This is a genomic window from Escherichia sp. HH41S, assembly GCF_009820115.1.
In the GTDB taxonomy this organism is placed as follows: domain Bacteria; phylum Pseudomonadota; class Gammaproteobacteria; order Enterobacterales; family Enterobacteriaceae; genus Escherichia; species Escherichia coli_F.
This window is the reverse complement of the sequence record NZ_VNXE01000020.1, coordinates 57,672-115,342: the sequence shown is the minus strand read 5'-3', so window position 1 is coordinate 115,342 and position 57,671 is coordinate 57,672. Positions and strand designations below refer to the sequence as shown.

General features: G+C 51.8%; 44 protein-coding genes and 1 pseudogene (2 of these 45 cut by a window edge). 14 read left to right on the top strand and 31 right to left on the bottom strand.

What is annotated here, in order from left to right; genetic code table 11:
* Positions 1 to 1,262: the 3' portion of an exopolyphosphatase gene (gene ppx / locus FQZ95_RS05645; protein ID WP_032184874.1), read on the top strand. It extends 280 nt beyond the left edge of the window; the window shows 1,262 of its 1,542 coding nt (coding positions 281-1,542); the start codon falls outside the window, past its left edge; the stop codon is at positions 1,260 to 1,262.
* 38 nt (positions 1,263 to 1,300) lie between these two features.
* Here the strand turns inward: ppx and pdeF are convergent, their stop codons facing one another.
* Complete coding sequence (gene pdeF, locus FQZ95_RS05640; protein ID WP_160529977.1) at positions 1,301 to 3,544, bottom strand: cyclic-guanylate-specific phosphodiesterase PdeF; 2,244 nt, start codon at positions 3,542 to 3,544, stop codon at positions 1,301 to 1,303.
* A 181-nt stretch (positions 3,545 to 3,725) separates the two neighbouring features.
* A complete protein-coding gene (locus FQZ95_RS05635; protein WP_000017552.1) occupies positions 3,726 to 3,878 on the bottom strand; it encodes a hypothetical protein in 153 nt (50 codons plus the stop codon).
* Between the two features lie 17 nt (positions 3,879 to 3,895).
* On the opposite strand from FQZ95_RS05635, the gene FQZ95_RS05630 reads away from it, so the two are divergent.
* The 3 genes from FQZ95_RS05630 (at position 3,896) to FQZ95_RS05620 (ending at position 5,471) form a co-directional block, all read left to right on the top strand.
* Entirely contained in the window at positions 3,896 to 4,087 is a 192-nt protein-coding gene (locus tag FQZ95_RS05630) for a YfgG family protein (RefSeq protein ID WP_000076001.1), read from the top strand.
* A 310-nt stretch (positions 4,088 to 4,397) separates the two neighbouring features.
* Complete coding sequence (locus FQZ95_RS05625; RefSeq protein WP_001295476.1) at positions 4,398 to 4,916, top strand: glycine zipper 2TM domain-containing protein; 519 nt, start codon at positions 4,398 to 4,400, stop codon at positions 4,914 to 4,916.
* A gap of 15 nt (positions 4,917 to 4,931) precedes the next feature.
* The gene (locus FQZ95_RS05620; protein ID WP_160529976.1) at positions 4,932 to 5,471 is read left to right on the top strand and encodes a DUF5384 family protein; all 540 of its coding nucleotides are present in this window, start codon (positions 4,932 to 4,934) and stop codon (positions 5,469 to 5,471) included.
* Positions 5,472 to 5,564: 93 nt separating this feature from the next.
* On the opposite strand, the gene guaA is transcribed toward FQZ95_RS05620, so the two are convergent.
* Both guaA and guaB read right to left on the bottom strand, forming a co-directional pair.
* Positions 5,565 to 7,142, bottom strand: coding sequence for a glutamine-hydrolyzing GMP synthase (guaA, locus tag FQZ95_RS05615; protein WP_000138270.1), 1,578 nt, complete (start codon positions 7,140 to 7,142; stop codon positions 5,565 to 5,567).
* Positions 7,143 to 7,210: 68 nt separating this feature from the next.
* Positions 7,211 to 8,677: an IMP dehydrogenase gene (gene guaB, locus FQZ95_RS05610; protein WP_001299507.1), complete on the bottom strand. Its 1,467-nt coding sequence runs from the start codon at positions 8,675 to 8,677 to the stop codon at positions 7,211 to 7,213.
* Positions 8,678 to 8,838: 161 nt separating this feature from the next.
* Between guaB and xseA the strand changes: the two genes are divergently transcribed.
* Positions 8,839 to 10,206, top strand: a complete 1,368-nt coding sequence (gene xseA / locus FQZ95_RS05605; protein WP_105271458.1) for an exodeoxyribonuclease VII large subunit — start codon at positions 8,839 to 8,841, stop codon at positions 10,204 to 10,206.
* A gap of 55 nt (positions 10,207 to 10,261) precedes the next feature.
* On the opposite strand, the gene FQZ95_RS05600 is transcribed toward xseA, so the two are convergent.
* The 14 genes and pseudogenes from FQZ95_RS05600 to yfhM all read right to left on the bottom strand — a co-directional run bounded on the left by FQZ95_RS05600 (position 10,262) and on the right by yfhM (position 38,555).
* Positions 10,262 to 18,346, bottom strand: a complete 8,085-nt coding sequence (locus tag FQZ95_RS05600; protein WP_160529975.1) for an adhesion domain-containing protein — start codon at positions 18,344 to 18,346, stop codon at positions 10,262 to 10,264.
* 109 nt (positions 18,347 to 18,455) lie between these two features.
* Positions 18,456 to 19,448 carry a SinI family autotransporter-associated protein gene (locus FQZ95_RS05595; protein ID WP_160529974.1) on the bottom strand — a complete coding sequence of 331 codons (993 nt, stop codon included), beginning with the start codon at positions 19,446 to 19,448 and terminating at the stop codon, positions 18,456 to 18,458.
* A 55-nt stretch (positions 19,449 to 19,503) separates the two neighbouring features.
* The gene (sinH, locus tag FQZ95_RS05590; protein ID WP_160529973.1) at positions 19,504 to 21,678 is read right to left on the bottom strand and encodes an intimin-like inverse autotransporter SinH; all 2,175 of its coding nucleotides are present in this window, start codon (positions 21,676 to 21,678) and stop codon (positions 19,504 to 19,506) included.
* A gap of 209 nt (positions 21,679 to 21,887) precedes the next feature.
* Positions 21,888 to 22,103, bottom strand: coding sequence for a zinc ribbon domain-containing protein (locus FQZ95_RS05585; RefSeq protein ID WP_000422357.1), 216 nt, complete (start codon positions 22,101 to 22,103; stop codon positions 21,888 to 21,890).
* Positions 22,104 to 22,165: 62 nt separating this feature from the next.
* A complete protein-coding gene (gene der, locus FQZ95_RS05580; RefSeq protein WP_001353036.1) occupies positions 22,166 to 23,638 on the bottom strand; it encodes a ribosome biogenesis GTPase Der in 1,473 nt (490 codons plus the stop codon).
* A 117-nt stretch (positions 23,639 to 23,755) separates the two neighbouring features.
* Complete coding sequence (gene bamB, locus FQZ95_RS05575) at positions 23,756 to 24,934, bottom strand: outer membrane protein assembly factor BamB (RefSeq protein WP_160529972.1); 1,179 nt, start codon at positions 24,932 to 24,934, stop codon at positions 23,756 to 23,758.
* A gap of 10 nt (positions 24,935 to 24,944) precedes the next feature.
* Positions 24,945 to 25,565: an ancillary SecYEG translocon subunit YfgM gene (gene yfgM / locus FQZ95_RS05570; RefSeq protein ID WP_000409211.1), complete on the bottom strand. Its 621-nt coding sequence runs from the start codon at positions 25,563 to 25,565 to the stop codon at positions 24,945 to 24,947.
* Between the two features lie 17 nt (positions 25,566 to 25,582).
* On the bottom strand, positions 25,583 to 26,872 hold the full coding sequence (hisS, locus tag FQZ95_RS05565; RefSeq protein WP_032184882.1) for a histidine--tRNA ligase: 1,290 nt from the start codon (positions 26,870 to 26,872) through the stop codon (positions 25,583 to 25,585).
* A 110-nt stretch (positions 26,873 to 26,982) separates the two neighbouring features.
* A complete protein-coding gene (ispG, locus tag FQZ95_RS05560; RefSeq protein WP_000551807.1) occupies positions 26,983 to 28,101 on the bottom strand; it encodes a flavodoxin-dependent (E)-4-hydroxy-3-methylbut-2-enyl-diphosphate synthase in 1,119 nt (372 codons plus the stop codon).
* A 26-nt stretch (positions 28,102 to 28,127) separates the two neighbouring features.
* Positions 28,128 to 29,141 carry a cytoskeleton protein RodZ gene (gene rodZ, locus FQZ95_RS05555; protein WP_160529971.1) on the bottom strand — a complete coding sequence of 338 codons (1,014 nt, stop codon included), beginning with the start codon at positions 29,139 to 29,141 and terminating at the stop codon, positions 28,128 to 28,130.
* Between the two features lie 284 nt (positions 29,142 to 29,425).
* Positions 29,426 to 30,580 carry a bifunctional tRNA (adenosine(37)-C2)-methyltransferase TrmG/ribosomal RNA large subunit methyltransferase RlmN gene (locus tag FQZ95_RS05550; protein WP_000003317.1) on the bottom strand — a complete coding sequence of 385 codons (1,155 nt, stop codon included), beginning with the start codon at positions 30,578 to 30,580 and terminating at the stop codon, positions 29,426 to 29,428.
* Positions 30,581 to 30,706: 126 nt separating this feature from the next.
* Positions 30,707 to 31,132: pseudogene (ndk, locus tag FQZ95_RS05545) on the bottom strand (nucleoside-diphosphate kinase); the annotation flags it as partial.
* A 148-nt stretch (positions 31,133 to 31,280) separates the two neighbouring features.
* A complete protein-coding gene (gene pbpC / locus FQZ95_RS05540; RefSeq protein ID WP_160529970.1) occupies positions 31,281 to 33,593 on the bottom strand; it encodes a peptidoglycan glycosyltransferase PbpC in 2,313 nt (770 codons plus the stop codon).
* On the bottom strand, positions 33,594 to 38,555 hold the full coding sequence (gene yfhM, locus FQZ95_RS05535) for an alpha2-macroglobulin (RefSeq protein WP_160529969.1): 4,962 nt from the start codon (positions 38,553 to 38,555) through the stop codon (positions 33,594 to 33,596). It abuts the gene before it with no gap.
* Between the two features lie 205 nt (positions 38,556 to 38,760).
* Between yfhM and sseA the strand changes: the two genes are divergently transcribed.
* Both sseA and timP read left to right on the top strand, forming a co-directional pair.
* Positions 38,761 to 39,606, top strand: a complete 846-nt coding sequence (sseA, locus tag FQZ95_RS05530; RefSeq protein ID WP_160523792.1) for a 3-mercaptopyruvate sulfurtransferase — start codon at positions 38,761 to 38,763, stop codon at positions 39,604 to 39,606.
* Positions 39,607 to 39,948: 342 nt separating this feature from the next.
* A complete protein-coding gene (gene timP / locus FQZ95_RS26680) occupies positions 39,949 to 40,074 on the top strand; it encodes a small toxic inner membrane protein TimP (RefSeq protein ID WP_265743939.1) in 126 nt (41 codons plus the stop codon).
* 31 nt (positions 40,075 to 40,105) lie between these two features.
* Here the strand turns inward: timP and sseB are convergent, their stop codons facing one another.
* From sseB to trmJ, 11 genes are all read right to left on the bottom strand, one after another.
* On the bottom strand, positions 40,106 to 40,882 hold the full coding sequence (gene sseB, locus FQZ95_RS05525; protein ID WP_160529968.1) for an enhanced serine sensitivity protein SseB: 777 nt from the start codon (positions 40,880 to 40,882) through the stop codon (positions 40,106 to 40,108).
* A 142-nt stretch (positions 40,883 to 41,024) separates the two neighbouring features.
* Positions 41,025 to 42,308 (bottom strand): aminopeptidase PepB, encoded by a 1,284-nt coding sequence (gene pepB, locus FQZ95_RS05520; protein ID WP_160529967.1) that lies wholly within the window; start codon positions 42,306 to 42,308, stop codon positions 41,025 to 41,027.
* Between the two features lie 177 nt (positions 42,309 to 42,485).
* A complete protein-coding gene (iscX, locus tag FQZ95_RS05515) occupies positions 42,486 to 42,686 on the bottom strand; it encodes a Fe-S cluster assembly protein IscX (protein ID WP_000523616.1) in 201 nt (66 codons plus the stop codon).
* Between the two features lie 11 nt (positions 42,687 to 42,697).
* Positions 42,698 to 43,033: an ISC system 2Fe-2S type ferredoxin gene (gene fdx / locus FQZ95_RS05510; RefSeq protein WP_001124471.1), complete on the bottom strand. Its 336-nt coding sequence runs from the start codon at positions 43,031 to 43,033 to the stop codon at positions 42,698 to 42,700.
* A gap of 1 nt (position 43,034) precedes the next feature.
* Positions 43,035 to 44,885: a Fe-S protein assembly chaperone HscA gene (gene hscA / locus FQZ95_RS05505; RefSeq protein WP_160529966.1), complete on the bottom strand. Its 1,851-nt coding sequence runs from the start codon at positions 44,883 to 44,885 to the stop codon at positions 43,035 to 43,037.
* 16 nt (positions 44,886 to 44,901) lie between these two features.
* A complete protein-coding gene (gene hscB, locus FQZ95_RS05500) occupies positions 44,902 to 45,417 on the bottom strand; it encodes a co-chaperone HscB (RefSeq protein WP_000384413.1) in 516 nt (171 codons plus the stop codon).
* 95 nt (positions 45,418 to 45,512) lie between these two features.
* Positions 45,513 to 45,836 (bottom strand): iron-sulfur cluster assembly protein IscA, encoded by a 324-nt coding sequence (iscA, locus tag FQZ95_RS05495; RefSeq protein WP_000028953.1) that lies wholly within the window; start codon positions 45,834 to 45,836, stop codon positions 45,513 to 45,515.
* A gap of 16 nt (positions 45,837 to 45,852) precedes the next feature.
* A complete protein-coding gene (iscU, locus tag FQZ95_RS05490) occupies positions 45,853 to 46,239 on the bottom strand; it encodes a Fe-S cluster assembly scaffold IscU (RefSeq protein ID WP_000331707.1) in 387 nt (128 codons plus the stop codon).
* 27 nt (positions 46,240 to 46,266) lie between these two features.
* A complete protein-coding gene (gene iscS / locus FQZ95_RS05485) occupies positions 46,267 to 47,481 on the bottom strand; it encodes a cysteine desulfurase (RefSeq protein ID WP_001295373.1) in 1,215 nt (404 codons plus the stop codon).
* 240 nt (positions 47,482 to 47,721) lie between these two features.
* Positions 47,722 to 48,210 (bottom strand): Fe-S cluster assembly transcriptional regulator IscR, encoded by a 489-nt coding sequence (gene iscR / locus FQZ95_RS05480; RefSeq protein ID WP_001241357.1) that lies wholly within the window; start codon positions 48,208 to 48,210, stop codon positions 47,722 to 47,724.
* Between the two features lie 269 nt (positions 48,211 to 48,479).
* Positions 48,480 to 49,220, bottom strand: coding sequence for a tRNA (cytosine(32)/uridine(32)-2'-O)-methyltransferase TrmJ (gene trmJ / locus FQZ95_RS05475; RefSeq protein ID WP_160529965.1), 741 nt, complete (start codon positions 49,218 to 49,220; stop codon positions 48,480 to 48,482).
* Positions 49,221 to 49,338: 118 nt separating this feature from the next.
* Between trmJ and suhB the strand changes: the two genes are divergently transcribed.
* From suhB to csiE, 3 genes are all read left to right on the top strand, one after another.
* Positions 49,339 to 50,142 (top strand): inositol-1-monophosphatase, encoded by an 804-nt coding sequence (suhB, locus tag FQZ95_RS05470; protein ID WP_000553451.1) that lies wholly within the window; start codon positions 49,339 to 49,341, stop codon positions 50,140 to 50,142.
* A gap of 144 nt (positions 50,143 to 50,286) precedes the next feature.
* Complete coding sequence (locus FQZ95_RS05465) at positions 50,287 to 51,141, top strand: alpha/beta hydrolase (protein ID WP_024212144.1); 855 nt, start codon at positions 50,287 to 50,289, stop codon at positions 51,139 to 51,141.
* A gap of 190 nt (positions 51,142 to 51,331) precedes the next feature.
* Positions 51,332 to 52,612, top strand: coding sequence for a stationary phase inducible protein CsiE (gene csiE, locus FQZ95_RS05460; protein WP_032184892.1), 1,281 nt, complete (start codon positions 51,332 to 51,334; stop codon positions 52,610 to 52,612).
* On the opposite strand, the gene FQZ95_RS05455 is transcribed toward csiE, so the two are convergent.
* Positions 52,604 to 53,743, bottom strand: coding sequence for a 3-phenylpropionate MFS transporter (locus FQZ95_RS05455; RefSeq protein ID WP_032184893.1), 1,140 nt, complete (start codon positions 53,741 to 53,743; stop codon positions 52,604 to 52,606). The two genes, csiE and FQZ95_RS05455, sit on opposite strands and share 9 nt — an antisense overlap.
* Positions 53,744 to 53,903: 160 nt before the next feature.
* Entirely contained in the window at positions 53,904 to 54,794 is an 891-nt protein-coding gene (gene hcaR, locus FQZ95_RS05450) for a DNA-binding transcriptional regulator HcaR (RefSeq protein ID WP_160529964.1), read from the bottom strand.
* A gap of 135 nt (positions 54,795 to 54,929) precedes the next feature.
* Here hcaR and hcaE point away from each other — a divergent pair, with 135 nt between their 5' ends.
* The 4 genes in view from hcaE to hcaB are tightly spaced (each overlapping or abutting the next) and all read left to right on the top strand, a layout consistent with a single transcriptional unit that may run on beyond the window.
* A complete protein-coding gene (gene hcaE / locus FQZ95_RS05445) occupies positions 54,930 to 56,291 on the top strand; it encodes a 3-phenylpropionate/cinnamic acid dioxygenase subunit alpha (protein ID WP_000211172.1) in 1,362 nt (453 codons plus the stop codon).
* Positions 56,288 to 56,806 carry a 3-phenylpropionate/cinnamic acid dioxygenase subunit beta gene (gene hcaF, locus FQZ95_RS05440; RefSeq protein ID WP_160529963.1) on the top strand — a complete coding sequence of 173 codons (519 nt, stop codon included), beginning with the start codon at positions 56,288 to 56,290 and terminating at the stop codon, positions 56,804 to 56,806. Before hcaE ends, hcaF begins: the two co-directional genes overlap by 4 nt.
* A complete protein-coding gene (locus tag FQZ95_RS05435) occupies positions 56,806 to 57,126 on the top strand; it encodes a bifunctional 3-phenylpropionate/cinnamic acid dioxygenase ferredoxin subunit (RefSeq protein WP_001080102.1) in 321 nt (106 codons plus the stop codon). The genes hcaF and FQZ95_RS05435 overlap by 1 nt, the downstream gene beginning before the upstream one ends.
* A protein-coding gene (hcaB, locus tag FQZ95_RS05430; protein WP_160529962.1) for a 3-phenylpropionate-dihydrodiol/cinnamic acid-dihydrodiol dehydrogenase crosses the window boundary here: on the top strand, positions 57,123 to 57,671 show its 5' portion. The gene runs 264 nt beyond the window's last position; 549 of the gene's 813 nt are visible here — the first part of the coding sequence; its start codon is at positions 57,123 to 57,125; its stop codon lies beyond the right edge, outside the window. Before FQZ95_RS05435 ends, hcaB begins: the two co-directional genes overlap by 4 nt.

Here is a 57,671-nt window from a genome sequence, read left to right as displayed (position 1 = left end):
AGGCGTTGAATGCTACTGACTTTTTGAAACGCGCGGAAAAGGTCATTCCCTACCCGATTGAAATTATTTCCGGTAATGAAGAAGCCCGTCTGATTTTCATGGGCGTGGAACATACCCAGCCGGAAAAAGGTCGCAAACTGGTTATTGATATTGGCGGCGGATCTACGGAACTGGTGATTGGTGAAAATTTCGAACCGATTCTCGTTGAAAGCCGCCGGATGGGTTGTGTCAGCTTTGCCCAACTCTATTTCCCGGGCGGGGTCATCAATAAAGAGAATTTTCAGCGCGCTCGCATGGCGGCAGCACAAAAACTGGAAACTTTAACCTGGCAATTTCGCATTCAAGGCTGGAACGTGGCAATGGGCGCTTCCGGTACCATAAAAGCCGCCCATGAAGTGTTAATGGAAATGGGCGAGAAAGACGGGATAATTACCCCGGAACGTCTGGAAAAACTGGTAAAAGAAGTTTTACGTCACCGTAATTTCGCATCGCTGAGTTTACCGGGTCTTTCCGAAGAACGGAAAACAGTCTTCGTTCCTGGACTGGCGATTTTATGCGGTGTGTTTGATGCCTTAGCCATCCGTGAACTGCGCCTTTCTGATGGGGCGTTACGCGAAGGTGTATTGTATGAAATGGAAGGACGTTTCCGTCATCAGGATGTGCGTAGTCGCACCGCCAGTAGTCTGGCTAACCAGTATCACATCGACAGTGAACAGGCCCGACGGGTGCTGGATACCACTATGCAAATGTACGAACAGTGGCGGGAGCAGCAACCGAAGCTGGCGCATCCGCAACTGGAAGCGCTACTGCGATGGGCCGCCATGCTGCATGAGGTCGGGTTGAATATCAACCACAGCGGTTTGCATCGCCACTCCGCTTATATTCTGCAAAACAGCGACTTGCCGGGTTTTAATCAGGAACAGCAGTTGATGATGGCGACGCTGGTGCGCTATCACCGTAAAGCGATTAAGCTCGACGATCTGCCGCGCTTTACCTTGTTTAAGAAGAAACAGTTCCTGCCACTGATTCAGCTATTGCGCCTTGGCGTATTACTCAATAATCAACGTCAAGCAACCACCACACCGCCAACATTGACGCTGATTACCGATGACAGTCACTGGACACTGCGTTTTCCGCATGACTGGTTTAGTCAGAATGCACTGGTACTGCTTGATCTGGAAAAGGAGCAAGAATACTGGGAAGGCGTGGCTGGCTGGCGATTGAAAATTGAAGAAGAAAGTTCACCTGAAATAGCTGCTTAATGCTTTGCGGGCCGACGAGAAATGTCGGCCCTCGCTGTTCAGGCACTTTCGCGAATGGGTTCGATTTCATTCAGCGTATCAATTAACGGTTGCGGCTTACCAATAAGATAACCCTGCATATAATCTATCCCTAAAGAAAGCACCGCCTCGCGGATCTCTTCGTTTTCAACGTACTCTGCCACTACCAGCATTTTCTTCATTCGCGCCAGGTGACAAATCGACGCCACTATCTGGTAATCCAGACTATTTGACACAATATTGCGGATAAAACTGCCGTCAATTTTAAGGAGATCGGCATTCACATTTTTAAGCCGCGCATAACTGGCGTAGCCGGTGCCGAAATCATCAATCGCAATCTGACAGCCTAATTCCTGAAGATGCTGCAAGGTGATTTGCGCCTGCTTAACATTGGTCAGCGCATTACTTTCGGTGACTTCAAAAATAAGTTGCCACGCTTCAATCTGGTATTTAGCCAGCAACTGACTGACTTCAAATGGAAAACGAGCCTGACATACCGAGGTTGGCGACAGATTAATAGCAAAACGGTGAGCGGGCATCCTGGCTCTGTTTTCAGCCATAAATTGCAGCGTATGCTCAATGACCCACATGTCGATACTGGACGATAAACCAAATTCATGCGCGACCGGCAAGAAGCTGTCGGGGCTGATGAGTTCATCACTCTCACCTTTCATGCGCAGAAGGATCTCATGGTAGACATCACCACGCATACCGGTAATCGGCTGGGCCATCAGGAAAAAATGGTTATGCTCCAATGCCTGCTGTAGCCGATTCATCATCGCGACTTTATCTTTCAATTCACGTTGTAAATACATAGCCCCGCGGCGCTGCATATTTTCTGGAGCGTTGGTCACGATGGAGAGTTCAGCAACCGTATTTAGCTCTCCCAGCAGCAGGTAGATATGATTCACCGGCGAGCGTACATAGCAGTAACTGACGCCAATCTGCGGTTGCATCGGCATTCCATCCCAAAAGAAACGAAATTGCTTGAGATGGCTATCCAGTGCGGTAATGCGCTCCTGGTGCGATTCTGTATTCAGTCGCAGCGCGAGATCGTTACCCGAAAGCTGATAAACATCTTCACCCGGTTCCAGCAATGGTGACAGCCAGTGAGAAAGTTTTTGCTTGTATTGAATCCGTAGCATGATGCCATAGTTCTTAACCAGCATTTCCATGCCGGGGATGCGTAAATAACAAAGCGCAGACCAGGGGGCATCACGCAACGCGCGATTCAGGGCGCGAACATTTGGCAGATGAACCACCGGGTCCACATACGCAAGCCGCTGAATGCGTCTGACTACCGCTCGCTGACGGGTTGCCAGTACAGCCATATAATTGACAATAAAAGAGAATACCAGATAACTGGAGGAGGTTATGGTCAGTTGCGTGGTATAGCCAGGATAAATGGGAATGTAATTTTGATAGCTGTGGATGCTGATCATCAGCACGACCGCCCAGAGCAGCGAAATCAACTTATAACCATAGCGCATGGCTCCCCACATCATCAGGGGTAGCAATAATGACAAGGTATAATTGGTGCTGAAAATCGTGCTTTTTTCATTTAACGGCATGCATAACAGCAACAACAACGCACCTAATGCCAGTAGCCAGAGCGCGAACTCTTTTTTGGTGACTTTCACATCAACTTGCTGTTTTAATTGCGAATAATAGCTGCGTAAATAAAACGGATTTCGCACCACCCGAATGATGAAGTAGCACAGCGGAACACCAATCAGATTGCCCACCAGTAAGGCCTGATAATTGATTAAGGTCCCGAGGTTAAAAGGCATGACGCCGACCAGATTTTCTCTACTCGCCAGTAACCCTACAAATGCGGCAAACTGGAAAAGTATCAGAAACAGCGTTGCAGGAAACACAATCTGCCAGAATATACGCTGGGAAATTAAACGGGTATCACCATGTGAAACGTTGTTACGCCGGGGAGTAAAGACCCTGTAACCGCCCCAACAGAGAATGATAATGATAATAAAATTAGCTGTTAATGAGAGCGTTTCGTAAAAACCCAGCTCTGAATATTTGCGGACAAAAATCCCTAAGGCGATCCCTGGCAATGCCGCCCAGCTGAAAAACATCATCATGCTGATCATCAGTGCCAAAGGCAGGTAAAAGAGAAAAACCTCACCGGAAGAAATATGCGCGAAAGTATTAATATGGGCGAAAATGGGCAAGATTAAAGAAGGCAGGAACAGCGGAAGCCCCCACCATTTATCACGTATTTTTATATAGGTTGCATTCAGTTTCATAGATGCTCAGCAGAATCCCCCACATCCTGAAGGAGGTGTATTCAGACAGGCATCCCACCTGACTTCGAATGATGATTATTCATCACTATAGAGAGCATTGATTCTAAGTGTCATATGAAAGTTCCAATTGATATATATCAAACAAAATAACCCTGATTAATGAATTATTACGTTTATCATGTTAATTCATCATTATTACATCATCATTGTAAATAATTAAATTAACTTCCATAACATTAAAATATGTATCCACTGACGCTTTTTTACATAACGAAGAATTGACCATTTTGTCCTGTTGTGCCTTAATGTAAGTACCGTCCACGGCGTGGGACATACTTCAAGGAACCTTTTGTGAGTCAGGCAACCAGTATGCGAAAACGACACCGATTTAACAGTCGCATGACCCGTATCGTACTGCTCATCAGCTTTATCTTCTTCTTTGGCCGCTTTATCTACTCGTCCGTCGGTGCATGGCAGCACCATCAGAGCAAAAAAGAAGCTCAGCAATCCACACTCTCCGTCGAATCACCGGTACAACGTTAGCGGTTACCTTCTCCACCTTCACTGAACATAACGGCACCTCGCTGTCGGATGCTTTTGCTCTTTGGGATTATCAAAGCGGCAGATATTCTTTCATCTTAAATTTTACGTCTTTGTCCTGACTGATGTTTATCCTGTTTGGCTGCGAAATAAATATAAAATTAATACATATGTTTTAATGATGTATTTTTATAAATTATTTTCCACATGAATTTTAATAAATTTAATCTATTCCTTTATACGCAATACATTTACTTTCCTCTTTTGATGATCTTAAATGTCTTATTTTTCGTAATGTGTATAACAAGGAATAGTGATGAAATTTAAAAAATGTCTTCTGCCTGTGGCAATGTTAGCGTCATTCACTCTGGCAGGATGCCAGTCAAATGCTGATGATCATGCCGCCGATGTTTATCAAACCGATCAACTGAATACCAAACAAGAAACTAAAACCGTTAATATTATTTCCATTCTTCCCGCAAAAGTTGCCGTAGACAACTCCCAAAATAAACGAAACGCACAAGCCTTCGGCGCGCTTATTGGTGCAGTCGCTGGCGGTGTTATCGGCCACAACGTGGGGTCTGGCAGCAATTCCGGAACGACGGCAGGTGCAGTTGGCGGCGGAGCTGTTGGCGCGGCAGCAGGTTCTATGGTGAATGATAAAACCTTAGTGGAAGGTGTTTCTCTGACGTATAAGGAAGGCACCAAAGTGTATACCTCCACCCAGGTGGGTAAAGAGTGCCAGTTTACGACAGGTTTAGCCGTTGTTATTACCACGACGTATAACGAAACGCGTATTCAGCCAAATACCAAATGTCCTGAAAAGAGCTAATAATCAGGAGGAGTCATGAAGAAAGTTTTTCTTTGCGCCATCATAGCCTCCTTAAGCTATCCGGCTATCGCCTCATCATTGCAGGATCAACTCTCTGCTGTCGCAGAAGCGGAACAGCAAGGTAAAAACGAAGAGCAAAGGCAGCATGACGAATGGGTCGCGGAGCGCAACAGGGAAATCCAGCAAGAGAAGCAACGTCGCGCAAACGCCCAGGCCGCGGCTAATAAAAGAGCGGCAACGGCAGCGGCGAATAAGAAAGCTCGTCAGGATAAACTGGACGCCGAAGCCACTGCGGACAAGAAACGCGATCAAAGTTATGAAGATGAGCTACGCAGCTTAGAGATTCAGAAACAAAAACTGGCGCTGGCGAAAGAAGAAGCCCGCGTTAAGCGAGAAAACGAATTTATCGATCAGGAACTGAAGCACAAAGCTGCGCAAACCGATGTGGTGCAATCTGAAGCTGACGCAAACAGGAATATGACTGAAGGCGGTCGCGATCTGATGAAAAGCGTGGGCAAAGCAGAAGAGAACAAATCGGACAGCTGGTTTAACTAAGCGATGTCAGTAACTTCAATCCTATGATTCGTGAGTATAAAAAACCCTCTGTAGTAACAGAGGGTTTTGCTAATTCATAGTGCAGGGATCAAATCATTCCCACTCAATAGTCGCCGGTGGCTTGCCGCTGATGTCATACACCACGCGGGAAATACCGTTCACTTCATTGATAATGCGGTTGGAAACGCGACCAAGGAAATCGTACGGCAGATGCGCCCAGTGTGCGGTCATAAAGTCGATGGTTTCGACGGCACGCAGAGACACAACCCAGTCGTATTTACGACCATCGCCCATTACGCCAACAGAACGTACCGGCAGGAACACGGTAAACGCCTGGCTAACTTTGTCGTACAGGTCCGCTTTACGCAGTTCTTCAATGAAGATGGCATCAGCACGGCGCAGCAGGTCGCAGTACTCTTTCTTCACTTCGCCCAGCACACGAACGCCAAGCCCTGGTCCCGGGAACGGGTGACGGTACAGCATGTCGTACGGCAGGCCCAGCTCCAGACCAATTTTACGCACTTCGTCTTTGAACAGCTCTTTCAGCGGTTCAACCAGGCCCATCTTCATCTCTTTCGGCAGGCCGCCCACGTTGTGGTGAGATTTGATGACGTGAGCTTTACCGGTTGCAGACGCGGCAGATTCGATAACATCAGGGTAGATAGTACCCTGCGCCAGCCACTTCACATCTTCCAGTTTCAGCGCTTCTTCATCGAATACTTCAACGAAAACGCGACCGATGATTTTACGTTTTGCTTCCGGATCGTTTTCACCAGCCAGCGCTGACAAGAAGCGATCTTCTGCCGGAACGTGAACAATGTTCAGACCAAAGTGATCGCCAAACATATCCAGAACCTGCTCTGCTTCGTTGAGACGCAGCAGGCCGTTGTCGACGAATACGCAAGTCAGGTTTTTGCCGATTGCGCGGTGCAGCAGCATTGCAGTCACGGAGGAATCCACGCCACCAGAGAGGCCGAGGATCACTTTATCGTCGCCTACCTGCTCGCGGATACGGGCTACTGCATCGTCGATAATTTTCGCTGGCGTCCACAGGGCTTCACACTGGCAGATATCACGCACAAAACGCTCCAGCATGCGCATCCCCTGGCGGGTATGAGTCACTTCCGGGTGGAACTGTACGCCATAGAAGCGTTTTTCTTCATTTGCCATGATGGCGAACGGGCAGCTTTCGGTGCTGGCTACGGTGATGAAGTCGGACGGGATAGCGGTAACTTTATCGCCGTGGCTCATCCAGACATCGAGCAGAGGTTTACCGTCTGCTGTCAGCGCATCTTCAATACCGCGAACCAGTGCGCTGTCGTTTACGACTTCAACCTGCGCATAGCCAAATTCACGTTCGTTAGAGGCTTCAACATGACCACCCAACTGCATTGCCATGGTCTGCATACCATAGCAAACGCCGAATACCGGTACGCCTGCTTCAAAGACATACTGCGGCGCACGCGGGCTGTTTTCTTCGGTGGTGCTTTCCGGGCCGCCGGAAAGAATAATGCCGCTTGGATTGAAGTCACGAATTTGTGCTTCTGTCACATCCCACGCCCACAGTTCGCAGTAAACACCCAGTTCACGCACGCGGCGCGCAACCAGTTGGGTGTACTGAGAACCGAAGTCCAGAATGAGGATGCGATGCTTATGAATGTTTTCCGTCATTGACGCTTATTCCGAGGCAAGTGAAACAGATAATATAAATCGCCCGACATGAAGTCGGGCGAAGAGAATCAGGAGCCCAGACGGTAGTTCGGGGACTCTTTAGTAATGGTCACGTCGTGAACGTGGCTTTCCTGAATGCCCGCACCGCTGATACGTACAAACTCCGCTTTAGTACGCAGTTCGTCGATAGTACCACAGCCGGTCAGGCCCATACAGGAGCGCAGGCCGCCCATCTGCTGGTGAATGATCTCTTTCAGACGACCTTTGTAGGCTACACGGCCTTCGATACCTTCCGGCACCAGTTTGTCGGCAGCGTTGTCGCTCTGGAAGTAACGGTCAGAAGAACCTTTGGACATCGCGCCCAGAGAGCCCATCCCACGGTAAGACTTGTAAGAACGGCCCTGGTAGAGTTCGATTTCACCCGGGGATTCTTCCGTACCCGCCAGCATGGAACCTACCATCACCGCGCTTGCACCAGCAGCGATAGCTTTCGCGATATCGCCAGAGAAACGAATACCACCGTCAGCGATAACCGGAATCCCGGTGCCTTCCAGGGCTTCTACTGCGTCAGCAACGGCAGTGATCTGCGGTACACCGACGCCAGTAACAATGCGGGTAGTACAAATAGAACCTGGGCCGATACCCACTTTAACGGCACTGCAACCGGCTTCTGCCAGCGCGCGGGCACCTGCAGCTGTTGCCACGTTGCCGCCGATGATTTGCAGGTCAGGATATTTAGCGCGAGTTTCACGGATACGCTGCAGAACGCCTTCAGAGTGACCGTGAGAGGAGTCGATCAGCAGAACGTCAACGCCTGCGGCAACCAGCGCATCAACACGCTCTTCGTTACCCGCACCTGCGCCAACCGCTGCACCTACACGCAGACGGCCTTGTTCGTCTTTACAGGCGTTCGGTTTACGTTCCGCTTTCTGGAAGTCCTTCACAGTGATCATGCCGATCAGGTGGAATTCATCATCAACCACCAGCGCTTTTTCAACGCGTTTTTCGTGCATTTTTGCCAGCACCACTTCACGGGCTTCGCCTTCACGCACGGTTACCAGACGCTCTTTCGGCGTCATGTAAACGCTAACCGGCTGGTTCAGATCGGTAACAAAACGCACGTCACGACCGGTGATAATGCCGACCAGTTCGTTTTCTTCGGTCACAACCGGATAGCCTGCAAAACCGTTACGCTCGGTCAGCTCTTTCACTTCGCGCAGCGTCGTGGTTGGCAGAACAGTCTGCGGATCGGTTACCACGCCAGATTCGTGTTTTTTCACGCGGCGAACTTCTTCAGCCTGGCGTTCAATGGACATGTTTTTGTGGATAAAGCCGATACCGCCTTCCTGAGCCAGGGCGATAGCCAGGCGCGCTTCCGTTACGGTATCCATTGCTGCGGAGAGCATAGGGATATTCAGACGAATAGTTTTCGTCAGCTGGGTGCTGAGGTCAGCGGTATTCGGCAGAACGGTAGAATGTGCAGGAACGAGGAGAACGTCGTCAAACGTCAGAGCTTCTTTAGCGATACGTAGCATGGGCAATATCTCGACCAGAGTGGTTAATAAATATTGCCGCGGCATTATACAGAGCGTAACCGATTGCATCTACCCCTTTTTGCAAAAAATGCTTGCTATCCCCGGAGGGCGGGTTACTATCGACTGAATAACCTGCTGATTTAGAATTTGATCTCGCTCACATGTTACCTTCTCAATCCCCTGCAATTTTTACCGTTAGCCGCCTGAATCAAACGGTTCGTCTGCTGCTTGAGCATGAGATGGGGCAGGTGTGGATCAGTGGCGAAATCTCTAATTTCACACAACCGGCTTCCGGTCACTGGTACTTTACGCTTAAAGACGATAACGCCCAGGTGCGCTGCGCGATGTTCCGCAACAGCAATCGCCGGGTGACCTTTCGCCCGCAGCATGGGCAACAGGTTTTAGTTCGTGCCAACATTACGCTGTATGAACCGCGCGGCGATTATCAAATTATTGTCGAAAGTATGCAGCCCGCCGGTGAAGGTTTACTGCAACAGAAGTACGAACAGCTTAAAGCGAAGTTGCAGGCTGAAGGGTTATTCGACCAGCAATTCAAGAATCCGCTACCGTCACCTGCGCACTGCGTGGGCGTTATCACCTCAAAGACCGGTGCTGCACTGCACGATATTTTGCATGTGTTGAAACGCCGCGATCCGTCTCTGCCGGTGATCATCTACCCGACCGCCGTTCAGGGCGATGACGCACCAGGGCAAATCGTTCGCGCCATTGAGCTGGCGAATCTTCGCAACGAATGTGACGTACTGATCGTCGGGCGTGGCGGTGGTTCGCTGGAAGATTTATGGAGTTTTAACGATGAACGCGTGGCACGGGCGATTTTTGCCAGCCGCATTCCGGTGGTCAGCGCCGTTGGGCATGAAACCGATGTGACGATTGCCGACTTTGTTGCTGATCTACGTGCGCCAACGCCGTCAGCCGCCGCCGAAGTGGTGAGCCGCAATCAGCAAGAGTTACTGCGTCAGGTGCAGTCTGCGCAGCAACGGCTGGAAATGGCGATGGATTACTACCTCGCCAACCGCACACGACGTTTTACGCAGATTCATCACCGTTTACAGCAGCAGCATCCACAGCTCCGGCTGGCGCGTCAGCAAACCACGCTTGAGCGTCTGCAAAAGCGGATGAGCTTTGCGTTGGAGAATCAGCTTAAACGCGCCGGTCAGCAACAGCAGCGATTAACACAGCGGCTGAATCAGCAAAATCCGCAGCCGAAGATTCACCGTGCGCAAACGCGGATCCAACAGCTGGAATATCGTCTCGCTGAAACACTTCGCGCACAGCTTAGCGCCACGCGCGAACGCTTTGGTAATACAGTGACGCACCTCGAAGCGGTGAGTCCACTCTCCACGCTCGCACGCGGTTATAGCGTTACCAGCGCCGCTGATGGCGCGGTGCTAAAACAGGTTAAGCAGGTGAAAGTGGGTGAGACACTGACCACTCGCCTGGGCGATGGCGTAGTGATCAGTGAAGTGAGTGCTGTGACGAAAAGCCGCAAGCCGCGCAAGAAAACCTAATGACGCATTGCGAATCTTATTTACATCTTGGCCCCCATTTACAGACCCGATAAGACTACTGGAAACAAGTCGCAAACCCTGCGGTACTGGATGCCTGAATACCGCAGTTTTGTGTCCCCGCCCCTTCATCCATACCACAATAGAACGAACCGGCCCGATCGGTAGAGAAATAGGGGAAGCTTATCGATGATGGCCATCCCAGCGCACTAAAGCCGCTATGTAATGACTGTAAATCGGCATAACTCGGTGATTTACTAAAGTCACCGCACTGCTTTGCAATATCCCATTTTTGAGCATCGATCACATGTGCCAGCGCCCAGATTTCATTATTCACCGTTGGCGCTACTGCCGCTGTAGCCCCTGACGGCAACTCTGATTGCAATAGCGGGCGATGTAACGTCTTGCCACTTACGGTGGCGGTATCCGCCATATGCCCCCAGAAATACGCCGTGGCGACATTCGGACTGGTCGGCACGGTGAAAATCGTGTCCAGCGTCGCCGTTATTGTGGCGTTATCCGTCAGCGTCACCGTCAACGGCGTTTTATATCCTGGCGTATTATCCTGACGAACGGTAAAACTTGCCGTACCGTCCGCCCCTGTCACACCGTCGACCGTATTCCCACTGTCAACCAGCGTTACCACCGTCCCGCTGGCAGGTTGTACCGTCATATCATCCATCGCCGCAATATCACCATACAACGTCGCCCCGCTGTTGCGTGGCACGGCTTCACCACGTTTTAAGGTGAAAGCGACATTCGGTACCGGCTTCCCGGCGCTGTCTTTTACGGTAACAACGAGGGGCACGGCTTCACCTTTTTTTACCTTCGCTGCCTGCGTAGTAGCATCTATCGCCGTCGATGTCAGCGTGACGCTGGAGACGGTCGCGCGGGGATTGACCAGACATCCCTGATACCCCGTACTCGCCGTCGACGACTCAAAACCATTATTCAGACTGACAACCAGGGCATTCCCCTGCTTGTTATCCAGTGCCCACCATGCATACTTCGTAGACCAGCCGATTTGAGTCGTCAGCGTGTTCCCCGGATAGCGCGCGTAGAGCGATAATAAATCATCGCTCAATGGCCGACGTGCCGCTTCACAAGGACTGAGGCTGCTATCTTCCCTTTGCGTTGCCTTAAACAACGGCCACACTTCATTGTTATCCGTCACCTGACTGACTCCGGCGCTCGACGGCAGCTCTTTCAACAATTTAGGCCGTTCAAAGACCACGCCGTTTTCCGCCGTTACCGTATCCGGCATATGGCCCCAGTAGGTCGCCATTGCGGAATCCGGGCTGGTGACGACGGTAAAGATCGCATCAATGACGCTGGTAGTTGCGACATCTCGCGCCAGTATAGCGGTGAACGGAATGGCCAGGCCGATGGTCTCAGGCTGTTCAACATTGAAAGTGGCCGTACCATCACTGCCGGTGAAACCTTGCCATTGCGTATCGTGTGCGGCCAGAGAAAACTCCGCCGACACAGGTGTCAATTCTGTCAACGTCATTGCATTTGCCGGCGTGCCCACTCCTGCTCCTGAACGGCTCATCGCTGAACCACGCCTGAGCGTAACGGCCTCTCCCGCCAGCGGGTTGCCATCACGATCTTTGACCGTCACCACAATTGGCAGTGGGTTACCTTTTTTCACTGACGCGCTGGGTCGCCCGCCATTACTGAGGGTTCTGGCGTTATCCATTGCGGATGACGTCAACATTACGCTGACGCCTGCCGGATGCGGCTTCGCCAGGCAAAGCATCAGCGCGTTGTTTGCCGAGCTCTTCGCGATATCTCCTGCGCTCAGGCTGACAGTCTGATACTGCCACGTATATAAATCCGGCATGACCATATCATAAGCCCACCACTTGCCTGCATATATCGGCAGCCCCAGGTCAGTCATTATCGCGCCGTTGGGATGATCATTATACAAATCCAACAATTCATTACTGCGCGGTTGATTCTCCAGCGGACAATCTGTCGATGTTAAATTTTGAACGTTGCTCATATACGACCACACTTCACCATTGCCGTTAGTGTTAATCGATGACCCTGAAGTCGCTTCGGCTTTCAGGAGCGGTCGTCTGAAGGTGACGCCTGCCGAACTGGTAAAGGTGTCCGGCATGTGTCCCCAGAATTTCGCGCTCGGTGAGTCCGGGCTGGTTATCACCGTGTAGATAACATCCAGCGTGGCGGTTTTGGTTGTATCGCGCGCCAGCGTGACGGTTATCGGTGTCGCCAGACCTGTCGTGGCATTCTGGCTCACTTCAAAGGTGGCTGTGCCATCACTGCCCGTTGTTCTGAGCACTTTTGCCCCATTTGCCGTCAGCCCAGCGTCGCTGTTCGCGGGTATCAATGACTTCACGGTAAGATCGTCCGCACTCGAGTTAACGGTTGCTTTCGAGCGATCCAGCGTCGTTCCACGCGTGAGGGTAAAGTCGGCGTAGGGTACCGGATTCCCGGTGCTATCACGTACGGTCACCGTCAGCGGAATCGTCTCACCTTTCTTCGCTACGGCGCTCGGTCGACCACCATTGCTGACCGTTTTTGCCGCATCCTGTGCTGTTGAAGTGATCTCTATCATCGCCGGAACGGTATGCGGTTCCACCAGGCACATCACTACCGCCGTATAACTGGACGGTGCCTGAACTGTCTGACCATTAACGAGTGAAAACGCCTGGTTGCTCCAGCTACTGCCAGAAACCGTCATCATGTCGTAGGCCCACATATACCCGGCGGAAGTCGGCAAGCCGAGCACCGTGCCCAACTGGTTGTTAGGGTAATCCGCATACAACCCCTGCATATCAGTCGTCAGCGGTTGATAACTCTCATCACACCCAGCCTTGCTGGCATCCGTTTTCTCCGTTGCTGTCAGGCGCGACCAGACTTCATTATTGGTCGTTACCGCCGTACCACCAGAAAGTTCAGCTTTGAGGAAAGGCCGTTTGAAGGTGACGCCCTTGCTGCTGGTAAAGGTTTCCGCCATATGCCCCCAGTTGGCCGCCAGCGGTGTATCCGGGCTGGTGACGACGGTGAAGATCACTGGCAAGGTGTTCGACGACACGCCGGTATCGTTCAACAGAGCATAAAAGTCGGTTTTGAGTCCAGTAGACACATCCTGTCGGAGTGTCATCGTGGTGGTTCCGTCTGGCCCGGTCACGCCATACAGAATGGTCGATGCAGTGGTATCCACCGTCGTACCCGACGCAGTCGTGACCGACACTTTCTGCGATGTTGACGCCACATTTTGGCGATTGACCGGGTTAGCGTGTTTCAGGGCAAACGGCGTATTGCCGACTAAATTCCCCTGTGCATCTTTAGTCGAAATGCGGATCGACACGCTATCGCCTTTCTGCACTTTGATCGCGCTAAGCGTACTGTCAATGCTGACAAATTGCGAGGGGTCTGAGGCCTCCAGCGTAATCTGGCTAGCAGCCGTCAACGGCGTTGTGCGGCAGGTTTGTTGCACGACTGTGTTCGTCGAGATTTGTGAGACTGCACCAGTATTCAGTTGCACCACATTGTAGTAACGGCTCCCTGTTTGCGTATCACTCGGGGTATTGGTGAGATAGGTCGTTTTTACCGGCCATCCCTGCACCGTACTCATCACATTACCGCTATTGGCGTCATACAAAGACTTCAGTCCATCCAGCGTCGGCATATAATCTGTACCACACCCATTCATGCTGGTGTCAGCCGACTGAGTCCAGGTGAATCTTGCCCAATCTTCACCGTTTTCAGCCGTAGAATTTCGACCACTGGTGTTACTCAGCTCTTTCAACAACAGTGGTCGTTTATAGATTGTACCGTCGGAGGCCATCACCGTTTCGGCCATATGTCCCCAAAAATTCGCTTTTGGCGAATCCGGGCTGGTCACGACAGTAAAGACCACCGGTAGCGTCGCCTTGACGCTGCTGGACGTATCCAGTTTTGCCGTGAGATCGGTTCTTAACCCGGTACTGTTATCCTGTTTCAGGGTAAATGTCGTTGACCCGTCTGCACCAGTCACGCCGTAAATCGTTTCACTCGTCGACTGGAAATTATTTCGCGTATTTCCCCAAGCATCCGTCACCGTCAGCGCGCCCACGCTCGCGGTTGCTGATGCGTTAGCCCGACTCACGCTGTTGGCACGCGTCAGGATAAATGCCGTATTGCCCACCAGGTTGCCTTGCGTATCTTTGGTGGTGACGCGCACCACGGATTCTTCGCCTTTTTTCGCTTTTACCACGTTATAGGTGGTATCCAGCGTCGCCGGATCTGCCGCTTCCAGCAGAATTTGGCCCACCGTGGTTACCGGCGTGGTCTGGCAGGTCAGCAGTTGCAGCGCCGTTGATGACACTGCCGCACTCGTGCCATTGCTGAGATCTACCGCCTTGTAGTTACGCTGCTCCATGCTGCCGTTGTCGGACGTGTTGGACAAATAGCGTGTTGCCACCGGCCAGCCCTGCACGGTTTTCATGGTGTTGCCCGCATTATTAGCAAACAGTGACGTCAGACCGGCTTGAGTCGGAATATAGTTGGTTCCACAGCCACTATACGTCGTGGAAGAACTCGCATAATTAATGTTAAACAACGCCCAGTTTTCATTGTCTTCAGACGTCGATGTTCGCCCAGTCTGATAGGCCAGTTCCTTCAACAACAGCGGGCGTTTAAATACCGTACCGTCCGCAGCCGTCACCGTTTCCGGCATATGCCCCCACATTTTCGCTTTGCTACTATCCGGGCTGGTGACCACAGTAAAGATTGTATCCAGGCTGTCTTTTTTTGTTGGATCGGAATACAACGTCGCCGTCAGCGCCGTTTTGGTGCCGTGAGTATCCGGGCGGGTAATATTGAGGATTTTGCTGCCGTCGCTACCGGTCATGGCAGTATAAAATCCCGCGGTGTCGTTCAACGTCGTTTCATCCGCCAGCCCACTGTTAATCACCACCGGTGCCACCAGCGCATCGCCACTACCGGCAATATGTTTTTCGCCCGTGCGGGTATAACCGTCTCCGCGACTCAGTTTAAATGGCATATCCGTGAGCGGATTACCCTGCGCATCTTTTACCGTTACCTTAACCCGTAGCGTTTCGCCTTTTTTCAGCTTCGCCGCGTTATTTCCGGCAGCCCACTGTGCGTTATCAACCACATCCAGCGTAATGCTGCTGGCAGGTTTGTTCGCCGTCGTCAGGCAACTGACGTAAACCGGCGTATCGCCGCCGATGGCCTGTGCGCCGTTATCCAGGGCAATGGTGTAATTGTGCGGCGTTAAATCCGCGGGGGAACTGCTCCAGTAGGGCTGACGCTGCGTCGGCCAGCCGTGTGTGGCTTGCACCGCATTACCGTTATTAGCGTCATAAAGCGCACTGAGCTGGGAGCGGCGCGGCAGCATATTGGTTCCGCAACCGCCTTTACTGGTAATGGCCGTACTGGCCTGGCTAACGCGCGCCCAGACTTCGTTTTTTTCCGTTAGTGTGCCATCCGGACTGGCGATTTCTGCTGCCAGCTTAGGCCGGGTAAAGGTTAATGAATCAACGGTAATCGTTTCATCCATATGGCCCCACATCTGCGCCCCACTAACATCCGGGCTGGTTGGGGTGGTAAAAATAACATTGTAATTAATGGCATTTGGTAGATGGGAATTGACCGGCGTAATGCTCAGCACGGTTCTTAACCCCACCCCCTGGGGTTGCTCTATTTCGACCGTTGCCACGCCTTGTGCATCTGTCGTACCTGTGTAGACCATCGACGGCTGTGATGTGCCGTATTGCGTGCCATTCATCGAGATTGCGCCGCTGCTCGGGTCATCAAACCCGCTCACCAGCCCCGCTCGGTTATACCCCATGCCTTTGGTAATGGTGAATGCAGTAAAGGGTACCGGGGTATTATTGAGCGCGTTAATCGTACGCACGGTCATCACGATGGTGTCACCTACTTTGGCCTGCGCTTTGCTGCCAGGGGTGATATCGTGATCGGTGCTGACTTCAACCTTCGCTACCATCTCATTGCCCGAACAGGAGAGGTAATTCTGCTTAAAGCCGGAGTAGCTGTCGACGTTTCCGTTCCCCAGATTCACCGATGAATGCGTGGCTTGCTCCACCGCGCTTAAGTAGCTCTGTTGGGCGGTGGGCCAGCCATACTCAGTGCCAATCGCGTTACCGGGATGGGCTGAAAACAGGCTTTCCAGCCCACTCTGACGTGGCGTATGGCCGACGCCGCATTCAGCCTGCATACTGGTGTCTTGATCGAACAGCGCCCAGTCTTCGTTATTTTCTCGCACCGTTCCCAGTTCATGCTCAGTTTCATCCGCCAGTAATGGGCGTTTGAACAGGCTGCCAGATTCAACAATGCCGCGCATATGGCCCCACATCCGCGCCTTATCGCTATCAGGGCTGGTGATCACGGTAAAAATCACATCTTTGGCATCTGTGGCCGTAAAATTGCTGCGCATTTTCGCCGTGATATGGGTTTTCACGCCTGCGCCGTCGGGCTGACTCAGGGTTAGCGAAGCCTGACCGTTGACATCGGTCATGCCTTCATAGGTGTGAGCATCAACCTGTTGCAAATTCGAACCACCAGTAATCTGCACCGGATGGGCTTCCCAGGCGGAATCGGTTTGATTTTTGCGGTTAACGCCGTCATCCAGATGCAGCGAGAAGTAGTAATACGCCAGTGGTTGATCGTTATTTTTATTGTCGGTGATCGTCAGACGCATCGTGGCGTCTTCGCCCACCTGCGATTTCATCGCCTGTGCCGTATCATCATAGTTTTCGGGCGTAAGGACGATTTTCGGTTCGACATCAGGCGCGGGTTTATCCACACAGCTCACAAGAAACGTGGTGCTATCCGGCTTTTGCGTTTCACCACGGTTAGAGACATCCGCCGCATGGTGCTGCCCGGTGGTGCCCGCCAGCGATGACCAGTAATAATCCCCCTGCATCGGCCAGCCAAGGACTGTCTGCACCGATGTGGGGATAACGGTCGCCAGCGCGCCAAAGTGGCGCATGCCGGGCAGCACGGTGCAGTGGCTATCTGCGCCGCTCCAGGTGAAGGTGGACCAGGTTTCGTTGTGATCGACGACCGTGGCGCTTTCATTGCTGACTTCTGCCGCCAGCTTTGGTCGACTGAAGGTGTAACCGTGGGCTTCTACCGTCTCCGCCATATGGCCCCACATCGTAGCCTGCGCCACGTCCGGGCTGGTGAGTACGGTAAAAATCACTGCGGTTTCACTGGTTTGCGCAATGCCGGAAATGCTGACCACCAGTGGCGTTTTGACGCCAGGGCCATTCGGTTGGCTCACCGTGATGGTGGCCGTGCCGTTGGCATCAGAGGTGCCATGGTATTCGGTAGCCGTCGTCGTTAACTCGGTGCTATCCAGTACCACTGGCGCACTATTATTCACTGCCCCCTGGCGATTTTCAGCATCTTTACGTTTGATAATAAACGGAATATTACCCGCGACGTTGCCCTGACAATCTTTAGTGGTGACGGTGAGCGTGATGGTGTCGCCAACGGTGGTTTTTGCCGCCGCGATCGTTTCGTTAAAACCACTGGCGCTCACCGAGATTAAATCCCCCTGTGCTGGCGCGATGTTCAGGGTCACTTTCTGGTCCACCAGCGCCACCGTCCCCGCATAGGGATACCCGGTCGAGGTCAGCAGGTAGAGCATTGGGAGGGTTTGCTGCGCATCAATCTGTGGCCAGGCCACCAGCGAGCGTCCGGCCAGCCCCTGAGCACAAAAGCTACGGTTAGCAATGGGTTGTGGGTTAAGGGGCACATCAGGCGTGACGGCATCGGCCCACACCAGGCTGACGGTAGGGGGTGTTTGATTTTCCCAGCGCAGCGCAGGTGGTGTGGAAAACTGGTCGCCTTCATTGTCCTGAGGATTAGCAACAATCAGGTTAGCAGCGTCATCGTCAACGCTAAATTCATTCGGTTTAGCAGTAAACCCGACATCATGAGATTCAGCAGGATTAAGCTGAACACTGCCCTGATAGACGGGTACGCTGGCGCTGTCGGCAAAAGGAACGGTTCCGTTAAACTCGCCTGTAGAATCAGGATATGTCTGCCATTCCGCCCCTGCCCGTGCAAAGTCAGACAGCATAAACGCTGCCAACATGCCCAGAAGCATAATGATTTTCCCTGGTTTCAGACATACCGACATGTAAAAAACTCCAGCATGATAAACAAAACATCAACCTGTTTTGCTTAACGCGTCGCTAAGCAAAACAGGCGGAAAACAGCATCCCCGTATGGGAATGCTGTTGTGCGCATTAGTGGTGTTTGTAAATGATAGACAGCGTATAGCCCTGAACGCCGTCGCCGTTTGCCGGGATCGCAAGACCACTCTTACCATTACGATCACTACCGTTAAGGCTGGTTCTTGCTTCTTCGTTAGTTTGTGGGATAACAATTTTATTGTTATCGAAGCTGGCATTAGCAATACCGCCTGCAGCACCGAGTTGTTTACTGTTACCGTTAAAGACCCATGCAAAGTCATAGTTAGCGGTAACGTCCATATCCGTACCCGCGTCATATTTACCGTTCTGGTTTTCATCCGAGTACAGTTTGGCCACATACGTTTTGTTAAGCGCAATGGCCGTATTACCACCGATAAGGTTGGTAGTGGTACCTTCCTCGAAGATGGCAACTTTCAGGTTCTGGTTCACAACCGGGCCGGGATCAACATTATCGGTATCGCTGCCGCCACCGCTGGCCGTTGAAATATCCAGCAGAGTCAGCGACGTTCCCTGGAAAGGATTACCTGTCTGGGTGATGGGCTGGATTTCAACACCGATATAACGCCCACGTTCGTCATCAGTGAGTTTATAACTCGTCTTACCTGCCGCTGCGGTCAGCTCCGTTTTACCGCCACCCGCATTATCGCTGTAACTGTACCACTTGATAGTGGCTGTCGTTTTCGCATCAATGCCTGCGGGACCATCATCAATATCCCCTTCGGTATCGCCGATATCCCATCCCAGAGTGATGGTATCCCCTGAGTAAAGGCGTTTATCCGTCTCGCTACCTGCAGGGCGGGTACCTTTACCATCAGACGTCACTTTAATGTGATCCGCATCTTCCGAGTTAATCGTGGCATTCCCCCCTTCGCGATAGAGCCAGGGTATGGTCCCCTCGAATTCAGCGGTCGTTCCACTGGCGACCCAGGCGGCATCTTCCGCCATAGCGGCTGGTACGGCACAGTATCCAGCCAGCATCAGTGCCAGCGCGACTTTTGTCAGGCCACGTTTCATATGAGGTTTCATAAACACTCTCCTTGATTAATATTCAGCGGTGGCCCGATCAGCCATGGCGCCGACCCTATTTCTTGCTGTAATTGACCTGCAAACCGTATCCCTGCACACCATCGGTTACCTGAGCATTAAATTTTGCTGCCGCTTCCTTGTTGGTTGCCGGGATCTCTATATCGACGTTCGTGGTATTGGTTTGCGCGCCGGTATTGCCATTTACGCTATTCCCCGTGAATTCCCACTGATAGTCATACTGTTTCATCTCGTCGTCAGTGAGCTTCTCAGAAAGCTGGAACACGCCGTCTTTGTTAGCGTCGCGCCACAGCACAAAGCGATAGCGGCTATTGAGGGGCAACGGTTCTTTGTTGCCGATAAGATTGACGGGCTTAGCTGCACCAACACGGTAGATAAAAGCATTCAGCCCGCCGATGTCAGAACCCAGGAACGTTACGTCAACATAGTTACTGTCATCATAAGGGGCGGCTTTCGCCTTCCAGCGGAAAGTACCGGGCAACGTACTGGAGAGCGTAACGGTCCCCTTTTCTTTATCTTGTTTGGCGATAAAAACGCACGGCACTTCGGTGGTGCAGGGTTTATTCGTCAGCGTCACTTTTTTATCGTTGGCATCAAACAGCTGCGGGCTGAGATTATCCTGCGGCAAGACATTACCGTTACGGTCAGTGTTGTCGCCAAAGCTATCCGTAACGTCGAGATCCATGACGACACCATCTACACCATCTGCTTGCGCACTGGCTTCGTGGCTGTGATTGTTCTCATCCGGTACATTGGCGATGTTGTTAACGATGAGCTCAATTTTACGGTCCTGCTGAACGGTAATTTCCACCACGCCGGAGTTCTGCCGATTGCCTTTTTCATCTTCCAGCGCCAGGCGTACCCGCCAGGTATTGAGTTTTTCCTGGTCGGCTTTATCAGAGCTGTACTGCCAGGCAGGCAGTACCAGATTCCAGTGGTTGTTGTTCCCTTCGGTAAGGGTGTTTTCTTTGATAACCGGCATCACCAGCGTACGTGCAGCATTGTTTTTCGCCTGCCAGGAGGCAGCAACGATTTTGTAATGATGATTAATGAGCGCGTTAATGGTCCACTTACATTTTTCCAGCCCGATGGCTGCTTCTGGCGTATCTTTAATCACGCACTCGGGATGTTCATTCGTCGCATCGGCTTTCAGCCACAAAGTGACATCGAGGGGATCTTTCTCTTTGTATTCCAGAACAATAAAGTTGTTACGTTCAACAAAGTCGTGACGACTGCCCATGAGCGAGTGAGCCGCGCTCACTTTGTCAGGATCAAGCTGATCTTTGAGCGGGACACCAAACTGGTAGTTCAGCGTTGCGTTAACAGAAAGATCGGTATTATCGCCAGTGCCAGCTTTGAAATCCGTTCCTACGGCAATGAGCGGTACGGGCTGGTATTTCACACCCAGCGTGACGGCGAAGGGATCTTTCTCCAGATTATCGGTGCCAAAAAGCGCGACTTCATCACCGTAATATTGTTCGAAAACGATTTTACCGCCAAGCTGCGGGTAAGCAGGTAGCCAGGCTTCGGCGCGAATATCCCAACCGCGCGCAGGACGCTCCTCATAAAAATCGAAATCTTCGGAGTCTTTCCAGTCAGAAAGCGGATGATAATAGTTGCCAGAGAATTTTAAATAATCAGTCCACGCTTCGCCGCCTAAACCTAAACGGCGATGCCCACGGGTAAAGTCATAATCATAAAATATATTTCCACCCAACAACCATTTATCAAAATTATGTCTTACACCAAGCCCAATATTCCCGATCGTACGATCTTCTTTTCGTTGTGCAGAAAATTGGCTGAAATAAACAGTAGTTTGATTATCATACCAGGGAACAAAATAGTCGATGGAACTGCCATCCAGATCGCCGCCCTGACCAAGAGAAAGATTCGTTCGGACCTTACCGTAGGGGGAGAGTGTATCCTCAATATAAGATTGTGTCGTAGAGGTAATTTGACTTTGCAGATAGCTTCTGGCCTGGGACTCCAGCGCCTCGGGTGTCAGGTTTTCAAACCCTTGCGTGGCAGAGTTAATGACGTAATCGGCACCACGCTCTTTTAGCGATTTACCCTTGTTAGTTTGTTCTTCCTGTTGTGCGGCCTGACTACCTAAATCAGGTAACGATTCTTTATGCTCAACATTTATCTCTGGAGCCGCAAAAGCAGCTCCAGAGATAAATGTTAGCATAATACAGCGTTTCCATCGCAGCATGCACATCCCCTGTGACATTAATAATGCTTAAAATTAGCTCTAATATTCTATTCCAGATTATTCAGAAAGGCACGCCAGGAAAACTAAATATAATCTTAAATTTATAACACAGTGATTTCGCTCACTTACATTTGCGTTTCAACAAATAAAATAGGATGCAATCATTTATATTATGAATACAAATGATTACACCATATATTTAAATAATATTAAGCAACAATAAATTCAACGCGCTTTTTGGATATTAAACCGTGCCCATGCTGGCAGAAATAATCTACTGCACCACAAGCTTTTAACACCTGTAATGGCTGATGGCAGTCAGGACAAAGCGCCTGAATGGTGAAATCTTTGGCACAAGTTGCACAGTGGGCAGTTTCACCGTTGCGTTCGAGAGGGTTATGGCAGGTTGGGCAGTTGAGTTCCATAAATACTCCTCGCCTGTTGTTCAGTTTCCCTCTCCGTTTGGAAAGGGAAACCAGATAAGTGATTACTTACTTTTCTTAATATGCTTCATCAAACGCTTACGCTTGCGCATCTGGGTCGGCGTCAAGGTGTTACGCTTGTTCGCATAGGGGTTTTCCCCTTCTTTGAACTGAATACGAATCGGCGTACCCATCACGTCCAGAGACTTGCGGAAGTAGTTCATCAGATAACGCTTATAGGAATCAGGCAGGTCTTTCACCTGGTTGCCATGAATCACCACAATTGGCGGGTTATAACCCCCGGCGTGGGCATATTTCAGCTTCACACGACGCCCGCGAACCAGCGGCGGCTGGTGATCTTCAACCGCCATGGTCATGATACGCGTCAACATAGATGTCCCCACACGACGAGTGGAACTGTCATACGCTTCACGTACTGACTCAAACAGGTTACCAACGCCACTGCCGTGTAATGCAGAGATAAAATGCACACGGGCGAAGTCGATAAAGCCCAGACGGAAGTCCAGCGTCTCTTTTACTTGCTCTTTCACTTCCTGGCTCAGGCCGTCCCACTTGTTCACTACAATCACAAGTGAGCGCCCACTATTGAGAATAAAGCCCAGCAGGGAGAGATCCTGATCGGAAATACCTTCGCGAGCATCAATCACCAACATCACCACGTTGGCATCTTCAATCGCCTGCAACGTTTTGATTACGGAGAATTTCTCTACCGCATCGGTGATTTTGCCGCGTTTACGTACGCCCGCAGTGTCAATGAGTACATACTCACGCCCATCGCGTTCCATTGGAATGTAGATACTGTCACGCGTAGTGCCCGGCATGTCGTAAACTACGACGCGTTCTTCGCCAAGGATACGGTTAGTGAGTGTCGACTTACCGACGTTAGGACGACCCACTATCGCCAGTTTGATTGGCAGACTTTGCGGGTCAAAGTCGTCTTCCTCTTCTTCTTCGCCGTTCTCTTCCGCTTCAAATTGCGCCCAGTACTCAGCGTCTTCATCCACTTCTTCTTGTGGTGCGATATCTTCCATCCACGGCAACAGCACGTGCTCCAGCAGACTTAATACGCCACGACCGTGAGACGCGGCGATAGGATAGATTTCACCTAAGCCGAGCGAATAAAAATCAACAACGGCCTGATCCGGATCCAGACCATCGGTTTTGTTTGCCACCAGGAAGGTCGGTTTTTCGCGGGAGCGCAGATGTTTAGCAATCGCTTCATCCGCAGGCATCAGGCCCGCGCGCGCATCCACCATAAACAGTACGACGTCCGCTTCTTCAATCGCCAGCAGCGACTGTTCCGCCATGCGGGTTTCTACACCGTCTTCTGTTCCGTCAATCCCGCCGGTATCAATACAGATAAACTCGCGGCCTTCAATTTCCGCACGACCGTACTTACGGTCACGAGTCAGACCCGGGAAATCCGCAACCAGCGCATCTCGGGTGCGAGTTAGACGGTTAAATAACGTGGATTTTCCTACGTTAGGGCGCCCGACAAGCGCGACCACAGGTACCATGTTTAAAGCCTCATTTTTATAAATCATCAGACAACGCACGCTATATTCGTGTCGTTGTTAAAAACAGGAAAACGGCCCCTGTCCAGGAGCCGTTTTCAAAGTGAACGACAGAGACGATTAACGTGTAATAGAGTACACAGTCCCGTCTTTTGCCTGGATCAGCAGTTTGCCGTCAGCGGCAACCGGTTCAGTCTGGAAACCGGAACTATCAACTTTTTGCTGGGCAACGAAACGACCATCTTCGACGTTGATCCAATGCAGATAACCTTCACTGTCACCTACCACCAGGTTGCCATTATACAGCACCGGAGAAGTCAACAGGCGATGCAGCAGATCGCTTTGTGTCCACAGCGTAACGCCGCCATCAATGGTCAACGCCATCACCCGGTCATTTTGATCGACCAGATAGATGCGGTTGCCGTCGACGATGAAATCATTCACCGAACCCAGTTCGCGTTTCCACATAATCTGACCGCTGCGCAGATCAAGCGCCGTCAGGTTACCATTATAGGCCAGCGCGAAAACAACGCCGTTAACAATGACGGGAGTCGTGTCAACATCGCTCAGGCGGTCAATTTCGGTAGAACCGGTCGCCTGGGAAATACGCTGCTGCCAAATCATCTGGCCCTGTTCCATCAGCACTGCGCTGACGCGACCATTATCGCCACCCACGACGGCCGCACCAAAAGCCGTTGCCGGCGCAGACTCGCCACGCAAAGAGAGCGAAGGCATATCGAGGTTAACTGTCCATTTGACAGCGCCGTCGGTTTCGTTCAGCGCTTGTAACTGACCATTACTGGTGTGGATTAACACCAGACCGTCGCTGACCACCGGGCGAGAAAGAGCTTCACCCGCGACTTTAGTCTGCCATGCCACAGTACCATCACTGGTATTCAGCGCGTAAACCTGCGCCTTTTCGCTACCAATGTAGACATGTCCGCCAGACACGGTCACGCCGCCAGAAAGTAATGCAGGCTCTTTAGAGAACCAGCCATCTTTCTCGGCCAGACTGACAGACCAGATTTCTTTGCCATCATCCGCATTCAGCGCTTTTACTAAACCAGCGCGGTCTGCTGCATAGACAACGTTGTCCGCCAGTGCCGGATGAAGATTGGAATAGAAGTTGCCAATGCCGCTACCCACGGAAGTGCTCCACGCCGTGGTCGGCGTAAACTGGTTTTCAACGGTCGGCAATGGGGACATCTTTACCACATCTTCTTCGCTGTTAAACAGCGAACAGCCGCTTAAAAGGGTAACGGAAAGCAGTCCTGGCAGCAGTAATTTACGCAATTGCATCGGGTCCCTCTCAGATGGACAAATTATTAATTTTCATCTGCATCATTTCGCTCAGTGCCGGGGTAACATCGCTTTTCACGCCAGCTTCCCATGCACTACGCGCACCTTGCTTATCACCTTTGCTCAGCAATGCTTCGCCACGCAGGTCGGCAACAATGGCAGCCCACCCTTCACCTTTGATGGTATCGAGGGTTTTCAGCGCGGCATCAGCCTGCTTGAGCTGTACCTGAACGCGGGCAAGACGCAGATTTATCACGGCTTTGAGATTTTCATCGCTCGTGTCCGCCAATCCCTGTTGTAACTGGGTGGCAGCTTTCTCTAGTTCATTTTTGTCAACAAATTGCTGCGCAAGTTCCAAAGAAGCCAGCGCACCATAGGTATTTTTATTTTCAGCAGCAAATTTTTCCGCCGCCGGGATGCTATCCGGTTTGCCTTCGCTCACTGCGGTAACCGCATTTTGATAGGCAAGAGAAGCGGAGCGTGTAGAATCAACCTGATGGCTGTTCCAGTAGCGCCAGCCAATCAATGCGCCAACGCCCAAAATCACCCCAACAGCCAGTGCTTTGCCATTTTCAGCAAAAAAGCGTTTAACCGCTTCAACCTGGTCGTTTTCGTTCTCGTAAATTTCCACGCTGTCCTTCTCCTTCCTTAACCCAGTAACGTGCGCAAATGCGCGGCTACGCTATCCTGCGCAACTGCCGTTTGCTCACCAGAGCGCAAATCCTTCACTACTGCTGTGCCGTTAGCCACTTCAGACTCACCCAGCACCACAGCAACGCGGGCGCCCCATTTATCAGCACGGGCAAACTGCTTCTTAAAGTTGCCGCCGCCGTGGTTGGTCATCAGTTTCACGCCCGGTAATTCATCACGCAGACGCTCTGCTAATGCCATAGCCGCAGATTGTGTGTCAGCACCTGAAGCCACCAGATATATATCGACAACAGGATCGGCTTTAAATTCCGGATTAACGGCCTGAACTAACAATACAAGACGTTCGAGGCCCATCGCGAAACCGACTGCCGGTGTTGCACGACCACCCAGTTGCTCCACCAGACCGTCATAACGACCGCCTGCGCACACGGTGCCCTGGGAACCGAGGCTGTTAGTCACCCACTCAAAAACAGTACGGTTATAGTAATCCAGACCACGCACCAGACGCTGGTTTACGGTGTAAGCGATACCCGCGCTCTCCAGCAGTTTGCACAGACCAGCAAAGTGCTCACGAGATTCCTCGTCAAGATAGTCACCTAATGCTGGGGCGTCGTTGAGAAGGGCCTGCACTTCCGGATTTTTGGAATCCAGCACGCGCAGCGGGTTAGTGTACATGCGGCGTTTGCAGTCTTCGTCCAGCTTTTCTTTATGCTGCTCAAGGAATGCAACCAGCGCATCGCGATAATTGGCGCGTGCTTCCAGCGAACCGATAGAGTTCAGCTCAAGAGTTACGTGTTCAGAGATACCCAGTTCACGCCACCAACGAGCAGTAAGCATAATGAGTTCGGCGTCGATATCTGGACCCTGTAGGCCAAAAACTTCGAGACCGATTTGGTGGAACTGTCGATAACGACCTTTTTGCGGGCGTTCGTGACGGAACATCGGCCCCATATACCACAAACGCTGTTCCTGATTGTACAGAAGGCCATGCTCTATACCGGCGCGTACACATCCTGCTGTACCTTCAGGGCGAAGAGTTAACGAGACAACCTCTTTTGCATCACGCTCACGATCGTTGAAGGTGTACATCTCCTTTTCAACAACATCGGTAACTTCACCGATAGCGCGCTTAAACAGTGGCGTTTGCTCAAGAATAGGTGTGCGAATCTCACTGTATCCGTAAGACTCAACAACGCTTTTAATTATGCGCTCAACGCGTTGCCATACAGCGGTTTCCACTGGCAAATAATCATTCATACCGCGTACAGACTGAATTTTCTTCGACACGTTTATTCTCTTTCTGAATATAAAAATGAACCCTCAACGCGCCCCTCAATATTTCGGGAGCCATGCGGGTTCAATCATACACGGGAAGCGAGGCGCTTCCCATCACGTTATTATTTTTCAACCTGCTGAACGTCAATTCGACGCGCTTCATCCAGTTGGCTGGCTTTCGCACGAATGCGTGCTTCCAGCTGGTCGATCATATCGTTGTTGTCCAGACGGTCTTTGCGCACGCCATCTTCATAGAGGCCGCTTTTCTTGTTGCCGCCGGTGACGCCGAGTGTAGAAACCAGCGCCTCACCTGGTCCATTCACCACGCAGCCGATAATCGAAACGTCCATCGGGGTGATGATATCTTCCAGGCGTTGCTCCAGGGCGTTAACCGTACCGATAACGTCAAACTCCTGACGCGAACAGGTCGGGCAGGCGATGAAGTTGATCCCGCGCGAACGGATACGCAGCGATTTCAAAATATCGAAACCGACTTTGATCTCTTCGACCGGATCGGCCGCCAGCGATACGCGCAGCGTGTCGCCGATGCCTTCAGACAGCAGCAGGCCTAAACCAATGGCAGATTTTACTGCCCCACTACGTGCGCCACCCGCTTCGGTGATCCCAAGATGCAGCGGTTGATCGATCTGTTTTGCCAGCAGACGATAAGACTCTACAGCGAGGAAGACATCAGACGCTTTGACGCTGACTTTGAACTGATCGAAGTTCAGACGATCAAGATGATCAACATGGCGCATGGCAGATTCCAGCAATGCCTGCGGGGTAGGTTCGCCATACTTTTCTTGCAGATCTTTTTCCAGCGATCCAGCGTTAACGCCAATACGGATCGGAATGTTTTTATCGCGCGCGCAGTCAACCACCATGCGAATACGCTCTTCATTACCGATATTGCCAGGGTTAATACGCAAACAATCGACCCCGTATTCCGCTACTTTCAGCGCAATGCGATAGTCAAAGTGGATATCAGCCACCAGCGGTACGTTAACCTGTTGTTTGATGAGCTTGAACGCTTCTGCCGCGTCCATCGTCGGTACGGAGACACGGACGATATCAGCGCCAACACGTTCCAGCGCCTTAATTTGATTGACCGTAGCTTCGACGTCTGTCGTACGCGTATTGGTCATGGACTGTACGGCGATGGGGGCACCATCGCCAATCGGCACATTCCCAACGTAAATACGTGTTGATTTTCTACGTTGAATTGGAGCCTGGTTATGCATGAAAAATCTCCCGCGTTACCCGTCTGTTACTGCGCCGGTGATTGTTCGGCATTTAGGGTCAGACGCGCAACCTGGTTAGTTCTGATAAAACGACTCAGATCGACAGGTTTCCCTTGATACTGGATCTGTACTGCGGCTGGCGCACCAATTTTCAGTTTATACGGAGCCTGGCCGGTTAAGTTCAAATTACCGTCTTTACGCTGCATACCGCTAAACAGTTTTTTACCGGTAGCATCAGTGACTTCCAGCCAGCAATCGGCAGTAAAGTTCATCACCAGCGCATTCGGGTCAGCCGCCGGCGTGGTCACGCCAGCCTGATCGGTTGGCAACGGCGCAACACCATCTGGCGTTGTTGTTGCCGTTGGTGCCGGGGTCGCAGCGGTATCAACGTTTGCCTGCGAAGGTGAAACAACTGCATTCTGTTGTGAATCAACAGCTGGTGCTGGCGAAGTTATGGCAGGTGTTTGCGTGTTAGTTGCGGTAGTATCCACAGACGCTGGCGGCGTGGACGTCGTAGTCGGGCCTGTGGTTGTCGACGTATCTAACGGAACACTCTGCCCCTGTTCGTTATTACTGCTCAGTTCCGCAGAAGATTGATCGGCCATAGTAGTGATCTCTTCCTGCTGAGCTTTGTGGTCTTGCCACCACCAGGCACCGCTCAGGCCAATAACCACAAACAACACCAGCCAGGTGAAGGTCATCAGCCAGCCGTCACGTTTTTTGCGGCGTTTACCGAGGGAAAAACTCTGCATCGGCGCAACTTTTGCAGCTCGTAGTGGAGCCTGTTTTTCCAGCCCCGGTAGCAGTTCTTCTTCTGGAATATGTACCAGACGCGCATAAGAGCGGATATATCCGCGCAGGAATGTTGAAGCAAGATCGGCAGGTGCCTTATCTTCTTCAATGTCGCGTACCGTGGAAACCTTCAGGCAAAGTCGCTCAGCAACGGCCTGCTGACTAAGTCCTAGTTGTTCGCGAGCATTACGCAGGCGAGCGCCGGTAGTAAGTGCTTCATTTTGGTCGTGCGTGGCTTCAGTATTCATTCGCTGCAGGTACGTTTAAATGAGAATTGAGATGCCGGTGAACCATCATGCTCACCCACACCGCGAAACATCCGTTAAGTTAACCGTTATCATACAGTATAAGACCGTCTGTGTGCTCGTGACAAAGCCCACATTCACTAAGGCTAACTTACTGTTGCATCGTTACATACTGCCTTAAAGTCAGCAAAAACGCACCGTTAATATTGACCAGACAATTGCAACTTAATACTTCATTCATAAAAGATTACGCCACGGTACATAAAGTAACCGTGGCGTAATGGCTATCAGACCGCTTTAATGTCGATGGCCTCACCCTGCATTCGTTTACGCAGGGTACGTTTCGTACGGTCGATAACATCGCCCGCCAACTGACCACAGGCAGCATCGATATCATCACCACGAGTTTTACGCACAATAGTGGTGAAACCGTAGCTCATCAGCACTTTAGAGAAACGGTCGATACGACTGTTTGAGCTGCGTCCATACGGCGCGCCAGGGAACGGGTTCCACGGGATCAGGTTGATCTTACACGGCGTATCTTTCAGCAGCTCCGCCAGTTGGTGCGCGTGTTCAGTGCCGTCGTTAACGTGATCAAGCATCACGTATTCAATAGTGACTCGGCCCTGATTGGCGTTAGATTTCTCCAGATAGCGGCGCACCGCAGCAAGGAACGTTTCGATATTGTACTTTTTGTTGATCGGCACAATTTCGTCACGAATTTCGTCGTTCGGCGCGTGCAGGGAAATTGCCAGCGCTACGTCGATCATATCGCCCAGTTTATCCAGCGCCGGAACAACGCCTGATGTAGAGAGCGTAACGCGACGTTTAGACAGACCAAAACCGAAATCATCGAGCATGATTTCCATCGCCGGAACGACATTGTTCAGGTTGAGCAGCGGCTCGCCCATACCCATCATCACTACGTTAGTGATTGGGCGCTGACCGGTGACTTTTGCTGCGCCAACGATTTTCGCTGCACGCCACACCTGGCCGATAATTTCCGACACCCGCAGATTGCGGTTAAAGCCCTGCTGGGCGGTGGAACAGAATTTACACTCCAGCGCACACCCCACCTGCGAGGAAACGCAAAGCGTGGCACGGTCGTCTTCCGGGATATACACCGTTTCGACGCGCTGATCGCCAACGGCAATCGCCCATTTAATGGTGCCGTCAGATGAACGCTGTTCTTCAACCACTTCCGGTGCGCGGATTTCCGCCACCTCTTTCAGCTTGCCGCGCAACACTTTGTTGATGTCGGTCATCTCATCAAAGTTGTCGCAGCAATAGTGATACATCCACTTCATCACCTGATCGGCGCGGAAGGGTTTTTCACCTAAATCTTTAAAAAACTCCCGCATCTGCTGACGGTTGAGATCCAGCAGGTTGATTTTTCCATCTTTCGTGGTGACGTTTTCAGGTGTGACTAATTGTTCAGACATATGCTATTCCGGCCTCGTTATTACACGTTATGGCCCCTGGAGGGTTGAAAAAAGAAACGCCCCGGTGAGCGGCTGCTCGTCCGGGGGCGCTGCATTGTACAAATTCTGGCGCACGGATGCCACGTTTGTGCGCGGGCACACTTCGCCTTCGCCGAAGAAATAAGCGATTTCGCGAGCGGCAGATTCGACGGAATCAGAACCGTGGGTACCATTTTCGGTCAGGCTGTCAGCGTAATCAGCACGCAGAGTACCGGCCAGTGCGTTTGCCGGATTGGTCGCGCCCAGCAGATCGCGGTGACGCTGAACGGCGTTTTCACCCTCCAGCACGGAAACCACGATCGGGCCAGAGGTCATGAATTCAACCAGACCATCAAAGAACGGTTTTCCATCGTGTTCAGCATAAAAGCCACGAGCCTGTTCAACGGTCAGGTGCAGCATTTTGGTGCCGACAATTTTGAACCCTGCAGCTTCAAAGCGCGCAAAGATATTGCCAATGACGTTTTTTGCTACCGCGTTCGGTTTGATGATGGAAAAAGTACGTTCAATAGCCATTTTTACCTCTGTAAATTATTCTGTTGTTGTCTGTACCAGCGTACGAGATGGCGCGGATTATAATGAGCAACAGGGCCGTTGACTATTGATGAAGGTAACATTTTTTTAAAATAAAACGAGTTTAAGCAACAAATATGAGCAAAACAGACTACTGCATGACAAATCTCACTGTCGCCACCTGCCCCATTTCGTCCATTACCAGCAATTGATAATCGCCTTTCTCTGTCAAATGCAGAGTCACGTTACGCCCGCGTTCAGCTAACGGTTTACCATTAAGAAACCACCAGCGTTCGCCTGTTCCTCCGCTTAATTGTACTGGTAATGACGCATCAGTAGCTCCTGGCAGACGTTTGATAATTACGCCATCACGCACACCAATCAACTGTAAAGGTACCTGAGCATCACGACCATACGGCGGGCAATTTGTTGATGCCCCAGGTAAGCGCGCTGCTCGTCGTTCAGCAGCAGGTAGCCAGGGTTCAAGTGGTAATGGCCAGACATTAATCATTTCTTGTCGAGCCTGAGGACAATCAGCGGCAACACGTTTGCCTTGCTCATCAAGCCAGATGGGGAAACGAATCCCACTTATTCCTTCTTGCTCCGGTAAAAGTAATGTTGGTGGCTGGCTATCTTCGAGCAGCCAGGTGGCAAGACGACGGCGGCAATTGCTATCGCCTTCTGGCAATGATTGCCCACCAGGCCAGCAGATAACGCCACGGCTTACAGAATCAGGACGCGGGTCTTCCGGCAGATTCGCACTGCGCGACAGTAAGATATTATTGACCTGATTCAACAGCGGTACGGCGCTGGCAAAGCCAAACTGACCGACAACGGGCGTACCGTCCGGTCTGCCAGTCCAGATCCCAATTACGTAACGAGCGTTAACGCCAATAGCCCATGCATCGCGATAGCCATAACTGGTTCCTGTTTTCCACGCCAGTGGTACGACGCGTGGCAAAGCGCCATCCGGAAGCGGCTGCGCTTCATCTGCCATAATACGGCGGATAATCCACGCGGCCCCCGGCGACATTAACGGTCGCTCAAGTAATGGGTCCCCCGGCTGTAAGCGCAACTTACCCGCCTTACCGTGGCGAGCAAATGCGGTATACGCTGCAGCCATATCCTCCAGTTTTGCACCTGCGCCGCCGAGAATGAGCGAAAGATTCGGTGCAGCGCCGTTGGGCAGATATAACGGCAATCCAACATTGCGTAACTTTGCCGCAAACCGTTTCGGCCCATAGGCTTCCAGCACCTGCACAGCAGGTAAATTCAGAGAGCGCACCAGCGCCTCGCTCATGCTGATCGGGCCATGAAAACCGCTGTCAAAGTTGCCTGGTCGATAATCACCAGTGCGCCGGGGAACGTCTTGCAACAGCGATGCAGGGTGGATCAACCCTTCATCCAGCGCCAGACCATAAACAAACGGTTTGAGTACCGATCCCGGCGATCGGATCGCATTGACCATATCGACATGCCCAAAGCGGGAATCATCATTAAGATCAACCGATCCTACCCAGCCGCGCACACTCATATCAGTATGATCAACAACGATCATTGCCAACGAACTGCGCGGTGGCAATCGTCCTTTCCAGTTTTGCGCCAGTTCTTCCAGACGACGCTGTAAACCAGCATCCAGCGTAGTAACGATTTTGTCGCTTTTACTTTTACCGAGCATCATTCGCGAAAACAGCGGTGCCAGTTGCGGCATTTGTCGGGGGGCCAACCAGATGGGCTCTTCACTAGATTCTTTTACCTGCTCACGGGACCACACACCTTGCGCAGCCATCCGATTGAGCACTTTATTACGTGCGGCCTCGGCACGTTCCGGCCAGCGATCCGGACGCAGTCGGCTGGGCGCTTGCGGTAACACCGCTAACATTGCCGCCTCGGAATAGCTTAAATTCGCAGGCGATTTTCCGAGATATGCCCAGCTTGCCGCACCGATCCCCTGCAACGTACCACCAAACGGAGCGCGATTAAGATACAAGGTCAGAATGTCACGTTTAGACAAGTGCCATTCCAGTTGAAACGCGCGCCAGAGCTGGCGAATTTTGCCGCCAAAAGTTTTGGGGTGAGGATCAAGCAGACGAGCAACCTGCATGGTGAGTGTGCTGCCGCCGGAAATAATCCGTCCCGAAGTGAGATCTTGCCATGCTGCGCGCGCCACCGAGAATGGATTCACCCCCGGATGCTTCCAGAACCAGCGATCTTCATAATTGATCAGTGCTTCAAGGTAACGCGGAGAGACATCTTCGATGGTTACCGGATAGCGCCAGATGCCCTCAGCATCGGCGAAACGCCAGAGTGGCGTACCATCCTGCGCCACGACTACGCGTGCGGGATTGACTTCATGCAATGGCAGGGGCCAGAGTTTATCTGCTCCCCACGCGGCAAAAAAAAGGAGAAAAGGCGCAGCTGCCAGCGCTATCCAGCAGCCGCGTTTGGTTAACAGGCGAGGCATTTACGGTCTGACAATCAACAGATCTTCAGCCGCGCCAGTCGCCCGCCAGTGGGGAACATACATCGATTCCACCATTGGTTGCGGAACATTGTATGTTCCCGGCGTTACCGCCCGCGCCAGATACACCAGCGTGACTGGTTGATATTCATCAACGGCAACCGCCGCCACAAAGCGATCGTCACGGAACTCAATGTGCTTAATGTTCGCTTGTTGCATTTGACTGAGTAGGTTTTGCACTTCGCTACCACTTTGCTCCAGGCTGGCGCTGCCGTTAGCCAGGTTCTGGTTTTCCAGTTCCAGGCCCGCAGGCAGTAAATCAACGACCAAAGCATCCGGCACGCTGTTACTGGCTTTGACCTGCAACCAGACCAGTACCAGATCGCCGCTACGTAACGAATCCAGCGATTTGCTCTTACCGTCAGTGCCAAGAATATGGCGCTCGATTTGCAGCACATTGCTCGCCGGTAAAGGGGCGGATTGCGGATAACCGCTGGCATCCACACGCAGCCATAACGGCTGATCGCCACTGTTGGTCACCTGTAAGGTGGCAAGTTGATCGCTATTCAGATTGCTGGTTTGCGCTTTCTCACCTGTCAGCAGCTCAGCAGAGAAAGACGTTTGCGCCTGCCATTTGCCCGGTAAATCCTGAATCGTACGGGCAGCCAGGAACAGCGCGTTACTTTCCTGAGTTGATAACCAGCGTTCACCGAACGCCTGCTGCGAAAGTGTGTTCAGCAGAGGGTACTGCTCATCGGGTAGCAATTTGTTCTCTTCCAGCAAGGAGAGCATCAATGCGTTGTCGCGCAGTGGACTACCGTAATCACCCAGCCATATCCGCTCATCACTATTGCGCGGCGTTTTCAGCGCCAGCACAATCGCTTCTTCACCACGCGTTGCATCGCCCATGGTTTTCAGCGCAACGCCAAGTTGCAGCAGCGGTAATCCAGACGCAGCATCGGCACGATGCTCCCAGATTTCACGCAGCGCACCCAGCGGTGCCTTTTGCTGACGGGCCAGCACCAGCGCAGCGTAAGACTGTACGGCGAATTTACTGGCTTTGAGATTATCCGCATACGGAATCGACATCATGCCCGGATCTTGTAAATAGCGCAGTAGACGTTCATTCCCCCGGTTAATGGCTTCTGTCGGCACGCTGTAACCCTGCTCACCTGCGCGGACCAGAAAATCCATCACGTAAGCCGTCAGCCAGTACTCTTCATCACCGTTTTTATCCCACAGCGCAAAGCCACCGTTATCACGTTGCATTTGCAGTAAACGAGAAATGCCGATATCGACTGCCGCACGGCGCTTCTCATCACTGTCGCCTTTGATTCCCAACGCCTGCAGTTGGGCTGCGTTGGTGTAAAGTGACGGGAACAGGCCGCTGGCGGTTTGCTCCAGACAACCGTACGGATACGCTTTTAACTCTTTGATATAACGTGCAATATTCAACGGTGGTTTGCCGCTCAACAACAATTGCCCTTCCAGCGTAACAGGCGAGAAGTTTTGCAATCCATCAGCTGGAATCGCCCATGTCTCACCAGGCTGCAACGCCGTACCGTAATTGACGGTTTGTGCCGGAAATGCCGGACGGACACCCATTTTCCACTGCTTATGCTGATCGGCAACGGTTTCATCCGGTAACGCTAACCCGCTGATAGTGGCCTGAATTTCACCATCACCATAACCCGGCAATGCTCGCACCGGGATAAACAGCGTGGTTCGCACGCCCGGCGCTAATTCAACGGCTGCGGGTGAATCGCTAACCAGTTCAAGCAAGCCACTGGCGGTCAGAGCAACGTTCAGTTTTTGCGGTTTATCGGTAAGATTAGTGATATCCAGCGTCAGACGTGAGGCGTCACCGCTGGCCATAAAGCGCGGCATGTTCAGTTCTGCTATCACCGGTGCGGCAACAACCACTTTGCTTTCGTTGCTACCGAAATCATCTGCTGTCCATGCTTGTGCCATGACGCGCAATTCACCGTTAAAATCACCAATCGGCAATGTAACCGTGCCTTCGCCCTGTTCGTTGAGTGTTACCGGTAGCGCCTGTTGCGCAACAATATTGACGTGATTTACTGGCGGTTTACCACCGCGTTTCAGTTCATCACCATCGCCACCAAAACGCAGAGCTGCCAGACGCCCCTGACCTTCAATGACCTGACCGTAAATATCGTAAATATCTGCGCCATAGCGTTTCTGACCAAAGAATGCCTGCCACGGATCTGGCGTGACATAATCAGTAATATTCAACACACCGCTATCAACCGCAGACACCAGCACATTCACCTGTTTTGGCATCTCACCATTTTTATTGCTGGCTTTAATTTTCACGGTTAATGGCTGATTGGGGCGTATTTTCGCTGGAGTTTCCAGCGCCAGATCGAGACGACGGTTTTCATCGCCAAGCGGCAAATGCAACACGCCAACTGCGCGTTTTGGCGTCGCGGAGCGAGATTTATCGCCAGGACGTACCACCAGCGTACTTAAATAAAGATCATGACGATTCCAGGTTTTATCGACCGGAATCGTCAGATCCAGCCCTTGTGCCGGAACATCAATCTCCTGCCACCACAGCGGCCCTTCACTGGACTCGACCATCGCATAGCCTTTACCCGCCGTTGGTGCGGCAATGTGCAACTTAATGGTATCACCAGGGCGATAACTGGCTTTATCCAGTTTCAGCGTGACACGGTCTGGTCGCACAGCACCGCTACCGTCGCTATTGTCCTGCCAGCTATAGCCAGCCCAGAAACGCACACTACTGACCGCTTCATTCGGCGCTTTGACTTCCAGACGATAAGCGCCCCACTCTACCGGGAAACTGACTTTACCGGTTTCATCAGCCTGAAGATCCAGTGTTTGTTCATTTTCGATCAGATCTTTTTGATCAAACTGTGACTGCCAGCCTTCATCTTCTGACCAGTTCCAGTAGTAATCGCGGCGTTCGCGAATCAGGCGCACTTGTAAGCCAGACACAGCTTTTTTGACGCCCTGTGCATCGCTATAAACGATGTCAAAAGCGGCGTTACTGCCTTCATCAACAATGGGCTGTTTTACCGTACTGTCAGTGCGATAATCGTAAACCGATTTCGAGGCGAATTGCGGACGGATCCCCGGCAATGCATCGGCAGGCCAGATAGCCTGCTCAGCACGGCGCGTCACCGGGCGACCGCCAGACTCCAGCAAACTGCCCTGGAAAATAACCTGTAATGGGGAATGCGTTTCCTTCCACTGGCTTTCTGTAGAAACTTCGCCGCGCCCTTTATCATCCAGCGTCAACTGAACTTCATCCAGCGTGCGCGAAAGGTTTTCAGCAGCTATATCGCCGAATTCGAAACCAGGTAAGGCTGACACAGCTTCACGCAGTGGGCGCAGGAAAAGTTGCCCTTGCAAAGTATTACCATTAGCAGGCGCCCCGTACAGGTAGTAACCCACCACGGAGAATTTCACTTCATCTTTCGGCGTTAGCGGGGTTTTCTCACCGGTCAGATTCAGCGCCATGCGCTCTGGCATAAAATCTTCGACGTGGAAATCCCACATCCGATACTGGTTATCGCCCGTGTTGGCTCGGATATGCCACATGCCGGTGGCCGCATTACTATCGAGTGGCCAGGTAAAGTGATAGAGGCCATTCTCCGGCTGACTAACGACGCTCCTGAGTACCTGCCCGTCGGGTTTAATTACGTCCAGCTTGATGGGTTGATCGGGCAACGCTTTACCGTCTGCATCACGCAATAAACCATTAAGGATGACTGTTTCACCCGGGCGATAAAGATCGCGCGGGCCAAACATGAAAAACTGTTTGTTATAGCCTGGCGCGCCAGCAATGTTAAATTCTGCTAAGTCCAGCGCCGGAAGTTTTAAATCGAGTAGCGTTGTCTGACCGTCTTTACGCGCCAACAGTAATGCCGCGTTTTTATCATTTTCCAGCTGCACATGCCCCTGAGCATCACTGGTTGCCTGAGTCAGAGTCTGCCCTTTCTCATTTAATAATGAGACTTCAACTCCTTGCTGGGCCGCGCCGTTTTCCAGGCTTTGGGTAAAGATATCCAGACGATTGTGATAACAGTGGGCCGATACGCCGATATCACTTAATGTAAACAGCGTCGCGGGATTACTGTAATCGTAACGTCCAGCCTGATTCATCACAGCCAGATACACACCCGCCTGCTGAAGCGGTTTGATATCACCCAGCGGCAGCAATAATTTTTCACGGGTGTTACGCGCAGGATTGAGATCAAAACGTCCGGTATAAACCAGATCCGCCATTTGCAGCAGTTTGTCTGACTGCCAGTTCGCCAGCGAATTTCGGTATTCCCATTGGCTAATAAATGCTGGCAGAGATTCTGGCTTAACACGGAAGAAGTTAACATCGACATTGTTAACATTGAGCGCCATTACCGGCAGCCCTTCAATGACTTTTCCAGGCAGCAGCGAACCACGGCTGGCAAAACCGACGCTCGGCTGGATATCGCGGGTAGTTATAGTTTTTTCGTAATCTTTACTGAAGGTTGCGTTGTTGAGTGCCTTGACCTCCTTGCCAATAGTAACGATCAAATCACGTTTCGGCTCGAGGTGGCGTAAACGCAGCTCTTTAAGATTATCTGACAACTCCCAGGCACCATCCACTTTGCCGCTCTTTTTATCAACGACGTGAATAACGCGCGAGAAATCCTGATCCGGGTCGAGAGGGATAGAGAAAGTCAGCACCAGCGTGGCTGCGCCATCGAGTTGGACTTCAGACAGATCCAGCAATGTCAGCGCCTTACCGGCACTCTGTTGTGCCAGTTTTTGTCGCTCCGGTGCAGAGAGTTTTGCTGAACTCGCGTTTTCTGAAGATGCCGCTTTAGTAACTTCAGAAGGCGCATCTTTTTTCACCGCTGTTGGCGCGTTATCGTTGTTGTCGCACCCTGCCAGCGCCAGCATTAGCATGCAGGCGGCTACGCGTAACTTTTTCATTTATCATCCCTGCCACAATGGCCCGTTAGCAACGTCGAGTAATTATTATGCGTGAGAATTTACGTTATGTAATTCAGTATCGCGCCCATGGAATCCGAATTTTAGTGAGAATTGTGGCTCAGACAGCCAAATCAGCCTCTTTTGCTTGTCGCTTTTCACTAAACATCCGACAATTTAGCCTAACCCGGCAAAAATGGAGATGCCTATGTCCACGACATGGTTTGTAGGAGCCGACTGGCTCGCCGAACATATTGATGACCCGGAAATTCAGATTATCGATGCCCGCATGGCACCGCCTGGACAGGAAGATCGTAACGTTGCCCAGGAGTATCTGAATGGACATATTCCCGGCGCAGTGTTTTTCGATATCGAAGCGCTTTCTGATCACAATTCCCCGCTTCCGCACATGCTGCCGCGCCCGGAAACATTCGCCGTTGCAATGCGTGAGTTAGGCGTTAACCAGGATAAGCACCTGATTGTCTATGACGAAGGTAATCTTTTCTCAGCCCCACGCGCATGGTGGATGCTGCGCACCTTTGGTGTAGAGAAAGTGTCGATTCTGGGTGGTGGACTTGCAGGTTGGCAGCGTGATGATCTGTTATTAGAAGAAGGCGCAGTAGCGCTGCCAGAAGGTGAGTTTAACGCTGCGTTTAATCCTGAGGCTGTGGTGAAAGTAACCGATGTGTTATTGGCAAGCCATGAAAATACGGCGCAAATTATTGATGCCCGCCCGGCTGCACGTTTTAATGCAGAAGTTGATGAACCTCGCCCAGGTTTACGTCGCGGGCACATTCCCGGCGCGTTGAACGTTCCGTGGACAGAACTGGTACGTGAAGGCGAACTGAAAACGACCGATGAACTGGATGCGATATTTTTTGGTCGCGGTGTCAGCTACGACAAACCAATTATCGTCAGTTGCGGTTCTGGTGTAACGGCAGCCGTGGTTTTGTTAGCACTCGCGACGCTGGATGTGCCAAACGTGAAACTATACGACGGCGCATGGAGTGAATGGGGCGCACGGGCCGATTTACCGGTTGAGCCAGAGAAATAAGCTTTTTACAGGCAATAAAAAACCGCCGAATTTGGCGGTTTTTTATTGCTGGTCTGGTTCGCGGCCTTTCCAGCAGGTTGACTTGTGTTGCCGGAGCAACGCAGGCACCCCACAGTGTTGAAATACTCTCTTTTATGCCTGGCTAAGTCAAGATAATAAATAGAGTAATTATTCAAATATGAGAGTATTATTCGTGACGGCCCTTTTCGCCGTCTCGCAAACGGGCGCTGGCTTTAGGAAAGGATGTTCCATGACCGTAAATGCAGGCACCCCACAGCGCTTGCTATCGCGGCAATATCGCCAGTGGTGCTGTCGTGATGCGGTCTTCGCATGGACCGCACAATGAAGATACGGTACTTCTGTATCGTACTTATTGTTTCTGGTGCGCTGTTAACCGAGGTAAATAATAACCGGAGTCTCTCCGGCGACAATTTACTGGTGGTTAACAACTTTCAGAGCAGCAAGTAAGCCCGAATGCCGCCCTTTGGGGCGGCATATTTTAGATTATCCGATTCTGTTTAAAGTCACGCAAAAAACCACCCCAGCGACGTTCATAGAATGGCGCAATATGTTCGGTAATAAAGTGGCTAATTCCTTTTTCCCCTTTTTTCACCTGGCAAATATCTATTGGTTCATCACCAGGTAATGTATCGGTCGCTACACTTCCCGCCGCCTGAATAATTTCTTCGATATCGCCATCGGCTTCAATGCCAATAAGTAAATTAGGCTGTGCCTCTTCGTTCTCTTTAATTGAACAAATAAAAGCACGCTTCACCGGCTTAATGGTTTTAAATAAGGTGGTGAGTGAATCAATCATTTGCGCTGGCGGCTCTGCGACTTCCGATAATATCAGCGATTCACCGCCTTCCAGTACTTCCTGACTACTCAGCGGATTTCCTTCTTCACCAATCAACAAACTGATTTCACGCGGCATAAACTCTTTACCGGTTGGCAATTTGGCATTAAGGAAGAGCGTTTCGCCAAGGGTTATCTCAAACAGTGTGCGAACGGGCATTACGACAAACGCCTGTTCGTCTTCAACCGCCTGTTGCAGTGCTTCTAACGAGGTGAAAAAAGGAATGACGCTGGTACCGTCTTCTTTTTCCCAGTGCTGTAAATCAAGCGCGCTATCTTCAGCCACTGCCTCGCCCTGCGCCGCCGTACCTGGTACCCAGACAGTGGATTCCAGTAGAGTACGGAAAAAGGCCGGGCGGTGCGCCGGTTCGGTTGCTGCTTTTTCCAGCAGGTCTTCAAGTTCGTTTTTTGTTTCGGACATAAGAACCACAATTCATTCAATGTTCGGGGCGTAAGTGCCTGATGCGCTACGCTTATCAGGCCTACAAGGGAACCGCAATATATTGAATTTGCAATACTTTGTAGGCCGGATAAGGCATTTACGCCGCATCCGGCATATTAGTTTACGCCGTTAACAGATTAGCAATCGTGCGCACACCAAGTCCCGTAGCGCCCGCTGACCACTGTTCAACCGGCGCTTTACGGTAAGTCGCCGAGCAGTCGATATGCAGCCAGCCTTGCTGATAGTTCTCAACAAAGTGCGACAGGAAGCCCGCCGCCGTACTTGCACCTGCCGGATAAGCAGCACTGCCCGTGTTGTTCAGTTCGGCAAAGTTAGACGGCAGCTGGCTGCGGTGGAATTCAGCCAGCGGCAGACGCCAGAACGGTTCGTTCTCTTGTGAAGCACTCTCCAGTAGGCGACCGGCCAACGCATCGTCAAAACTGAACAGCGCGTGATAATCATTACCCAGCGCGGTTTTCGCCGCACCGGTGAGTGTGGCGGCATCGATAATCAGTTCCGGTTTCTGCGCACTGGCGTCAATCAGGCCATCTGCCAGAACCAGACGCCCTTCCGCATCGGTGTTCATGACTTCGACTTTTTTACCGTTGCGATAGGTAATGATATCGCCCAGTTTGAACGCGTTGCCGCTAATCAGGTTATCCGCACAGCAGAGGAACAGCTTCACACGCTTGTTCAGACCGCGCGTAATGGCAAATGCCAGCGCCCCGGTAACCGTTGCCGCACCGCCCATGTCAGACTTCATTGAGTCCATAAACGCGGTCTGTTTGATGCTGTAGCCGCCGGAATCAAAGGTGATGCCTTTACCTACCAGGCACGCGTACACCGGCGCTTCTTTATCGCCAGTTGGGTTGTAATCCAGCGCCAGCAATACCGGGGAACGTTCTGAACCACGCCCGACAGTGTGCAGCCCCATATAACCTTGATCGCGCAGATCTTCACCTTTGGTGATCCGGTAAGTCACACGATCGCCTGCGACGTTGCTGATCAGATCAACAGCACGCTGTGCCAGTTGCGATGGCCCCAGTTCTTCTGCTGGTGCGTTGATGGTGTCACGCACCCAGTCGATGATCATCAGGCGGTTATCCAGTTCCTGACGCTGGGCATCGTCCAGATCCGGCCACTCCACTTTACGCGTGCCTTTCGGGGCTTTGTAACCTTGCCAGAATGCCCAGCAACGATCCGCATCCCAGCCTTCACCGCTTAACTGAACATGCTTGATGCCCAGACCATCAATCTTGCGCGCCGCACGCTGGATCAGCCCCAGATCGTCTGCCCCGTTCAAATGCAGGGTAATGCCGTCATTATTAATGCTGTAAGTTGCTTTTTCTCCCCAGCGCGCGTCGGCAGGTTGGGTCGAGAGGGTAATCTTCATCGCTTCTGTCATTTTAGTTATCCTTATTTGTAAAAGGGCCACCAGTTGGCAGCCCCAGGATTTTTCCGCTAAATGATTCGCGTTGCAGGAAGGCGGCAAGTGAGTGAAGCCTCAGGAACATAGATAACTATGTGACTGGGGTGAACGAGCGCAGCCAACGCATCTGCGGCGTGAAGCATGACGCGGAAATCACTCGGCTTCGTCCAGCCAGACTAATAAAATCGCTTCGAGGATTTTCTCGTTGGACGCCTGCGGGTCGTCGTCGAAATCTTCCAGATCGCAAATCCACTGATGCATATCAGTGAATCGAACCGTTTTCGGATCAAGATCGGGATATGCATCGTACAGTGCTTCGCCAATTTCGCGGCTATCGGTCCACTTAAGTCCCATACTAACCTCTGTTAATGCTCACGCGCATGGTTGATAGTGTAACGCGGAATTTCGACCACTAAATCTTCGTCGGTAACGCGCGCCTGGCAGCTTAAACGGCTTTCCGGCTCCAGCCCCCAGGCTTTGTCCAGCATGTCGTCTTCCTGCTCTGAGCTTTCCGGCAGCGAATCAAAACCTTCACGAACGATGCAGTGGCAGGTGGTGCAAGCACAGGATTTTTCACAGGCGTGTTCAATCTCGATGCCGTTACGCAGCGCAACGTCGAGAATGGTTTCACCGCTATTCGCTTCCAGAACAGCGCCATCAGGACAGAGATCCTGATGAGGTAAAATAACAATCTTTGGCATATTAAACCTCGTCCACGGAATGGCCCTTCAGCGCACGACGAACCGACTGGTCCATGCGGCGAGCGGCGAAATCCTGGGTTTGTTTGTCTACGTTTTTAATCGCTTGTTCGATGGCGTCAACATCATCGCCCTGCGCCACTTCACTCAGGTGAGCGGCAGCATCGTCAATGACCTGACGTTCTGCGGCGCTTAACAGCGCGGCATCAGCAGCCAGCGCGCCGTGCAAACTTTCCAGTACACGCGCTGCTTCTACTTTTTGTTCAGCCAGCATACGGGCTTTTACGTCCTGCTCGGCATAGCTCATTGAGTCTTTGATCATCGAAGCGATTTCACTGTCGGTCAGACCATAAGACGGTTTAACCTGAATACACGCCTCAACGCCGGTGGATTTCTCCATCGCCGTCACGCTCAAAAGACCATCAGCATCGACCTGAAACGTTACGCGAATATGCGCGCCGCCAGCCGGTAGCGCCGGAATACCACGCAGCGCAAAACGCGCCAGCGAGCGGCAGTCCTGCACCAGCTCACGCTCACCCTGCATTACATGGATAGACATCGCCGTCTGACCATCTTTAAAGGTGGTGAAATCCTGGGCGCGCGCCACCGGAATTGTGGTGTTACGCGGGATCACTTTCTCCACCAGGCCGCCCATGGTTTCCAGGCCCAGCGACAGCGGGATCACATCAAGCAACAGCATTTCGCTGTCCGGCTTATTACCCACCAGAATATCCGCCTGAATCGCCGCGCCAATAGCGACGACTTTATCCGGGTCGATGGAAGTCAGCGGTGGACGACCGAAAAATTCACCCACCCGTTCACGCACCAGCGGCACGCGGGTAGAACCACCAACCATCACCACTTCCAGTACGTCGTCAGCCTCAACGCCCGCGTCTTTCAGCGCACGACGACAAGCCAGTAAGGTTCGTTTTACCAATGGCGCGATCAGTTCATTGAATTGTTCACGGCTGATTTCACCCTGCCAGCCCGCAACATTCACGGTCACAGAGTCCGCATCGCTCAGCGCGATTTTGGCCGCAATGGCGGCATCCAGCAGTTCACGCTGAACGCGGTTATCGCTACGGTCAGGAATGCCCGCCTGTTCGCGAATGTAATCTGCTAACAGATGGTCAAAGTCATCGCCGCCGAGCGCGGAATCACCGCCGGTCGCCAGCACTTCGAACACGCCGCGACTTAAGCGAAGAATGGAAATATCAAACGTCCCGCCACCGAGGTCATAAACAGCGATCACGCCTTCCTGACCGGAGTCCAGTCCGTAGGCGATAGCCGCAGCGGTCGGTTCGTTAAGCAAGCGCAGAACATGCAGCCCAGCCAAACGCGCCGCGTCTTTGGTGCCCTGACGCTGGGCATCGTCAAAGTACGCCGGAACGGTGATAACGACACCATCCAAGTCGCCTGCCAGGGCTTCAGTTGCCCGCGCCGCCAGTGCTTTGAGGATGTCCGCAGAAACGCGCACCGGATTCAGCAATCCCGCTGCTGTTTCAATCATCGGCAAGCCGTTTTCGCTGGCCTGGAATTGATAAGGCAAATGCGGGTAGCGTTGCTGGATATCAGCCAGCGAGCGCCCCATCAGGCGTTTAACAGAACTAATGGTGTTGGCGGTGTCAAGCGCTGCGTTAGTGCGCGCGTCATAACCCACCGAATGCCCCTGCTGTTGATAGTGAACAACAGAGGGCAGCAGGTGACGGCCTTCATGGTCGGCTAACGTTTCGGCCTGACCGCTGCGTACTGTCGCCACCAGCGAGTTGGTTGTGCCCAGGTCAATACCGGCCGCCAGACGACGCTGATGCGGCGCAGCACTCAAACCAGGTTCACTAATTTGTAATAAGGCCATGTTTAGCTTCCAGAAATTAAAAATCGAGCAGTTTTTCTTCGAGTTGTTCGGCACTGCTTCGCAGTTTATCGAGAAAACGCAGCTTACGCACGGTATCCGCCGCCGCGTCCCACGTCTCGTTGTCTAACTGTTCAACCATCAACTGATGGCGGGTATCAAACATCTTTTTCACACGTTTGATAAAGCTTTCCAGCCGTGCTTCATCTTTCGCCTGTTCGATCTCGTCCAGTTCTTCGCGAAGCTCCAGCTGTTCCATCAGGAACGCGGTGTCGCGCACAGTATGCTGCTCGCTGGCGAGATCAAAACCGTGCAAAGAAAGTAAATATTCCGCGCGCATTAACGGATGACGCAGCGTTTGCCAGGCCTGGTTAATGGTTGCAGATTGCTGTACGGCGGCGAGTTGTTCCGCCTGGCTTCCGCTGGCGAATTTATCAGGATGATACTGACGTTGTAGATCCTGAAAACGCAGGCTCAGTGCCTGGGTATCGAGTTGATAACGGGCAGGCAAGCCAAAGAGGGTGAAGTAATCCATAACATTCTCAGGGCTGCGATCCGCCGCAATAACGACGAATCAGGTAAAACAAACCCCACGCGCAGCTGACCACGGTGGGGTTATCGGTATGCGCATCAAACGTGGAAGCTTTCGCCGCAACCACACTCATCTTTGACGTTCGGGTTGGTAAATTTAAACCCTTCGTTCAGGCCTTCTTTTACGAAATCCAGTTGCGTACCGTCCAGAAATTGCAGGCTTTTGCCATCGACCACGACTTTCACGCCTTTGTCTTCAAACACGATGTCTTCCGGCGTCGGTTCGTCAACAAATTCCAGTACATAAGCCATACCTGAACATCCGGAGGTTCTCACACCCAGACGCAGGCCAAACCCTTTGCCGCGGTTAGCCAGAAAGGTATTTACTCGCGCTGCTGCACTGTCGCTCAGTGTAATCGACATAACCAAACCTCAACTCTTATTTTGCTTCACGTTTGCTTTTATAGTCCGCAATGGCGGCTTTGATCGCGTCTTCTGCCAGAATAGAACAGTGAATTTTCACCGGCGGCAGTTCAAGTTCTTCAGCAATATCGGTGTTTTTGATCGCCTGTGCTTCGTCGAGAGACTTCCCTTTCACCCATTCGGTGACCAGGGAGCTGGAAGCGATAGCGGAACCGCAGCCGTAAGTTTTAAAACGCGCGTCTTCAATGATACCTTCATCGTTGACTTTAATCTGCAACTTCATCACGTCGCCACAGGCCGGTGCACCCACCATGCCACTGCCCACGTTCTCGTCGTTGTTGTCGAAGGAACCCACGTTACGCGGATTCTCGTAATGATCGATAACTTTTTCGCTGTAAGCCATTATAAATTCTCCTGATTCCGATACCGATTAATGATGTGCCCATTCGATGCTGTTCAGATCCACGCCCTGCTTGTACATTTCCCACAGCGGAGAAAGGTCACGCAGACGACCGATGGATTTACGAACTAACTCGATGGTGTAGTCGATCTCTTCTTCAGTAGTAAAACGACCTAAAGAGAAACGGATAGAGCTATGTGCCAGCTCGTCGTTCAGCCCCAGCGCGCGCAGCACGTAGGACGGTTCGAGGCTTGCTGACGTACAGGCAGAACCGGAAGAAACCGCAAGGTCTTTCAGCGCCATAATCAGCGACTCACCTTCAACGTAGTTAAAGCTGACGTTGAGAATGTTCGGCGCACCGTGTTCCAGGTCACCGTTCAGGTAAACTTCTTCGATATCTTTGATGCCGTTCCACAGACGGTTACGCAGGCCGCGCAGGCGTTCCATCTCGGTCGCCATCTCTTCTTTTGCGATGCGATAGGCTTCGCCCATCCCGACGATCTGGTGAACAGGCAGAGTACCGGAACGCATACCGCGCTCGTGACCGCCGCCGTGCATTTGTGCTTCGATACGTACGCGCGGTTTACGACGCACATACAGCGCACCGATACCTTTCGGGCCGTAGATTTTGTGACCGGAGAAAGACATCAGGTCAACTTTCAACTGGCTCAGGTCGATAGGCAGTTTGCCCACGCTCTGGGTTGCATCAACGTGATAGATAATGCCACGAGCACGGCACATTTCACCGATAGCCGCGATATCCTGCACCACGCCGATTTCGTTATTTACGTGCATGATGGAAACAAGGATGGTGTCATCACGCATCGCTGCTTCGAGTTCTTTCAGGTCGATAATACCGTTACGCTGCGGTGCCAGGTAAGTGACTTCAAAACCTTCGCGCTCCAGCTGACGGCAGGTATCCAGTACCGCTTTGTGTTCGGTTTTGCTGGTGATGATGTGCTTGCCTTTTTTCTGATAAAAGTTAGCAGCACCTTTGATCGCCAGGTTGTCAGATTCGGTAGCACCAGAGGTAAAGACGATTTCTCGCGGATCAGCGCCAACCAGATCGGCAATCTGATTACGAGCGATATCTACCGCTTCTTCAGCCTGCCAGCCGAAACGGTGAGAACGGGAGGCCGGGTTACCAAAAGTTCCGTCCATCGTCATAAACTGCATCATTTTCTCGGCAACACGCGGGTCCACCGGCGTGGTTGCGGAGTAGTCGAGATAAATCGGTAATTTCATTGCTCTATAAACTCCGTACATCACTCAATGCAAGGAACCAGGCTACCGGCTGGATGTACGACCGTGTTTACGGAGCGCGAGACGCCCCGGCCTGATTCTAATATCTTGTTATCTTTAACCTAACTGTTTCGGGTTTCAGCAAGTTGACAAACTTACGAATCTCCGGGAGCTTACATAAGTAAGTGACCGGAGTGAGTATGTGCAGTCAACGCAGATGCAACACGAAACAGGACGGTTAAATTAAGCGCGTAACTTAACGTCGATCGCGTCTTGTGTGCGGGTGCGTGGCGCGTCGTGAGTATGCTGACGACCAGATACATCCAGCACTTCCTGGTTATTAACCAGTTCGCCTAAAGTAATGTTGTTGAGAAAACCGGTGAGACGGTCGCTCAAATCACGCCAAAGCGCGTGGGTCAGGCATTTATCGCCCCCCTGGCAGCCGCCTTTACCCTGACAACGGGTGGCATCTACAGATTCATCAACGGCGCTAATCACTTCGCCAACGGCGATGCTGCTGGCATCTTTGCCTAACAGATAACCACCGCCTGGTCCGCGTACGCTGGAAACCAGACCATTTTTACGCAGACGGGAAAACAGTTGTTCCAGATAAGAAAGGGAAATTCCCTGACGTTCGGAAATATCAGCCAACGGTACCGGGCCCGCTTCAGAGTTGAGCGCAACGTCAAGCATTGCGGTCACGGCATAGCGCCCTTTAGATGTCAGTCTCATGTCTTACTTCACCTCAAACTCGCCCCTGCCCGGGGTTTTTTATTGTAAAAGTGGGGGTATTGCATAGCAGGGTCAAGTCTGACATTCCCGAGTAAATTGGTCAACTATTTACTTGACTGATTTAGTCGGGTATTTAACCTTCAGTGCCATTTTTTTATCGTGGCGTTTGTACCTGTTGTCGGGTGCGGCGTAAACACTTTATCCGACCAGGGGTTCAGTACAATGTAGGCCTGACAAGACGCGTTAAGCGCCGTATCAGGCAACCTCGGTTATTCGGCCTTGTTACCTTTATTCTGCTGCTCAATAGAAGCCAGAATCCCGCGCAGGATATTCAACTCCTGGCTTTCCGGGCGCGCACGGGTAAACAGACGACGCAGCTTATTCATCACCTGCCCCGGATGGTTTTCACGGATAAAGCCGGTTGCCAGCAGCGTTTGTTCAAGATGACCGTAAAAACGTTCCAGATCATCGACCAGCGGATACGGCGTCTCGTCATGTTCAACCTGCTCGCTGTTCTCCTGAGTCGCCAGCCAGGCCATGCGCACTTCATAGGCAATAACCTGAACAGCCATCGCCAGGTTAAGCGAACTGTATTCCGGGTTAGCGGCAATGGCGACATGATAATGGCACTTTTGCAACTCTTCATTGGTCAAGCCGACACGCTCACGACCAAAAACCAGTGCCACCGGCGTATTTGCCGCTTCAGCGACGCTTTTCAAACCGCATTCGCGCGGGTCGAGCATCGGCCACGGCAGCGTGCGCGAGCGTGCACTGGTGCCAACCACCAGGCTACAATCGGCTAACGCTTCGTCGAGTGTATCGACAATGTGAGCATTACCAATCACATCGCTGGCCCCTGCTGCCAGAGCAATCGCCTGGGAGTCAGGTTTCACTAGTGGATTAACCAGCCAGAGATTGGTTAAGCCCATTGTTTTCATGGCACGGGCAACAGAACCCATATTACCGGTGTGTGACGTCTCCACCAGCACAATTCGAATATTTTGCAGCATTGTCTTTCTTCATCTAAAGATTATTCACGCATCTTATCATAAAACGAAGACAGATGCCGATCTCGCTGCTATACTCTGCGCCGTTTTCCCGTTCTTTAACATCCAGTGAGAGAGACCGATGCATCCGATGCTGAACATCGCCGTGCGCGCAGCGCGCAAGGCGGGTAATTTAATTGCCAAAAACTATGAAACCCCGGACGCTGTAGAAGCGAGCCAGAAAGGCAGTAACGATTTCGTGACCAACGTAGATAAAGCTGCCGAAGCGGTGATTATCGACACGATTCGTAAATCTTACCCACAGCACACCATCATCACCGAAGAAAGCGGTGAACTTGAAGGTACCGATCAGGATGTTCAATGGGTTATCGATCCACTGGATGGCACTACCAACTTTATCAAACGCCTGCCGCACTTCGCGGTATCTATTGCCGTTCGTATCAAAGGCCGCACTGAAGTTGCTGTGGTTTATGATCCTATGCGTAACGAACTGTTCACCGCGACTCGCGGTCAGGGCGCACAGCTGAACGGCTACCGTCTGCGCGGCAGCACAGCTCGCGATCTCGACGGTACTATTCTGGCGACCGGCTTCCCGTTCAAAGCAAAACAGTACGCTACCACTTACATCAACATCGTCGGCAAACTGTTCAACGAATGTGCAGACTTCCGTCGTACTGGTTCTGCGGCGCTGGATCTGGCTTACGTTGCCGCAGGTCGTGTTGACGGTTTCTTTGAAATCGGTCTGCGTCCGTGGGATTTCGCCGCAGGTGAGCTGCTGGTTCGTGAAGCGGGCGGTATCGTCAGCGACTTCACCGGTGGTCATAACTACATGCTGACCGGTAACATCGTTGCCGGTAACCCGCGCGTTGTTAAAGCCATGCTGGCGAACATGCGTGACGAGTTAAGCGACGCCCTGAAGCGTTAATTTCTCTGGCGGGTGATTTCTCTCACCCGCCCTCGCCTTTCAGGCGCTATTCCGAAATGCTTCCGCTCTGCTTTACTTTCTTTCGTCACTCTCCCACCATCTTTCCCCGATTAATGGATGATAAAGAAGTCGCAAGGAAAGGTTATGGCACTGCCAGTGAACACACGCGTTCTCAAAATTCTGTTTATTCTCTTTGTTGTTGCCTTCTGCGTTTATTTAGTGCCGCGCGTTGCCATCAACTTCTTCTATTATCCCGACGACAAAATTTACGGTCCCGACCCCTGGTCGGCGGAATCCGTCGAATTTACAGCTAAGGACGGTACTCGTCTGCAAGGCTGGTTTATCCCTTCTTCGACAGGCCCCGCTGACAACGCCATCGCAACCATCATTCATGCTCACGGCAATGCCGGAAATATGTCCGCCCACTGGCCGCTGGTCAGTTGGTTACCCGAGCGTAATTTCAACGTTTTTATGTTTGATTATCGCGGGTTTGGTAAATCAAAAGGCACACCGTCTCAGGCCGGATTGCTGGACGATACGCTAAGTGCCATCAATGTGGTGCGCCATCGCAGTGATGTAAACCCACAACGACTGGTACTGTTCGGGCAGAGTATTGGCGGGGCGAATATTCTTGATGTTGTTGGTCAGGGTGATCGTGAGGGCATACGTGCAGTGATCCTCGACTCCACATTTGCCTCTTATGCAACCATCGCCAACCAGATGATCCCCGGCAGTGGCTACTTACTTGATGAGAGTTACAGCGGCGAAAATTACATCGCCAGCGTCAGCCCGATCCCAGTTTTACTCATTCACGGTAAGGCCGATCACGTTATCCCATGGCAGCACAGCCAAAAGTTGTATGATCTGGCAAAAGAGCCAAAACGTTTAATCTTAATCCCTGACGGCGAACACATTGATGCTTTTTCCGATCGTCACGGTGATGTTTATCGCGAACAAATAGTGGATTTTATCCTTAGCACGTTGAATCCGCACAACTAACCCATGATCGCTAGCGCGATAATCATTCACAAATCCACCTTTAGACGAGCTAATCCACTGGTCAGAACAGTTTAAGATGAGAAAAATTCTGTGACGCTTGCCAACATTTCTGATGATTAGCATTCCCTTCGCCATTTCCCTGAGCAAACTTTAGCTATTCTTATCAATTATGCTTATGGGAGATCTACAGATGATGCCTACGCTTGCTTCACCATCTGTCCTTTCGGCTCCCCAGCGCCGCTGCCAGATCTTGCTGACACTCTTTCAGCCGGGGTTGACCGCCACCACGGCAACCTTCAGCAAGCTTAATGGTGTGGATGATGATATTGCCAGTCTTGATATCAGCGAAACAGGACGGGAGATCCTGCGCTATCATCAACTCACACTGACTACTGGTTATGACGGTAGCTATCGGGTTGAAGGCACAGTGCTTAACCAACGTTTGTGTTTATTTCATTGGCTACGACGTGGTTTCCGTCTGTGTCCGTCATTTATTACCAGCCAATTCACACCTGCTCTGAAGAGTGAACTAAAGCGGCGCGGAATTTCGCGTAACTTTTACGACGATACCAATCTACAAGCGTTAGTGAATCTCTGCTCTCGACGGCTACAAAAACGCTTTGAATCGCGCGATATTCATTTCCTGTGTCTGTATCTGCAATATTGCTTGCTGCAACACCACGCTGGCATTACGCCTCAGTTTAATCCGCTCCAACGTCGCTGGGCAGAATCCTGCCTGGAATTTCAGGTAGCGCAGGAAATTGGACGCCACTGGCAGCGTCGGGCGCTCCAGCCTGTACCGCCTGATGAGCCACTATTTATGGCATTACTTTTTTCCATGTTGCGAGTTCCCGATCCAATTCGGGATGCGCATCAGCGGGATAGACAATTGCGTCAGTCTATCAAACGTCTGGTAAACCATTTTCGTGAGCTGGGAAATGTTCGTTTTTATGATGAACAGGGGTTATGCGATCAGCTTTATACTCACCTCGCCCAGGCGTTAAATCGCAGTTTGTTTGCCATCGGTATTGATAACACCCTGCCAGAAGAGTTCTCCAGACTGTACCCACGCCTGGTGCGCACCACCCGCGCGGCGCTGACCGGATTCGAAAGTGAATACAGCGTCCATCTTTCTGATGAGGAAAGCGGTCTGGTCGCGGTGATTTTCGGTGCCTGGCTAATGCAGGAAAACGACCTGCATGAAAAACAGATTATTCTACTGACCGGGAATGATAGCGAGCGTGAAGCGCAGATTGAGCAGCAGTTACGTGAACTAACGTTACTGCCGCTCAACATTAAGCATATGTCGGTAAAAGCATTTTTGCAGAGAGGTGCTCCACGCGGCGCGGCACTGATTATTGCGCCTTACACCACGCCGTTACCGCTCTTTTCACCACCGCTGATCTACACAGATCTGACGCTGACAACACACCAACAGGAGCAGATCCGCAAAATGCTCGAATCAGCATGAGGGAACAACTTTCGGGCGCAAGAACATTGCCGGAAGCGCCACCAGCGCCATCACCCAGAACACGCCGTGGCCCAGATATTGATACAGGAAACCGGCGAAGACGGTCATGATGGCGATACTACCGCCCATTGCAACGGCAGAGTAAACCGCCTGCAAACGAATGACTTCGCTACCCTGGCGGGCGGCAATATAACGCATGGCCGCCAGGTGGCAGACCGTGAAGGTGCCGCAATGCAGAATTTGCACTACTATCAACCACGGCAACGCCGTCGTTGCTCCCATAATTCCCCAGCGCATTACGCCGCTAATCGCCGAGATCAGCAGCATATCGCGTGCACTACAACGGCGGAAAAGTTTATTACTCAGCGCAAAAATAATGACTTCTGCCACCACGCCCAGCGACCACAAATAGCCCACCGCTGAAGCAGAATACCCAGCTGCCTGCCAGTAAATAGCGCTAAAACCGTAATAGGCTGCATGCGCTCCCTGTAATAAACAAACGCAGGCCAGAAAGCGCCAGTTCTGGCGGACCAGTGTCAGCCAGGCTGGCCCTCCCGTGCTCTCCTGCTGACGGCTAGCCCCTTGTGGCTGAATCGTTGGACGAATGAGAAATCCGAGCAGCATGGACGCCACGCCCAACGTCAACAGCGCGAGGATCACCCGATAATCCAACATACTGACCAGTTTGCCTGTCAGCGCCGAGCCAATGACAAACGCCACCGAGCCCCACAGTCGCACTTTGCCGTAATCAAGCGGGAACTGTTTTTGCCATGTATTCGCCAGTGCATCGGTCAACGGTACCAGCGGTGAGAAAAAGAGGTTAAAGCCAATCATCACCACCATCAACCACGCTACATGCGCCCCCGCCCAGAAGGCGACAGCAAAGAGAAGTGTCAACAGTGCCAGTACGCGCAAGGCGGAAATCAGGCGGGAAGGATCGCTAACGCGGGGCGCGATGAGCAAACTCCCGAGAAAACGGGCAACCAGACCAGCCCCCAATAACAGGCCGATAGTTTCTGGCGTTAAGCCAATCCCCTTAAGCCAGACGCTCCAGAAAGGTAGAAAAATGCCGTAACTAAAAAAGTATGTGAAATAACCGAGCGCCAACCAGCGCGTGGATTGCAAAACCATGAGTCCCTCCCGTCAGGAGGCGTTAGTCTGGGGTTAATCGAATGTTGGTGCAAGTTGAAAAATAAGAATATTCGAGCCTGCTTCCCGATGTCTGTAACGCCTGTTCGCAAGCACTAAAAAAGCTGCGCCCCACAACGCACCTTGCAAAATTATTGCGTATTTATGCCGTTACGCTTGCCAAACGTTCCTGCACAATGGCGATGAAATCGCGTAATGCCGGTTTCATTTCGCCTTTCTTCCACGCCATTAGTAGGGCAATGGAAGGCACATTTCCGGCAATTGGCCGAAATACCACCTGCCCGGTATTAAAATTATTCATATAACCGGGTATCAAAGTTACGCCAAGCCCCATCCCCACCAAATTCATCGTTACCAGAATATTGGTTGCCACCTGGACGATATTCGGCTGGCTGTTTTCTTGCGCAAACCACTCCTTAACGATCGGCGCAAGCGAACCGGAATACGCCGGATCGGTACTGACGAAATTCACGCCATCCAGCTGCGCGGCGGTGATCTCTTTTTCTTGTGCTAAAGGATGATCAACCGGCAACACCACCACTAATGGTTCGTCAAAAAGTTCCAGATAATCAATCTCCGGGCTATAGACAGGATGGCGCATTAAGCCGACATCCAGTTCACCACGGCGAATTTTTTCTTCCTGTTCCGTGGTAATTAAACTCACCAACTCGATCAAGGTTTCTGGCTGTTTCAGTCGGAACATGGGCAATACTTTTGGCAGTAAATTCACTTCCGCCGATGGCACAAAACCGATGATTAAATGCTTATCTTCCTGAACAATTTTCCGCGCCCGTAATTTGGCATTTTCCGCTTGTTCGAGGATTGCCAGCGCGTCCTGGAGAAAACATTCTCCCGCCGCCGTCAATGCGACTTTGCGCTTATCCCTCACCAGTAACGGAACACCGACACAGTTTTCAAGATCGCGGATCTGGCTGCTTAACGAAGGCTGTGAGGTATGCAGTTTTTCCGCCGCACGGGTAAAGTTCAGTGCCTGCGCCACTGCGACGAAATAGCGTAAATGCCGTAGTTCCATCACCTTCCCCTTGTTATCGAAAAAACGTCTCAGTTGGTAGAAATTAACTATTTCACATATCAGCAACCAACCAGCAACATCCTTATGGCACAAAAATAGAAGGTCAATACATCTTATCTTTCAGGATTAAAAAATATGACCACACCCTCAGATTTGAACATTTACCAACTGATTGACACCCAAAACGGTCGGGTTACTCCGCGTATTTATACCGACCCGGATATTTACCAACTGGAGCTTGAGCGCATTTTCGGTCGTTGCTGGCTGTTTCTCGCTCATGAAAGCCAGATCCCTAAACCCGGTGATTTTTTTAACACCTACATGGGAGAAGATGCGGTTGTCGTGGTGCGCCAAAAAGACGGCAGCATCAAGGCGTTTCTCAACCAATGCCGCCATCGAGCCATGCGTGTGAGTTATGCCGATTGCGGCAACACTCGCGCCTTTACCTGCCCGTATCATGGCTGGTCTTATGGTATTAACGGCGAGTTGATTGATGTACCGCTGGAACCTCGCGCCTACCCACAAGGGCTGTGTAAATCCCACTGGGGGTTAAACGAAGTTCCCTGTGTGGAGAGTTATAAGGGGCTGATTTTTGGCAACTGGGATACCTCCGCGCCGGGCCTGCGTGATTACCTGGGTGACATTGCCTGGTATCTGGATGGCATGCTGGATCGTCGCGAAGGCGGCACCGAAATTGTCGGCGGCGTACAAAAGTGGGTGATCAACTGCAACTGGAAATTCCCGGCAGAGCAGTTCGCCAGTGACCAGTATCATGCTCTGTTCAGCCATGCTTCTGCCGTTCAGGTATTAGGGGCGAAAGATGATGGCAGCGATAAGCGTCTCGGTGATGGACAAACCGCCCGCCCGGTGTGGGAAACCGCCAAAGATGCGCTGCAATTTGGTCAGGACGGTCACGGTAGCGGTTTCTTCTTTACTGAAAAACCGGATGCTAATGTCTGGGTCGATGGCGCGGTTTCCAGCTATTACCGCGAAACCTATGCCGAAGCAGAACAACGTTTAGGTGAAGTTCGCGCCCTGCGCCTGGCGGGTCATAACAATATTTTCCCCACGCTTTCCTGGCTCAACGGCACTGCCACACTCCGCGTCTGGCATCCGCGCGGCCCTGATCAAGTTGAAGTGTGGGCGTTCTGTATTACTGACAAAGCCGCCTCCGATGAAGTTAAAGCCGCTTTTGAAAACAGCGCCACCCGCGCTTTTGGTCCTGCTGGTTTTCTTGAGCAGGATGACTCGGAGAACTGGTGTGAAATCCAGAAATTGCTGAAAGGTCACCGCGCCCGCAACAGCAAACTGTGTCTGGAAATGGGGCTTGGTCAGGAAAAACGTCGCGACGACGGCATTCCAGGCATTACAAACTATATCTTCTCAGAAACGGCCGCCCGTGGAATGTATCAACGCTGGGCCGATCTCCTGAGCAGCGAAAGCTGGCAGGAAGTGCTCGATAAAACCGCCGCATACCAGCAGGAGGTGATGAAATGAGTGCGCAGGTTTCACTGGAGTTACATCACCGCATTAGCCAGTTTCTCTATCACGAAGCCAGTCTGCTGGATGACTGGAAATTTCGTGACTGGCTGGCGCAGCTCGACGAAGAGATTCGTTACACCATGCGCACCACGGTTAACGCGCAAACGCGTGACCGCCGCAAAGGCGTTCAGCCACCGACAACCTGGATTTTTAATGACACCAAAGACCAGCTGGAGCGGCGAATCGCGCGTCTGGAAACGGGCATGGCCTGGGCGGAAGAGCCGCCGTCGCGCACCCGTCACTTAATCAGCAACTGCCAGGTAAGCGAAACCGACACCCCAGACGTGTTTGCTGTTCGGGTAAATTATCTGCTTTATCGGGCACAAAAAGAGCGCGATGAAACGTTCTATGTCGGGACTCGTTTTGACAAAGTTCGTCGTCTGGAAGATGGCAACTGGCGCTTGCTGGAACGGGATATCGTCCTGGATCAAGCGGTGATCACGTCCCATAACCTGAGTGTACTGTTCTGATGAATCGAATTTATGCGTGTCCCGTTGCGGATGTGCCGGAGGGTGAGGCTCTCCGGATCGATACCTCGCCCGTCATCGCCCTGTTCAACGTTGGCGGCGAGTTTTATGCCATTAACGATCGTTGCAGTCATGGTAATGCGTCGATGTCAGAAGGGTATCTGGAAGATGATGCTACGGTAGAGTGCCCACTGCACGCCGCCAGCTTTTGCCTGAAAACGGGGAAAGCGTTATGCCTGCCCGCCACCGATCCGCTAACCACTTATCCAGTACATGTTGAAGGTGGTGATATCTTCATCGACTTACCGGAGGCGCAGCCATGAGCGATCTGCATAACGAGTCCATCTTTATTACTGGTGGCGGATCGGGATTAGGACTGGCACTGGTCGAGCGATTTATCGAAGAAGGCGCGCAGGTTGCCACGCTGGAACTGTCGGCGGCAAAAGTCGCCAATCTGCGTCAGCGATTTGGCGAACATATTCTGGCGGTGGAAGGTAACGTGACCTGCTATGCCGATTATCAACGCGCGGTCGATCAGATCCTGACTCGTTCTGGCAAGCTGGATTGTTTTATCGGCAATGCGGGCATCTGGGATCACAATGCCTCACTGGTTAATACTCCCGCAGAGACGCTCGAAACCGGCTTCCACGAGCTGTTTAACGTCAACGTACTCGGTTACCTGCTCGGCGCAAAAGCCTGCGCTCCGGCGTTAATCGCCAGTGAAGGCAGCATGATTTTCACACTGTCAAATGCCGCCTGGTATCCCGGCGGCGGTGGCCCGCTGTACACCGCCAGTAAACATGCCGCAACCGGACTTATTCGCCAACTGGCCTATGAACTGGCACCGAAAGTACGGGTGAATGGCGTT

Bases quoted from the DNA above. Each gene is read 5' to 3' on its own strand.
- pdeF (WP_160529977.1), bottom strand. From the start codon at position 3,544: ATGAAACTGAATGCAACCTATATAAAAATACGTGATAAATGGTGGGGG.
- FQZ95_RS05635 (WP_000017552.1), bottom strand. From the start codon at position 3,878: ATGTCCCACGCCGTGGACGGTACTTACATTAAGGCACAACAGGACAAA.
- FQZ95_RS05620 (WP_160529976.1), top strand. From the start codon at position 4,932: ATGAAGAAAGTTTTTCTTTGCGCCATCATAGCCTCCTTAAGCTATCCG.
- guaA (WP_000138270.1), bottom strand. From the start codon at position 7,142: ATGACGGAAAACATTCATAAGCATCGCATCCTCATTCTGGACTTCGGT.
- guaB (WP_001299507.1), bottom strand. From the start codon at position 8,677: ATGCTACGTATCGCTAAAGAAGCTCTGACGTTTGACGACGTTCTCCTC.
- xseA (WP_105271458.1), top strand. From the start codon at position 8,839: ATGTTACCTTCTCAATCCCCTGCAATTTTTACCGTTAGCCGCCTGAAT.
- FQZ95_RS05600 (WP_160529975.1), bottom strand. From the start codon at position 18,346: ATGTCGGTATGTCTGAAACCAGGGAAAATCATTATGCTTCTGGGCATG.
- FQZ95_RS05595 (WP_160529974.1), bottom strand. From the start codon at position 19,448: ATGAAACCTCATATGAAACGTGGCCTGACAAAAGTCGCGCTGGCACTG.
- sinH (WP_160529973.1), bottom strand. From the start codon at position 21,678: ATGCTGCGATGGAAACGCTGTATTATGCTAACATTTATCTCTGGAGCT.
- FQZ95_RS05585 (WP_000422357.1), bottom strand. From the start codon at position 22,103: ATGGAACTCAACTGCCCAACCTGCCATAACCCTCTCGAACGCAACGGT.
- der (WP_001353036.1), bottom strand. From the start codon at position 23,638: ATGGTACCTGTGGTCGCGCTTGTCGGGCGCCCTAACGTAGGAAAATCC.
- bamB (WP_160529972.1), bottom strand. From the start codon at position 24,934: ATGCAATTGCGTAAATTACTGCTGCCAGGACTGCTTTCCGTTACCCTT.
- ispG (WP_000551807.1), bottom strand. From the start codon at position 28,101: ATGCATAACCAGGCTCCAATTCAACGTAGAAAATCAACACGTATTTAC.
- rodZ (WP_160529971.1), bottom strand. From the start codon at position 29,141: ATGAATACTGAAGCCACGCACGACCAAAATGAAGCACTTACTACCGGC.
- FQZ95_RS05550 (WP_000003317.1), bottom strand. From the start codon at position 30,580: ATGTCTGAACAATTAGTCACACCTGAAAACGTCACCACGAAAGATGGA.
- pbpC (WP_160529970.1), bottom strand. From the start codon at position 33,593: ATGCCTCGCCTGTTAACCAAACGCGGCTGCTGGATAGCGCTGGCAGCT.
- yfhM (WP_160529969.1), bottom strand. From the start codon at position 38,555: ATGAAAAAGTTACGCGTAGCCGCCTGCATGCTAATGCTGGCGCTGGCA.
- sseA (WP_160523792.1), top strand. From the start codon at position 38,761: ATGTCCACGACATGGTTTGTAGGAGCCGACTGGCTCGCCGAACATATT.
- timP (WP_265743939.1), top strand. From the start codon at position 39,949: ATGAAGATACGGTACTTCTGTATCGTACTTATTGTTTCTGGTGCGCTG.
- sseB (WP_160529968.1), bottom strand. From the start codon at position 40,882: ATGTCCGAAACAAAAAACGAACTTGAAGACCTGCTGGAAAAAGCAGCA.
- pepB (WP_160529967.1), bottom strand. From the start codon at position 42,308: ATGACAGAAGCGATGAAGATTACCCTCTCGACCCAACCTGCCGACGCG.
- iscX (WP_000523616.1), bottom strand. From the start codon at position 42,686: ATGGGACTTAAGTGGACCGATAGCCGCGAAATTGGCGAAGCACTGTAC.
- fdx (WP_001124471.1), bottom strand. From the start codon at position 43,033: ATGCCAAAGATTGTTATTTTACCTCATCAGGATCTCTGTCCTGATGGC.
- hscA (WP_160529966.1), bottom strand. From the start codon at position 44,885: ATGGCCTTATTACAAATTAGTGAACCTGGTTTGAGTGCTGCGCCGCAT.
- hscB (WP_000384413.1), bottom strand. From the start codon at position 45,417: ATGGATTACTTCACCCTCTTTGGCTTGCCTGCCCGTTATCAACTCGAT.
- iscA (WP_000028953.1), bottom strand. From the start codon at position 45,836: ATGTCGATTACACTGAGCGACAGTGCAGCAGCGCGAGTAAATACCTTT.
- iscU (WP_000331707.1), bottom strand. From the start codon at position 46,239: ATGGCTTACAGCGAAAAAGTTATCGATCATTACGAGAATCCGCGTAAC.
- iscS (WP_001295373.1), bottom strand. From the start codon at position 47,481: ATGAAATTACCGATTTATCTCGACTACTCCGCAACCACGCCGGTGGAC.
- iscR (WP_001241357.1), bottom strand. From the start codon at position 48,210: ATGAGACTGACATCTAAAGGGCGCTATGCCGTGACCGCAATGCTTGAC.
- trmJ (WP_160529965.1), bottom strand. From the start codon at position 49,220: ATGCTGCAAAATATTCGAATTGTGCTGGTGGAGACGTCACACACCGGT.
- suhB (WP_000553451.1), top strand. From the start codon at position 49,339: ATGCATCCGATGCTGAACATCGCCGTGCGCGCAGCGCGCAAGGCGGGT.
- FQZ95_RS05465 (WP_024212144.1), top strand. From the start codon at position 50,287: ATGGCACTGCCAGTGAACACACGCGTTCTCAAAATTCTGTTTATTCTC.
- csiE (WP_032184892.1), top strand. From the start codon at position 51,332: ATGATGCCTACGCTTGCTTCACCATCTGTCCTTTCGGCTCCCCAGCGC.
- FQZ95_RS05455 (WP_032184893.1), bottom strand. From the start codon at position 53,743: ATGGTTTTGCAATCCACGCGCTGGTTGGCGCTCGGTTATTTCACATAC.
- hcaR (WP_160529964.1), bottom strand. From the start codon at position 54,794: ATGGAACTACGGCATTTACGCTATTTCGTCGCAGTGGCGCAGGCACTG.
- hcaE (WP_000211172.1), top strand. From the start codon at position 54,930: ATGACCACACCCTCAGATTTGAACATTTACCAACTGATTGACACCCAA.
- hcaF (WP_160529963.1), top strand. From the start codon at position 56,288: ATGAGTGCGCAGGTTTCACTGGAGTTACATCACCGCATTAGCCAGTTT.
- FQZ95_RS05435 (WP_001080102.1), top strand. From the start codon at position 56,806: ATGAATCGAATTTATGCGTGTCCCGTTGCGGATGTGCCGGAGGGTGAG.